The sequence below is a fragment of the Paenibacillus sp. Negev47 genome (assembly GCF_058313655.1).
Window position 1 is genome coordinate 1,499,460 of the sequence record NZ_CM177754.1, and the last position, 57,671, is coordinate 1,557,130.

Annotated in this window: 49 protein-coding genes and 1 pseudogene (2 of these 50 cut by a window edge); 28 read left to right on the forward strand and 22 right to left on the reverse strand. The window is 45.3% G+C overall.

The window, feature by feature from the left end:
- Positions 1-419 carry the final stretch of a quercetin 2,3-dioxygenase gene (locus tag AC4G47_RS06940; RefSeq protein WP_491106657.1) on the forward strand. It extends 598 nt beyond the left edge of the window, so 419 of the gene's 1,017 nt are visible here — the last part of the coding sequence; the start codon falls outside the window, past its left edge; its stop codon occupies positions 417-419.
- 7 nt (positions 420-426) lie between these two features.
- Positions 427-1,776, forward strand: a complete 1,350-nt coding sequence (locus AC4G47_RS06945) for an MFS transporter (RefSeq protein ID WP_491105456.1) — start codon at positions 427-429, stop codon at positions 1,774-1,776.
- Between the two features lie 146 nt (positions 1,777-1,922).
- Here the strand turns inward: AC4G47_RS06945 and AC4G47_RS06950 are convergent, their stop codons facing one another.
- The 3 genes from AC4G47_RS06950 to AC4G47_RS06960 form a co-directional block, all read right to left on the reverse strand.
- The gene (locus tag AC4G47_RS06950; protein WP_491105458.1) at positions 1,923-2,582 is read right to left on the reverse strand and encodes a DUF554 domain-containing protein; all 660 of its coding nucleotides are present in this window, start codon (positions 2,580-2,582) and stop codon (positions 1,923-1,925) included.
- Positions 2,583-2,598: 16 nt separating this feature from the next.
- Positions 2,599-3,921, reverse strand: coding sequence for an amidohydrolase family protein (locus AC4G47_RS06955; RefSeq protein WP_491105459.1), 1,323 nt, complete (start codon positions 3,919-3,921; stop codon positions 2,599-2,601).
- Between the two features lie 382 nt (positions 3,922-4,303).
- Positions 4,304-4,915, reverse strand: a complete 612-nt coding sequence (locus AC4G47_RS06960) for a TetR/AcrR family transcriptional regulator (protein ID WP_491105461.1) — start codon at positions 4,913-4,915, stop codon at positions 4,304-4,306.
- Between the two features lie 255 nt (positions 4,916-5,170).
- Between AC4G47_RS06960 and AC4G47_RS06965 the strand changes: the two genes are divergently transcribed.
- From AC4G47_RS06965 to AC4G47_RS06975, 3 genes are read left to right on the forward strand one after another with little or no spacing between them, the layout of a single operon-like run.
- Positions 5,171-6,406 carry a hypothetical protein gene (locus AC4G47_RS06965; RefSeq protein ID WP_491105463.1) on the forward strand — a complete coding sequence of 412 codons (1,236 nt, stop codon included), beginning with the start codon at positions 5,171-5,173 and terminating at the stop codon, positions 6,404-6,406.
- A gap of 7 nt (positions 6,407-6,413) precedes the next feature.
- Positions 6,414-6,851, forward strand: a complete 438-nt coding sequence (locus AC4G47_RS06970) for a hypothetical protein (protein ID WP_491105464.1) — start codon at positions 6,414-6,416, stop codon at positions 6,849-6,851.
- On the forward strand, positions 6,841-7,836 hold the full coding sequence (locus AC4G47_RS06975; RefSeq protein ID WP_491105466.1) for a hypothetical protein: 996 nt from the start codon (positions 6,841-6,843) through the stop codon (positions 7,834-7,836). Before AC4G47_RS06970 ends, AC4G47_RS06975 begins: the two co-directional genes overlap by 11 nt.
- A 5-nt stretch (positions 7,837-7,841) precedes the next feature.
- On the opposite strand, the gene AC4G47_RS06980 is transcribed toward AC4G47_RS06975, so the two are convergent.
- On the reverse strand, positions 7,842-8,057 hold the full coding sequence (locus tag AC4G47_RS06980; protein ID WP_491105468.1) for a helix-turn-helix domain-containing protein: 216 nt from the start codon (positions 8,055-8,057) through the stop codon (positions 7,842-7,844).
- 108 nt (positions 8,058-8,165) lie between these two features.
- Here AC4G47_RS06980 and AC4G47_RS06985 point away from each other — a divergent pair, with 108 nt between their 5' ends.
- The 4 genes from AC4G47_RS06985 (at position 8,166) to AC4G47_RS07000 (ending at position 11,684) form a co-directional block, all read left to right on the forward strand.
- Positions 8,166-8,435 (forward strand): hypothetical protein, encoded by a 270-nt coding sequence (locus tag AC4G47_RS06985; RefSeq protein WP_491105469.1) that lies wholly within the window; start codon positions 8,166-8,168, stop codon positions 8,433-8,435.
- Positions 8,436-8,634: 199 nt separating this feature from the next.
- A complete protein-coding gene (locus AC4G47_RS06990; protein WP_491105470.1) occupies positions 8,635-9,672 on the forward strand; it encodes an ROK family protein in 1,038 nt (345 codons plus the stop codon).
- Between the two features lie 260 nt (positions 9,673-9,932).
- A complete protein-coding gene (locus tag AC4G47_RS06995; RefSeq protein WP_491106658.1) occupies positions 9,933-11,132 on the forward strand; it encodes an MFS transporter in 1,200 nt (399 codons plus the stop codon).
- A gap of 417 nt (positions 11,133-11,549) precedes the next feature.
- Positions 11,550-11,684 (forward strand): hypothetical protein, encoded by a 135-nt coding sequence (locus tag AC4G47_RS07000; RefSeq protein WP_491105472.1) that lies wholly within the window; start codon positions 11,550-11,552, stop codon positions 11,682-11,684.
- A gap of 123 nt (positions 11,685-11,807) precedes the next feature.
- Here the strand turns inward: AC4G47_RS07000 and AC4G47_RS07005 are convergent, their stop codons facing one another.
- Positions 11,808-12,509 carry a MerR family transcriptional regulator gene (locus AC4G47_RS07005; protein WP_491105473.1) on the reverse strand — a complete coding sequence of 234 codons (702 nt, stop codon included), beginning with the start codon at positions 12,507-12,509 and terminating at the stop codon, positions 11,808-11,810.
- Between the two features lie 150 nt (positions 12,510-12,659).
- Here AC4G47_RS07005 and AC4G47_RS07010 point away from each other — a divergent pair, with 150 nt between their 5' ends.
- Together AC4G47_RS07010 and AC4G47_RS07015 are read left to right on the forward strand one after the other, a co-directional pair.
- Positions 12,660-13,148 carry a DUF6022 family protein gene (locus AC4G47_RS07010; RefSeq protein WP_491105475.1) on the forward strand — a complete coding sequence of 163 codons (489 nt, stop codon included), beginning with the start codon at positions 12,660-12,662 and terminating at the stop codon, positions 13,146-13,148.
- 53 nt (positions 13,149-13,201) lie between these two features.
- Positions 13,202-14,845: an SNF2-related protein gene (locus tag AC4G47_RS07015; protein ID WP_491105476.1), complete on the forward strand. Its 1,644-nt coding sequence runs from the start codon at positions 13,202-13,204 to the stop codon at positions 14,843-14,845.
- A gap of 433 nt (positions 14,846-15,278) precedes the next feature.
- Here the strand turns inward: AC4G47_RS07015 and AC4G47_RS07020 are convergent, their stop codons facing one another.
- Complete coding sequence (locus tag AC4G47_RS07020) at positions 15,279-18,395, reverse strand: ATP-binding protein (protein ID WP_491105479.1); 3,117 nt, start codon at positions 18,393-18,395, stop codon at positions 15,279-15,281.
- Between the two features lie 77 nt (positions 18,396-18,472).
- Positions 18,473-19,627, reverse strand: coding sequence for a response regulator (locus tag AC4G47_RS07025; protein ID WP_491105481.1), 1,155 nt, complete (start codon positions 19,625-19,627; stop codon positions 18,473-18,475).
- Positions 19,628-19,826: 199 nt separating this feature from the next.
- On the opposite strand from AC4G47_RS07025, the pseudogene AC4G47_RS07030 reads away from it, so the two are divergent.
- Positions 19,827-20,106: pseudogene (locus AC4G47_RS07030) on the forward strand (hypothetical protein); the annotation flags it as partial.
- Between the two features lie 255 nt (positions 20,107-20,361).
- On the opposite strand, the gene AC4G47_RS07035 reads toward AC4G47_RS07030, so the two are convergent.
- Positions 20,362-20,967, reverse strand: coding sequence for a DedA family protein (locus AC4G47_RS07035; protein ID WP_458123659.1), 606 nt, complete (start codon positions 20,965-20,967; stop codon positions 20,362-20,364).
- Positions 20,968-21,287: 320 nt separating this feature from the next.
- Here AC4G47_RS07035 and AC4G47_RS07040 point away from each other — a divergent pair, with 320 nt between their 5' ends.
- On the forward strand, positions 21,288-24,458 hold the full coding sequence (locus tag AC4G47_RS07040) for a GNAT family N-acetyltransferase (RefSeq protein ID WP_491105483.1): 3,171 nt from the start codon (positions 21,288-21,290) through the stop codon (positions 24,456-24,458).
- Positions 24,445-25,323 (forward strand): amidohydrolase family protein, encoded by an 879-nt coding sequence (locus AC4G47_RS07045; protein WP_491105484.1) that lies wholly within the window; start codon positions 24,445-24,447, stop codon positions 25,321-25,323. The genes AC4G47_RS07040 and AC4G47_RS07045 overlap by 14 nt, the downstream gene beginning before the upstream one ends.
- Positions 25,324-25,567: 244 nt before the next feature.
- On the opposite strand, the gene AC4G47_RS07050 is transcribed toward AC4G47_RS07045, so the two are convergent.
- From AC4G47_RS07050 to AC4G47_RS07090, 9 genes are all read right to left on the reverse strand, one after another.
- Positions 25,568-25,993 carry a hypothetical protein gene (locus AC4G47_RS07050; RefSeq protein WP_491105486.1) on the reverse strand — a complete coding sequence of 142 codons (426 nt, stop codon included), beginning with the start codon at positions 25,991-25,993 and terminating at the stop codon, positions 25,568-25,570.
- Positions 25,994-26,019: 26 nt separating this feature from the next.
- Positions 26,020-26,436 carry a hypothetical protein gene (locus tag AC4G47_RS07055; protein ID WP_491105488.1) on the reverse strand — a complete coding sequence of 139 codons (417 nt, stop codon included), beginning with the start codon at positions 26,434-26,436 and terminating at the stop codon, positions 26,020-26,022.
- Between the two features lie 240 nt (positions 26,437-26,676).
- A complete protein-coding gene (locus tag AC4G47_RS07060; protein ID WP_491105489.1) occupies positions 26,677-27,063 on the reverse strand; it encodes a RidA family protein in 387 nt (128 codons plus the stop codon).
- Between the two features lie 19 nt (positions 27,064-27,082).
- On the reverse strand, positions 27,083-28,459 hold the full coding sequence (locus AC4G47_RS07065) for an amidase (protein WP_491105491.1): 1,377 nt from the start codon (positions 28,457-28,459) through the stop codon (positions 27,083-27,085).
- On the reverse strand, positions 28,456-28,641 hold the full coding sequence (locus tag AC4G47_RS07070) for a hypothetical protein (protein ID WP_491105493.1): 186 nt from the start codon (positions 28,639-28,641) through the stop codon (positions 28,456-28,458). The genes AC4G47_RS07065 and AC4G47_RS07070 overlap by 4 nt, the downstream gene beginning before the upstream one ends.
- A gap of 11 nt (positions 28,642-28,652) precedes the next feature.
- Entirely contained in the window at positions 28,653-29,681 is a 1,029-nt protein-coding gene (locus AC4G47_RS07075; RefSeq protein ID WP_491105495.1) for an ABC transporter substrate-binding protein, read from the reverse strand.
- A 34-nt stretch (positions 29,682-29,715) separates the two neighbouring features.
- The gene (locus AC4G47_RS07080; protein WP_491105496.1) at positions 29,716-30,588 is read right to left on the reverse strand and encodes an ABC transporter permease; all 873 of its coding nucleotides are present in this window, start codon (positions 30,586-30,588) and stop codon (positions 29,716-29,718) included.
- On the reverse strand, positions 30,588-31,364 hold the full coding sequence (locus tag AC4G47_RS07085; RefSeq protein ID WP_145323717.1) for an ABC transporter ATP-binding protein: 777 nt from the start codon (positions 31,362-31,364) through the stop codon (positions 30,588-30,590). The genes AC4G47_RS07080 and AC4G47_RS07085 overlap by 1 nt, the downstream gene beginning before the upstream one ends.
- Positions 31,365-31,593: 229 nt before the next feature.
- The gene (locus AC4G47_RS07090) at positions 31,594-33,273 is read right to left on the reverse strand and encodes a PucR family transcriptional regulator (protein ID WP_491105498.1); all 1,680 of its coding nucleotides are present in this window, start codon (positions 33,271-33,273) and stop codon (positions 31,594-31,596) included.
- 318 nt (positions 33,274-33,591) lie between these two features.
- Here AC4G47_RS07090 and AC4G47_RS07095 point away from each other — a divergent pair, with 318 nt between their 5' ends.
- The gene (locus AC4G47_RS07095) at positions 33,592-34,236 is read left to right on the forward strand and encodes a hypothetical protein (RefSeq protein ID WP_491105499.1); all 645 of its coding nucleotides are present in this window, start codon (positions 33,592-33,594) and stop codon (positions 34,234-34,236) included.
- An 874-nt stretch (positions 34,237-35,110) separates the two neighbouring features.
- Here AC4G47_RS07095 and AC4G47_RS07100 read toward each other — a convergent pair.
- Positions 35,111-35,638, reverse strand: coding sequence for a stalk domain-containing protein (locus AC4G47_RS07100; RefSeq protein WP_491105500.1), 528 nt, complete (start codon positions 35,636-35,638; stop codon positions 35,111-35,113).
- A gap of 639 nt (positions 35,639-36,277) precedes the next feature.
- Positions 36,278-37,924: an RNA polymerase sigma factor gene (locus AC4G47_RS07105; RefSeq protein ID WP_491105501.1), complete on the reverse strand. Its 1,647-nt coding sequence runs from the start codon at positions 37,922-37,924 to the stop codon at positions 36,278-36,280.
- Positions 37,925-38,603: 679 nt separating this feature from the next.
- Between AC4G47_RS07105 and AC4G47_RS07110 the strand changes: the two genes are divergently transcribed.
- Together AC4G47_RS07110 and AC4G47_RS07115 are read left to right on the forward strand one after the other, a co-directional pair.
- Positions 38,604-39,065 (forward strand): NUDIX domain-containing protein, encoded by a 462-nt coding sequence (locus AC4G47_RS07110; RefSeq protein ID WP_491106659.1) that lies wholly within the window; start codon positions 38,604-38,606, stop codon positions 39,063-39,065.
- Positions 39,066-39,178: 113 nt separating this feature from the next.
- Positions 39,179-39,604 (forward strand): hypothetical protein, encoded by a 426-nt coding sequence (locus AC4G47_RS07115; RefSeq protein ID WP_491105502.1) that lies wholly within the window; start codon positions 39,179-39,181, stop codon positions 39,602-39,604.
- 82 nt (positions 39,605-39,686) lie between these two features.
- Here the strand turns inward: AC4G47_RS07115 and AC4G47_RS07120 are convergent, their stop codons facing one another.
- On the reverse strand, positions 39,687-40,112 hold the full coding sequence (locus AC4G47_RS07120; RefSeq protein WP_491105503.1) for a hypothetical protein: 426 nt from the start codon (positions 40,110-40,112) through the stop codon (positions 39,687-39,689).
- A 373-nt stretch (positions 40,113-40,485) separates the two neighbouring features.
- Complete coding sequence (locus AC4G47_RS07125) at positions 40,486-40,848, reverse strand: iron-sulfur cluster biosynthesis family protein (protein WP_482070789.1); 363 nt, start codon at positions 40,846-40,848, stop codon at positions 40,486-40,488.
- 288 nt (positions 40,849-41,136) lie between these two features.
- Between AC4G47_RS07125 and AC4G47_RS07130 the strand changes: the two genes are divergently transcribed.
- From AC4G47_RS07130 to AC4G47_RS07165, 8 genes are all read left to right on the forward strand, one after another.
- Positions 41,137-42,165: a LacI family DNA-binding transcriptional regulator gene (locus AC4G47_RS07130; RefSeq protein ID WP_017687019.1), complete on the forward strand. Its 1,029-nt coding sequence runs from the start codon at positions 41,137-41,139 to the stop codon at positions 42,163-42,165.
- 181 nt (positions 42,166-42,346) lie between these two features.
- Entirely contained in the window at positions 42,347-43,618 is a 1,272-nt protein-coding gene (locus AC4G47_RS07135) for an ABC transporter substrate-binding protein (protein ID WP_491105505.1), read from the forward strand.
- Positions 43,619-43,708: 90 nt separating this feature from the next.
- Positions 43,709-44,596, forward strand: a complete 888-nt coding sequence (locus AC4G47_RS07140; protein ID WP_036668619.1) for a carbohydrate ABC transporter permease — start codon at positions 43,709-43,711, stop codon at positions 44,594-44,596.
- Complete coding sequence (locus tag AC4G47_RS07145) at positions 44,589-45,434, forward strand: carbohydrate ABC transporter permease (RefSeq protein ID WP_145323692.1); 846 nt, start codon at positions 44,589-44,591, stop codon at positions 45,432-45,434. Before AC4G47_RS07140 ends, AC4G47_RS07145 begins: the two co-directional genes overlap by 8 nt.
- Before the next feature lie 91 nt (positions 45,435-45,525).
- Entirely contained in the window at positions 45,526-47,022 is a 1,497-nt protein-coding gene (locus AC4G47_RS07150) for a glycoside hydrolase family 30 protein (RefSeq protein ID WP_491105506.1), read from the forward strand.
- A gap of 122 nt (positions 47,023-47,144) precedes the next feature.
- The gene (locus AC4G47_RS07155; RefSeq protein WP_491105508.1) at positions 47,145-50,180 is read left to right on the forward strand and encodes a beta-galactosidase; all 3,036 of its coding nucleotides are present in this window, start codon (positions 47,145-47,147) and stop codon (positions 50,178-50,180) included.
- A 390-nt stretch (positions 50,181-50,570) separates the two neighbouring features.
- Positions 50,571-51,911 carry an AbfB domain-containing protein gene (locus tag AC4G47_RS07160; protein WP_491105509.1) on the forward strand — a complete coding sequence of 447 codons (1,341 nt, stop codon included), beginning with the start codon at positions 50,571-50,573 and terminating at the stop codon, positions 51,909-51,911.
- Between the two features lie 205 nt (positions 51,912-52,116).
- On the forward strand, positions 52,117-53,961 hold the full coding sequence (locus AC4G47_RS07165) for an RICIN domain-containing protein (RefSeq protein WP_491105510.1): 1,845 nt from the start codon (positions 52,117-52,119) through the stop codon (positions 53,959-53,961).
- Positions 53,962-54,096: 135 nt separating this feature from the next.
- Here the strand turns inward: AC4G47_RS07165 and solA are convergent, their stop codons facing one another.
- The gene (gene solA, locus AC4G47_RS07170) at positions 54,097-55,233 is read right to left on the reverse strand and encodes an N-methyl-L-tryptophan oxidase (RefSeq protein WP_491105511.1); all 1,137 of its coding nucleotides are present in this window, start codon (positions 55,231-55,233) and stop codon (positions 54,097-54,099) included.
- 164 nt (positions 55,234-55,397) lie between these two features.
- Between solA and AC4G47_RS07175 the strand changes: the two genes are divergently transcribed.
- The 3 genes from AC4G47_RS07175 to AC4G47_RS07185 form a co-directional block, all read left to right on the forward strand.
- Positions 55,398-55,955: a GNAT family N-acetyltransferase gene (locus tag AC4G47_RS07175; protein ID WP_491105512.1), complete on the forward strand. Its 558-nt coding sequence runs from the start codon at positions 55,398-55,400 to the stop codon at positions 55,953-55,955.
- 85 nt (positions 55,956-56,040) lie between these two features.
- Complete coding sequence (locus AC4G47_RS07180; RefSeq protein ID WP_491105513.1) at positions 56,041-56,796, forward strand: exodeoxyribonuclease III; 756 nt, start codon at positions 56,041-56,043, stop codon at positions 56,794-56,796.
- A gap of 232 nt (positions 56,797-57,028) precedes the next feature.
- On the forward strand, positions 57,029-57,671 hold the 5' portion of the coding sequence (locus tag AC4G47_RS07185; RefSeq protein WP_491105514.1) for an alpha/beta fold hydrolase. The gene runs 341 nt beyond the window's last position; only the first 643 of its 984 coding nucleotides appear in the window; it begins with the start codon at positions 57,029-57,031; its stop codon lies off the right edge, out of view.

Below are 57,671 nucleotides of genomic sequence, written 5' to 3' on the forward strand. Positions count from 1 at the left end.
ATCGCATTCTTGCGTCTCAGAAAAATACAGATGGTACCTACATTTTTGTATCTACCGAAGGACCGAAGGGTGAACCTATTGTAGAGCATTATCACGAGAACCATGTGGAGACTTTTTATTGTGTACAAGGCCAGATGACCATGTGGGCGAATGGAGAAGAAATTCAGCTTCATGAAGGAGACTTCCTCCACGTACCGGAAGGTACTACCCATGCTTATCGTCTCGATGCACCGTATACCCGCTTTGTCGGAATGCTTGCGTCTGGTTTGTTTGAGCCATTCTTCCGTATATTGGGAGAGCCGTATGAACATTTTATTTTCCCGAATGAACCTGGCCCGTTACGGATGGACCGTGTTATGGCTAATATGAATACACTGGATCTGAAAGTGGTTGCCCAATCACCGTTGCATCGCAATTGAGTACATGATGGATAAAAAAATAAACCTTACACAACGATCACAATCGTATAAATTAATTTGGATTTTAGCCTTTGCGATGGTTATTTCCGTGATGAATTCCACCATGTTTAACGTGGCACTGCCTGATCTTAAAGAAGAATTTGGACTGACCTCATCCCAAGTTAGTTGGGTGGTAACCGCGTATATTATTATATACGCCATAGGGTCGGTAACGTATGGCAAGCTGGCTGATATGTTCAAGTTGAAAAATTTGATTACATTTGGATTATGCTGCTTTGCCGTGGGGTCACTAATCGGAGTGCTGGCGGACAGTTATACGTTCATCATTGTGGCTCGAATTCTACAATCGGTAGGAGCGTCCGTTATCCCGGCCTCTTCCATGTTGATTCCAATTCGTTATGTGGCTGAAGAGAATCGTGGCAGAGCCTTGGGGATTACTTCGGCGGGTATGGCTCTTGGGACAGCTATTGGTCCAATCATTGCCGGGTTCGTTCTTAGTATGGCAAGCTGGCGTTTTCTTTTTGCAATTTCTATTTTGGTACTTGTTACATTACCGTTCTTTCGAAAATATCTGGGTAATGACAAGGGTGTGAGAGGACAGGCCGATCTTCCAGGGGGTCTATTGCTGGCGGGCGTCATTACGCTGTTGATGCTTGCGATTACAAGACAAAGCTTACTCCTGATGCTGCTGATGCTATTGACCCTCGTGCTGTTCTGGATAAGGATGAGAAGATCGACAGCACCGTTTATATCTCTTGAATTGTTTAAAAACAAACGCTACTCTCGCGGACTTCTTATTGGGTCTATGGTGTTAACTTTGAATTTATGTGTACCTTATCTGATCCCCCAGATGTTAACCAGTCTCAATCAGTTGTCGGCGTTACAGATTGGATTAGTGATGTCGCCTGGAGCCTTGTTTGCCGCATTATTTGGACTCTTGGGCGGGCGCATTACGGATAAAAAAGGGAATCGTTATCTGTTTTCGTGGGCTTTCGGGCTGCAATTCATCGCCTATACGCTATTGTACCTTTTTACAGGTGGTTCGTACGGTGTAGTTCTGTTCGTTCTTATCGCTGCAAACACAGGGCTGACGTTTGCCCAGATTGCTCTTGCGAATACCGTATCCAGAACTTTGCCGAGACATGAGGCGGGTGTGGGAATGGGTGTCTATATGATGTGCAGCTTCATCGCTGGTGCAATTGGAACAACGATTCTTGGAACCACATTGGATGCAAAAGGGGCGGGCACTCAAGTATTCGGTTCAATTTATATCTTTTTCGGGATATGGATTGTAGTCTCAGCGGTATTGTTTCTTTCCTTTACCAGAAAAAGAGTGTCCGAATCTGGATCAACCTAGGTTGTACCTGGTATCGCCGGTTTAAAATCGATAGAGATTTTCTGTCATACGCAAGTTATTGAACAGGCTGTCCCACAAGTCCTCTAAAGGGATGGGGCAGCCTATTTGTTACTTTATATTTACAGAAAGATCCCAGTATCCTGAAGCTAAAGAAAAAAGATCGGAATAAATAAGGCAGGCAACAGATTCAACACTTTGATCTTCGTAATCTTCAAGATGTTTAACCCCGTACAAAGCGCCAGGATACCGCCAATCAGAGTAATTTCGTTCATGATGTTTGTCGTCATGAAGACGGATAAGAAATCAGCCGAGAAGAAGACCAGGACTTCAATAACCAAAAGAATAAAAGCTGAGAAGATGATGCCGATCCCGAAGGTGGATGCCAGAATCAATGAGGTAATGCCGGAAAAAATCGTATTGATCTGTAAAAAGGTATTATCCCCCTGTAACGCACTTTGTAGTGGTCCCAGAATCGGGATCGATCCCACGCACAACAATGATATGGCAACCGTTAATCCTTCATTTAAGCCATTGGACGAGAATTTGGTCATGATGTTGGACAAGATGTTCTCGAAATTAATCAGTTGTCCAATGATGCCGCCTAAGGTGAGGAAAATGATAAACATAATCTGATATTGGCTGGTGGATATGCTGCTCAAGGTTGTACTAATGCCTATGATGAGCGCGCTGATTCCAATCACTTGATTGAGTATGGACTTATAACCGTCATTCATGAACCTTTTGGAGATGGCTCCAAGGGTACTTCCGCATATAATGGAAAAACAATTGATCAATATACCAAGCATGATTTCACTCCTGAATTCACCAAACTGAGTTTAGAACATCGTCGACTTCTTTGATTCTTGTGACAGATGGTGTTTGAATTAGATTTCCTTTGACCATGACCATAGCGATGTCAGACAAGGCCTCGATATGTTCGAGCGGATTTTGCTCCATGATAATCAGATCGGCATGTTTCCCGATATCCACCGTCCCTGTAACATCGTCAACACCGAGGATCTTCGCATTGGTTCGGGTCACCATGTCAATGACCTGTTTGTTGTTCAGGTTGGCCTGTCTCATGTAATGGTCCATCTCTCTCCACATATCATAGTGAGTCACGTAAGGCATAGCGGCATCAGTACCTATACCGATGGTGATGTCGTTTTCGATCGCCTGTTTTACGCCTTTGAGCATTGAATCGTAGACGAGTCTGGAATTCTCTTTTACCGTTGCACTTACCTTCGTTACGCTGGTATCCAGTGAAGCGGATGGATAGGCGGCTTGCAGGGTGGGGAGGAGTGCGGTGTAGCCATTCAGGGCATTGGGATTATTTTTGTACAAACGAATGATTTCGTCGTCCATCTCCGAACCGTGCTCAATCGTATCGACGCCACCTTGTAACGCAACCCGTACGCCTTCCGTGCTTTCCACATGAGCTGCCACCCGCAAACCGATCTTGTGGGCTTCATCACAGATCGCTGCAACTTCCTCCACCGTCATCTGTAAACGTCCAGCTTCGCCCACCATCTTCGCATCCGTCACGCCACCCGTCACACAGATTTTGATCAGATCGACGCCGTGTTTCACATTGATGCGTACATTTTTTCGTGCTTCCCACGGAGAGTCGCCAACCAGAGCCAGGAATGGAGCGCCGTGTCCGCCCGTGACACTTAGGAAAAAACCGGAGACAAGCAGATTAGGGCCGACAAAGTCACCGTTGTTAATCTCATCCCGCAGCTGGACGTCGGTGTAAAAAAATTCCCCCACACTGCGCATCGTTGTGACACCCGCATGGAGTGCGGTCAGTGCGTTGCGTTTCATTCGTTTTTTCAAAACGTTTCTACCAAACTTGGTGTTCAATATTCGATCATAGGCAAACTGCAACAATCCTTCACTGACCGAGAGACTGAACGGTTTACAATCTGCAAAGAGATGCACGTGGGCGTTGATCAGTCCAGGCATTACGTATTTACCTGAGAGGTCGATTGTTGTGTAGTGACTTGGGATATTCAGATCATGATCTCGTCCGATATCCTGAATAAGTCCTTGTTCATTGACGAGAATGGTTATGTTTTTTTGCAGAGTGCGATTTAGATCACCGTGGATCAGATTGACGTTTTTCAATGCGTAAGCGGTGTTCATGTTGTGTTCCTCCTTAGAATGTGGGTGGGGCTATATAAGTTGAAAGAGGTATGTACACTTGCCACTCCGATGACAGAACAACCTTCGGATCGCTGTTATCCCCAGATTTTTTTGATTCCCTCTTAATAGGGGAAATCCGGTGATAAAGGCGAACGCTTCACTTCCTCTGATTATTTCTGTCCTCTCCGTTATTGTGTAAAGGTAGGTTCAACTTATATAGTTTGGTAATGGTAGATACTTGTCTTAAAAATGAATTATAAATTCATTTTTGGGTCAAAAAAATAGAGTGACTAAATGTTAGAGATTTTTTTGCGTGCAAACCAAGTGAAGTTGATCTGATCTGCACGCTTTGTCTAACCAGCATAAGTGATGAGGTGGAACGTTATTCGTTGAGACTCTTCATACCGTACAGTCTGTATACATACAACGCTTCGAAAATTTGTTTCCGGCTGTCTTCACTCATATCCCGCTTCAATAGATCCAGGTTCATGTCGATCACATTGTGCGCGAGAATGTTCAGCAAGATCAAGTTCTCCTCGGTGCCAATCTCATATCGTTTATATTGATTCTTCAGATAGGCCTTCTTGGTTTCGATCATCAGCTCAACAAGTTCGTTCTTGGCGTTGGTGTAAATCGTACCTTTATTCTTTTCGAAAATAATCACGATCTGATTCCGGTACTTACTTAGCACATCCACCTGTTCCTGCAACAGCGCCGACTTTCGCTCGCTATCCGTTTCCTCGAACAAGGTCTTATTATCAAAGTGAATCGTCTCCACCAGCACATTTTTCAGATAATCCACCAGATCCGGCGGCACGACGGCGTAGAATAGTTCTTTCTTGTTCTTGAAATAAGTATAGATATTGCCCACGGAAATATTGATCTCATTCGCAATATCGCTCATCTTGGCATCCACAAAACCTTTTTCAAAAAAGACCTTGAGCGCTGCGTATTCAATCTCTTTCCTGACTTCGTCTTTCTTGGCTTGCACCATCGGGGAACGACTCCTTAATAGTGAATGATTGGTTCGTTATTAGGATAGACCTTTTTGAGTGGGGTGTCAAATGGATTACATTGATAAAAATAAAATACTATTGAAACAGAACATATGTTCCTGTATAATCAAATTATAAATTTTATTATAAAAAAATATTCTTTATTCGACTAATATCGACAGGATGAATCGTCTTTACATGATATTCTTTATAAAAAGTTTAGGTCGTAAGTACCTAAAAGGGAGGTCATGTAGTTGTTAGAATCAATCGTTGATATATCCGGAGATATTAAAAGAATTATAATGATGACTAAGGGAAGAACCTCTCATAAAAAACTAATTTGCATACAAGAATACATGAGAAGTCAACATAACCTTAATTGGAATTTAGAAAGTGTTGAGGATTTAGAAGAAAAACTAAATGATGTCAATATTGACCCTGAGATGATTTCTGAAATTTATGAATTATTAGATCAAAGCTTTTCTCAGGGATATCCATTCTTTGTATATGAATTATCGTTACTAAATAATGTTTCAGAGGCTAACTTAAAGGAATCAATAGAGAAATGTTTCAAGTTAAATGTGGAATGTACTCCTTATCAAAAATCCTACATTTATTTGAAAAGGATAAGTGAAATCGAACACATTCAAGGAGACTCTTTGCGTTTTTCTGTTGTTTATGAGCAATTCGAAGAAAAACCTATAAGAGGAGGGGGGATAGAAAAAGGTAAGAGTGAAGAAAAGACTACTTTTGAAGTATTCTTTGATTTTAAGTTCTCATTATGTTATTTCAAGTCTGGTGATAAAAAACATACCCTTTGTGTACAAAAATACTTATCTCGTAATATTAGTACCCTATCTTTGATTTCATTTTCTGTACCAACCAAGCTTAAAACAGTGACCTTTCTAGGGGATATTCCTATGGATAATCAAACTGCACTTATTTTAGATTTTCTTGAAGAACAATTGGAAATGGAGGAGTTCTTAATCACGGATTATTTCAGCATAACATTTGAAAATCGCAAAAGCACTAAAGTGAAAGCTGTAAGACTTAGTGGCAGTAATCTGTTTGAAAGCTATGAAGTAGCAGAGCGAATGAAGTATCAAGATAAAATAAAATCAGTAAAGTTCCAACTCGTGAAAGAGAAAAAAAGATTAGATGGTAATGTTTCTGTGGTACTTTCTGCGGTAAGAATTGATTTTCCGAGTACTTTCAAGGTTGTATTTAGTGAAATGCCAAATTCTGTTTACTATAGAGAGTTTATACAGCATATTATCACAAGTATGAAAAAATCAATCTCTAAAGAACATAGCGCCTCGGAAATTGAACTTCGAATGGCGAGATTGATTAGGCTTGCTGAAGTTAAGGATTCTTATATTGTGCAACGTACATTAAACGAAATTAAAGATAAAATAGATAAATTATCACTAGAAGACAGTAGTAAAGAGGCAGTTTTAAAGTTGCTTACAGAGTATATGCCTGTGAGGTGAGTATAGAGTGAAATATAGCGATGCATTTTTTCTTTATCATATAAAGAAGAATGAATCTGCAGGAGATATGATTAAAAGTCACCAAAGTTATTGGGTCAGATATCAGGAGGTGGATAATTATGTATGCTACTATTATTACATAATGGAATATGGCTTTCATGAAATTCCAGTATGGTTTAATTTCCATCTTAACTATGCAGTCATCTTTGTTAGTAATTCTGATTTTATTACAAATGTTATACGGGAGATCGAGCAAACATTTTATTTTCAATGTGAAGTGTTGGTTGTTGAAGATTTTAATCAAATAAACAATATAAATATAATTCCTAATGCGGGTTTTGTTCTTACAGATCTCTTGAAATTTGATTATGATCGTATCAAAACAATTAAAAAAGTATTAGGTGATAGGATTGGGTATGAAAGAGAATCTTTACATGAGTATTAAGGCTTTTTTCGAATACGTTTGGAGTTTATTGGTTGATTCAAGTGATGTAGTAGAATATGTAGGTTGGATAACAGCTAGTATCTTTGCAATTATTGCTGTTTTTTCTATTTTTTTAGCATTTCAATTTCAAGTAAATGTTAGCGATTCAGGAAAATTGATTGGAAAGATGAGAGAAGTATTTAAAAATAGAAAAATTGAAGACTTGATTAATGTACGTGAAGAATTCATAAGTGTTAATTCTAAATTTGTGATAGTTACGATTGCAGTGGATATTACACAAAGAGTAATTAAATTTCTTATCGGAATTTGGAGTGTGAGTGGTTTATCAGTTTTGGCTAGAGAGTCTTTTAGTGATGATATGGGATTTAATTTAATTCGATTCTGTTTGATAGCGAGTGTAACAATTCTATTTTTATATTTTGTTTCTAAACTGTCCCAAATAATTAGTGACTTTTCAAGTACAGAAGCAGAGAAAAATCAAATCCATAATCAAGAAGATCTTTGTGATATTGAGAAGTTAATTCCTATGAGAATAGATATTACTGATATTATTTATCTTTCTAATCCAGCCTTTAGTTTCTCTACTTGGGGGGACGAGCCGTATGTTGAAACATCAATAGAACAAAATGTAGTATTCAGTAATTTCAACATCTTGTTAACAATTATTTCCGAGGAAGTACAAATCTTCATTGGTGCTTCAATAAAAAATCCTAAAAAGTCTACTTCCGTTCTATTTAGCTCACTAAATGATAGAGAAAAGATTAATCAATTTCTTTTTGAACATGGATTCACCTCATCTGATATATCTATCACAATTAGTGCTGGTGATATGTTGAGCCATTATATGGCTCAGGTTGAAGTTTTAAATGAAGATAATTATAAAATAAGTATGGGAACAGAAATAAATAATTCTTGGTCACCACCATCTGACAAGATAGATCTTTTGAGACAGGGGCAAGAGTTTGTCTCAGTCCATTTTAATTAATAGCACTATATTTCTCTAATCTCAATAATCTCCCTTATGTCGTCAATATCCAGTGCTTCTGCAATCCGCTCAATATGAGCAAAATTGATATTCTCTCGTTTCCCAGACTGCAACTCACTTAAAGCGGCGTGGCGAATATCGGCCATACGTGCTAATTCTCGCAGTGAAATGTTATGTTTTTCCGTGAGTTTATGAATATTGACGACGACTTTCTTAGCCATAAGTATCACTCCTAAATTTCCCATATGGTCTTGACGTTACGCATGAGCGTACCATATACTTTTTGTATATCTGGTACTCTTATGCGTACCAATTTTAGGAGTGGTGACATGACAAGTACCAACAGCGAAGACCTCGCTTTGCAGTACGCACAACTTGTCCAACAGGAAGACGATTACGTCGATCAACTAGTCACATGCAATAAACTCATCCTAGATGCCATGGACATCATCGCGAAGCAGGCAGGTGTGCTAGACATGGATACCGTGAAACAAGCAGCATATCACCTTCATTCCATGGAACAGGATCTAAACCGAAAGTTATTTGAAGTACGACTGGAGAAGAGCATCTTGGCCCATCAAATGAGTCAGTCTACATAAAACCACCTTAACAAAAGGACAGCGCAGGATCATATAAGATGATCTTGAACTGTCTTTTTGTCTTTCCATCCATACGGTTTTCGTTCCTAAATAAGCATTGACTTTCCCCACAAATCCCCCTACACTTCAATTATTAAAATACTTTTAAAAACATTCGTTGAATGGTTCGAAATCAACGAAAGGAGGCATACAACTAACCATGTTACCTACATCTCACAACACCCAGCAGGTGAAGCGCATTAACGTTGAACTTGTGAAGAATACGCTCCGATCCATGGGCGTAGGAACGAAGGCTTCTATTGCAAACCTGACGAAGCTCAGCGTAGCGACATGCGGCACGATCCTTAACGAATTGCTTCAGACAGGTGAGATTATTGATCTGGGTCCAGACGAATCGAGTGGGGGGAGACCTGCGAGTCGGTATCAGTTTAATGCGGACTACGCGAGTGTGCTCTGTCTGATTATTCGAACGGAGGGCGGCATTCACTCGATCACACATACATATGCCAATCTGAACGGAGAGAAGGCGGACGAACAGACGCTCATTTTGGATGAGATCAATGTAACGGTGGTAGAGGATCTGATTGCAAATCTGATTGAACAACACCACAATGTGCAGGCGATTGGTATCGGCATACCTGGGGTGGCACACAACGGCGTTATTGGGATCTGTGATGTACCGGAGCTGATGTATCAGCCGCTCGGCCCAAGGCTTAAGGAGCAATATGAAGACGTAGAAGTGGTGATTGGCAATGACATGAACCTGACGGTCTACGGTCTGTACAACCAGCAGCAATTTGAAGAAGAGAAGAATTTCGCGGTAGTTACGTTTCCTGAGAATCATTTTCCGGGTGCGGGCTTTATTATTGATGGTCGTCCGCTGACAGGGAACACGCAATTTGGGGGCGAGGTATCTTTTCTACCATTTGGCGTGTCACGGGAAGAGCAGTTGCGAATGTTGAAAACGACAGAGGGTTTGAAGGAACTCGTCGTACAAACGCTGGTATCCATCATCGCGATCATTAACCCGGCCACGATTGTAGTCACAGGGGATACGATGGACCCGGCTATGCGGGATGGCTTGAGGCAAGGTTGTCTGGATCGAATGATTCCACTGGAGCATATGCCGGAGTTGATCATACAAAGAGACACTCGGCGCGAATATGTGACTGGACTAGTTGCTGTTACGCTGGAGAGCCTGACCTACCGCATTCAGGTGATTGAGAAGCAATGGTAAACAACTACTTTTATGAAGCTAAGCAAAATATCTCACACGATAACGGAGAGTGCGGAACCAATCTGAAGAGCGCCTTTATCACCGGATTTTCCCTTTAGGACATGGGATCAGAAAAATCTGGGGATAACAGCGGTCGGAAGATGGTACTGCAATCGTAGTTATGAAGTGTAACCATTTTTCTGAACACAATGGAGGAACTTATTTTGAATCAGCAAGCAGGTACACAAGGAAACAAACGAAAGTTCAACAAGCTGTACGCCATGCAATTGGCAACGATCTTTCTTGGATTTATCGTATTCGGGATATCGGAAAATATTAAGGGGCCAGCCGTCCCGCGCATTCAATTCGACTTCAATCTGGATGAGAAACAGCTCGGGACGTTATTGTCCCTGAATGCACTAGGGTACCTGATCGCCTGCTCCTTCACGGCTATTCTGGTTCGCAAATGGGGCATCAAGGCGGTTAGCATCATATCATTTGCATCGATGATCCTCTCGGGGGTGTTCATTTATGTGTCTCATACCTATCCACTCTTTGCTTCATCGTACTTCTTCATGTATATCGGTAACGGCATGCTGGAGATTGCCTTGGCGATTCTGGGTGCGCGGATCTTTGTAAAAAACACAGGTACGATGATGAACCTGTCCCATTTCTTCTATGGGCTGAGTTCAACGGTGGCGCCTTTATTGGCGACAGGTGTTATGTCTTTGCGCGTGTTCGGACACGAGCTGGACTGGCGCGGTATGTATCTGGTGATGTTGTCACTCTGTCTGCTGCCGATCATTGCGGCGCTGCGCAGCAAATTTCCGGGGGATGATCTTCCTCATGAAGATCGGACATCACTCAAGACGTTAACACGTGATCCTGCCCTTTGGCTGATGGTGCTTATTCTTTCTTTTGGCGTGGTATCGGAGCTGGCGGTTGGGGGTTGGCTGGTTAATTTCCTGGAAAAAGCCTACACGTGGGACACGGTCAAAGCCTCCGGGTTGTTATCTGCGTTCTTCCTCACGTTCTCGCTGGGACGCTTGCTGCTTGGACCATTGACGGACCGGATCGGATTTGTTTTGTCACTGATTCTGTTCTCGGCTTTCTCGGGAGTATGTACGTTCGTGGCGCTTGCAGGGGGAGAGCGGCTTGCGATTTTCTTTGCGATATCTGGCGCGGGAATAGCGATGATCTATCCAACAGTTATGGCGTTTATCGCCCGCAGATATCCGAACGGCAGTGACACCGCGATCACGTTCACGGTTACTCTGATGGGTGTTGGCAGTGTCATCGGTAACTATGTGATTGGCTGGGTCATTGAAGGCGTGAAGAATATGTACGGCTCAACGACGCAGTTGGGCCTGCTACGCGGACTTCAGGCGGGGTACGGATTCATCGGTTTATGTGCTGTGATCTGTGCGGCATCTGGCGTAGTGTTGTATGGTTATTTGAAAAGAAGGCAGGAACTGATTTAGTTGTTAAGTAACACAGCTTTATAAAGAACTCTTTCTCACTCGAACTACGGAGTGGAAGGAGTTTTTTTTATACTGCGAGAGAGACTTTTCATACATATAGATCAGGATCAACTGACCAATTGGTACGATATAGACCTTCAGTCCGACCAGCTGGACAAAATGTTACAAAATAGCATTATTTACTTTAACAAGCTGAATATTTTGGCGAATTATATATAGGAGGCATTATGGATACTTCAAAAAAATGAGTGTAGCGGCTATAGCAACGATAGCTCATTGGGAGACGGAAGTTCTTATCGATGGGAATGGACCTACGTAAAAGATGCTTTAACGATTAAAAACACAGATGGAAATGGCTCCCCAAGCTCCCGTTCGTTCGGCGGACATGGCAGTTATTCGGGTCCAGGAGTTGTCTCATTGATCACCGAGCAATTATCCATAGAAACGGGTAACACGATCGATCCGTTAAAGGGAGAAGCAGTCATGCATATTTTTGGAGTGCATCCTTCTCCGTTAAAACAAGAGTTGGAATTGGTTGAAAAATATGATTAATCGATTGGATATTAGTTTCCGTCCACCTGGATCGATTCGTCTGCATTCGTTGGTTGATTGGTCGGCGTTCCGGAGCACTTCCGCGGAGAGAATGGCCAAGCAACCATGAGCTTCGGTTATATCTTAAAAGTCTAGTGATCGTATCAATCGATGTAGGAAGTAGAGACCTCTTACCTGAAGATTAATCGTTTTGTTCAGGTAAGTTCGGATTTGTTCTGCAAGCTTGATCACCTGCTCGATGTTTTGGAATTCTAACAGTGCAATTGATTGCTTTAAGTGTACAGTCTCCTCGGAATAAACAGAGCTTTGCAATATCTGGATCATCTTAATTTTAAGCAGGTGTGCTTCATTATATAGACGGTATTTGTTATCACAGTTACGTTCAGTAGTGAACAGGCCACTTTTCTCCCAGTATCGAATCGCTGATTTAGGGACCCCCGTCCGTCTAGAGACCTCGTGGATGTGGAAGCGCTGGTTCAAGCCGAAAACTTGACCTTCGTCGGAATACGAATTCAACTCCTCTACCAGTTGTTCCAAACTTGCTTTTTCCTGATGCAGTTTGACCTCCCTCTCCCTAACGACCCACAATGCGTCATCCAACTCATTTCTTTGGAGACCATGTAGCACCTCGGTCGTCACGTCCATCCCGAATGCAGGGGCCATGGCTTGAATACATGCCAGATAGGCTTCATGCCTTTCCGTATACATGCGATAACCATTGGCAGAACGCTCAGCAGGAGGAATTAACCCCTTCGCTTCGTAGTTTCGCAACGTGCTAGCGCTTATCATAAATTTATTCGCCAGTTTTTTTGGTCGCATTCCCATGTTATCCCGCCTTTCTAATAAAAAGAACATTGAAACTATTGTAACGTTAACTCTATCCTTATGTTGATTTTATTTGAACTTTCCTGAAAAACCTTCCAATTGGCTTACATGTTGTATGATGAAGGTAATACAAATCAAGGAGGAATAAAAATGACCTTTAATCCAGTATTCCATTACGAGATGACAATCGAGGAGATTAGCCAGGTAGGCAATCGGTACATTGAATCGGCATGGAAGCCCTTGTATGACTCTATGCACGATCAACTAATGGTCGCTTTTCATGAGATCGAGGATGCTGCCTATGGGCTGTATTTAGACAGGCTGATGCCTCTTTTTTTTGATGGCCTTGAGGACGCCGGCTTTGAAGCAATGGAATCACTCGATGATCATGATTTCGTTATCGGCAAATGTTTACTATTTCGAAATTCGCTAGAAAAGTGGGGAACGGAGGAAAATAGGTCCAGGTTATTTTGGAATGTTGTACGTAGTAAAAAAAGCCAACAACCTATTGGAACTTTATTGACGGAAATTCCTCATTCCCATCTGAAATTTGAGATTCCTACAGCACCTGTACTCTATTCGTTGAGGGAAATTGAGAAAGAACAGATCGTGCAAGGAATCCGACGCATTAAGGGATAGATCGAGATTGACGAACGCAGTGCCAGCATAAAATGATTCATTGGAAGGTGGGGTTGATTGGAACGATGTATGGGAAACTAGAGCTAGTGAACGGAAGGTGGAAGTTAAGCGAAGTTCACCCGCATGTTGTAATTCGCTTGAAGCAGCTGTTTCCACGCGTTGCTATGAAACAAGCGGGCACATTTTTGTTTTCGAACAGATCGAATATATGTACGGATCTTGTCTGGTTTACTCAGCGGTTTCCGATGGAGATAACTTCTGAAGACAGGGCTAAGTTATTGCGTGGCCACGATAAGTTCTTTGAGAAGAAAGCGTACATGGAACAGATACTCACTCCTGATTATGACCCCATCTTACGCCTAGGCCTCAAACCTGGACAAAAGATTCGCCACTATCAATTACAGGCTATCGATCTGTGCTTGGAACGCCGTTCTCTGCTCCTCGGTGATGATCTTGGCCTCGGAAAGACGTACACAGCGGCTGGTATGCTTCTGGAACCGGATACACATCCCGCTGCCGTTGTCGTTCAGGCTCATCTCCAAGACCAATGGAAAGAGAAGATTGAATCCTTTACGGAGCTTATTGTTCATAAAATTGAAAGAACACGACCATATTCGCTTCCCGTTGCAGATGTTTATTTGTTCAAGTATAGCCAGCTTGCCGGTTGGAAGAACTTCTTTGCAGGCGGCTACTTCCAATGTGTCATATATGACGAAATCCAAGAACTTCGAACCGGTCTTACAAGTAATAAAGGCGAGGCCGCGAAAATTTTGTCCGATGCAGCAGAATTCCGGTTGGGTCTTTCGGCAACACCGATTTACAACTACGGTACTGAGATTTGGAATGTCTTACAATTCCTCGACCCCGACCTATTGGGAACCTATTCAGAGTTTATTAGGGAATGGTGCCGTAATGATCGGAAAGTTCATGACCCGGTTGTACTAGGCAGCTTCCTTCGCGATCAGAATGTCATGCTCCGGCGGACGAAAAGAGAAGTTGGCCAACAGTTGCCCCCCGTCAACCAGATCGTCGAGGTGGTCGAGCCCGATTTATCAAAGTTAAAATCGGTGAAAGCACAAGCAAAACAACTTGCCTTAAAAGCTTCCCAAGGGACATACCTGGAACGTGGTCTAGCAGCTCGTGAGCTGGACCTTTTGATGAGACAGGCAACTGGTGTGGCTAAGGCTGCAGGTGTTGCGCAGTATGCGAAACAGTTGTTGGAAGCAGGCATCCCCTTGCTTCTTGTTGGATGGCATCGCAATGTTTATGAGATATGGCTTAAGGAATTGGCAGATTATCGGCCAGCTATGTATACGGGCAGTGAGTCAGATATTCAGAAGATCGAATCCGTTAGGCGGTTTGTTCAAGGGGAGACAAATGTATTCATATTATCGTTGCGTAGCGGTGCAGGGTTGGACGGTTTGCAGTATCGCTGCTCGACTATATTGTTCGGAGAGTTGGATTGGTCGCCTAAGGTACATGAACAAATCCTTGGTCGTTTAAATAGGGAAGGTCAAGAGGAAAAAATCACAGTAGTATACTTAAATTCAGAGGAAGGTTCCGATCCGGTCATGCTAGACGTATTAGGCTTGAAGCAGGCCCAATCAGAAAAAATAATCGACCCTCACGACCTATCGAACACTAAGTCAATTCAAAAGCTAAACAAGACCCAAGCGCTTGTCAATCAGATTCGATAAAGGAATTGAATTGTACGAACACCCTTGTCGCTCCACAGCATCGCATCGAAAAAATATTTCAATTTAACGGAGACGACCTACCATAACGATTCTTCTCCGAATGGCTTCCTACTGCTGGATACGAAAAGGTCGATGGAATGGAATTTGAAATTACAGGAGTTAAAGACGGACTTAATTTCGTTGAGCTATGGTTTGCAGATAAGGATAATAACTTAGGTGTGATTGTTTAAAAACATCTTCTTTGATTATATTCAAATCCAATAGAGCAGTTTGCAAGTTGTCAACTGCTCTATTTTTTCGTTTAGCCCTAAGCAGATAAAACTAAACAAACTTGTTCGTTAATGAACTGGATCAGCATAGCATGACGTATGAGCAACATAAGCCTTCCAAAAATGTTGGGAAGCATGTCCAAATCTACAAATGCTTTTTCAGTTTATTTAATATGTGCTGAGTTCGGTACTATGAAGGATACCGTAGTTCCCCCACCAGGTGTACTTTGAATCGCTAAGCCTTGTCCATATATTTTTTTGAGACGACGATCCGTATTAATTATTCCCACCCCGGATGTCCCAGCTTTTTTCTTGCCATCCAATAGGGAAGAAAGTTTGCTCTCATCCATACCGACTCCATTGTCGTGTATGACGAATTTGATGCAGTTTTCTTCTTTCTTAGCTGTTATGGTTAGTTTTCCTCCGCTTGCCCGGTTCAATATTCCGTGACGGATTGCATTTTCAACGATAGGCTGTATCGTGAGTGGAGGAAGTTTGGCCTCCAGATGATCGGGCAGGTTCCATTCGACTTCCAAACGCTCTCCAAACCGTTCCTTTTCGATGTATAAATAGGTTCGTAGCAAATCAAGTTCATGGGAAAGGGGAACTAGACGCTCCAAATTTCTCGAATTAAAGCTTCCCTTCAGATAATCACCAAATGCTACGAGCAAGGCAATCATTCGATCTGGATCTAAGAGGCTGAGTGAAGCGATAGAATTGATCGTGTTGAATAAAAAGTGAGGCTGAATTTGAGCTTGGAGCCAGGCAGCTTCCATCCGCAGCTGCTCGTCAACGGATTGCTTGAAATGGATTAATGCACGGACTCTGGATTGTAGCTCTAACACTTCAACCGGTTTTGCCAAGTAATCATTGGCGCCTGCTAGAAATCCAGTATGAATATCCTCAGGTCGGATTCTTGCCGTAAGCAGCAATACGGGCAGCTCGAAAATGGTGAATTTCTTACGTATCAACTCGGTAAGCTCATAACCGGACATCTCGGGCATCATGACATCCACAACAACCAGATCCCATTGGTTATGGCTAATTTGTTTGAGTGCCTTCTCAGCACTGTTCACAGTTGTAACTTCATAACTGTTCAGCTCCAGCAATGACTTTATAACCTTCAAATTGATGGCATCATCATCAACAATAAGGATAGACCCAGTGACACTCTCCATCTTGTATCCGTTCTCTGAAGAAACAGCTGCCTCACTATTTCCTTTCATCGTGTGTTGTATCTGAACGGGATGATCCTCTATGACGTTACCCTTATTTAAGCCCTCTATAGATGATGTTTTTGTTGTTGCTGCCAGAGGAAGGTTGAAAGTGAAAATGGACCCTTTTCCCAAGACAGATTCCAGCTCCAATGTTCCGCCATGAAGTTCCACTAAATTTTTGCATATACTTAGCCCTAGACCTAAACCGCTACCTTGAGAGGTGATACTCGAATCAGATTGTTCATAGGGGGAGAAGATTCTATGCTTCATCTCCTCGTTGATACCGATACCCGTATCCGCAATATGGATATAAACAGTCTCATTCAGGACTTCTGCACGAAGGGAAACACGGCCTTCCCTAGTATATTTCAGAGCATTATGCACTAAATTAAATATAATTTGAATAAGGCGGTTTTCATCTGCTGCCACGTTAGGCAGTGAATCGGGAATTTCATTCACCAGCTGCACGTTTTTATCCACCGTCATATAGTTAAGCATCTGGATTATGCCCCCTGACACAGCAGATAAAGAAACACTCGCTATATTTAGCGTGATCCGGCTGTCTTTGAGAAGAGTGATGTCTATCAGGTCATCGAGCAGATGTGACATACGTTGTCCAACTTTAGTGATCAGCATTAAATCTTCTTGGTCCCTCGTATCCATCCTACTGTTCCTTCGAATGATAATGGATTGAGCTATATTAATGATCGCGTGTAGCGGATTTCGAAGTTCATGTGACGTATTAGCAAGAAATTCATCTTTCTGCTTGTCCACCTTTTTGAGCTCTGCGGCTTGTTTCTCAGCACGTATTGCCGTTTTGGTGAAGCGTACAAACCAGAAAGAGGCAAAAACGACAAAAGCCACAATAAGGTCGATGGGGTAGAAAGGTAGATCATTATCAAACCTAGACTTTAAAAATCCGCTGAATATCATATTGATTGAAACGGCAATTCCGGCAAGTAATATTGAAATTGCTGCTTCTTGGCCTGTCCTGACGGCTTGCCTTGAAATAATAGGGACAAGTAATATGGCCGAGAGCATAAAAATGGCAAGAATCTTAGATGTGTAATCTAACCAGGCAAGAGGGAAGAATAGGTTAATAGCTGCATAAGAATAAAAGAAAATAGAGAAGATAATGATCAGTTTCTTAAAACTATTAACAGACAGCAGATGCTTTGTACATAGCACTAAACAGTATGAAAGGGCAGAATATCCAATGATTCTCATCCGTATTGCCCATTCAAAGTTTATAGGAAGCCATTGAAGCAGCATTCTGTCATCGTCCATCCACGTAACAATCAAGGCAAATATAATAATTCCGGCAAAATAAAAAAGCTCTTTCTTTCGATGGCCGACGAAAAGCAGGATAACGACATATAACATGTGGAGCAACAGAATAATGCCGACTAGCAGCTGCATGTTCTCACTATTATACTTTTCTTTCATGACTGCAGCTGAAGTTCCAAATTTGATGGATTGAATAATTCCGCCTTTGTTATGATAGTGGAAATTGCTGACGTGAATCACAATATCAATGTTTGACTGCTCCACTGTAAAGTTACCTGTATACGGTACGACCTTAGAGATCGTTCCAATTGAAGTTTCATCAGGGTGGCCTGATTCGTATAACAGGTTACCGTTAATATATAAGCGATAAGCAGTCTTGATTTCAGGAATATGAATGCCATAGGACGTATTCGATTTAGGCAAAATTACGCGAAGTCGATAAGTTCCGAAATTGGATTCTGGACTCGTATCATTAAAAGTACCGGGAACCTTTGTTGGATTTACAATACTCCGCCTATCATTGAAGGATTTACGGGGAGAAAGGAAGATATCAGGGGAGAAGTTCCATTGCCCGTTCAGTGTGATCGTCTGTCTATCATCAAATTGCCAACTTGATAAATCAAGTTCCCCTTGTACTGCATGAGGTTGACTTGGAGAAGAGTACTCCGTATACCATAAAAGCCTCATTCCCATTAAAACTGCTAAGTAAATTAGAATAAGCCATGCCAGCCTGAGTTTTAATATGTTTTTCTTAATTTGAATGAATGATGGCAACATTAACAATCCTTTATCATACGTATAGTGGAAAAAATACTGACTCTCCTAGGGAGTTGGCACAAGATAACAACATCTGCCTAAAATGCTGATTTTAAGCGGCTATGTTTCCTTTCCCATCCCCTAAACCATTGTTGAATATCGTCTCCTGGGGGCATATCGTACTCCTCTTCTAGTACTTCTACGAGTTCTTGATAACACTCAAGGGCCTTTTTTGGTTCATCTATCTTGTCATAGAGCTTCATCAAAGCAAATGAAGAATTTTCCTCGGCCGGATTGAGACGGTTTATCTGTAAGTATATTGTCAAAGCTTCGCTAAGTTTCTGTTGATCTTCATACCACTGTCCTAAACATAGTGCTGTATTAAGCCATAATTGTTTGAGCCTTTGCCGCTCTCCCTCTGCCCACCAGTAATCATATTCTTGCAGATAATCACCTGTATAACTGTTGAATTTCCTAAGGTAGATCTCTAGGTTGTTTTCCGATATATCTTTAACGTCCGGAGAGGAGTCCCACTCTGCCACATCCAGGATAACATTCTCTAGCTCCAATAAGTAACCGTCATTCGCACTCTTGATCTGAAACCTCTTTCCATAAGGGTTGAGGCTTTTGCGAATATGGTAAATCGTTGTGTAAAGTTGTGAATATGCTTTATTTACATCTACATTAGTCCATAGCGAGTCCACGATAAATGATTTGCGAACTAGCTGCCCTCTGTGCTGAAGTAGATACAAAAAAAGTTCCTGCGCTCTGGTGGTTCTCCATTGGATTAACGAGAAGTGGCCAGATGTTTGCGGCTCTTCAATCATGACTTGTTTGAACAACGTCATCTTAAGTGGTTTTAGAGAATCAGCATGATTAAAGCTCACGGTATTACTACTGATTATCCGATTCATCGTTTTGGACAATCGATCAAAGCGAACCGGTTTTATAAGATAATCAATGGCGTTCACTTCGAAGGCTTTTACAGCGTATTCTTGATAGGCCGTTACAAATACAACGATCAAACCAGGTTCATGCTCCAGCAATTTTTCGGCTAACTCAATACCACTCATCTCGGGTAATTCAATATCAATAAACGCAATATCCACCCTTGTATGTTTTGATATATCTATGGCGTCATAGGGGTTTGTAAACTTACCGATAATTTCAAGACTGAAGTTATCCATCTTCATTAAATGATGCTCTAAATAAGACAAAGCTAAAAGTTCATCGTCAATAATAATAGCTCTCATCTTGAATACTCCTTATATAACTAGTGAGTTTAGTTTACTATATTGATTTTATCACGGATGTTGAAAAATGGAATTAAAACTCGAAATATGTAGTCACCTATACATATTCTTATACAAAGAGATGATGAATAGAGATGATTTCAAAAGAATCTCACGGTAGGCGAAACCCGTCTGCGTTGGGTGTAATAGCTCCTGTGCGAAGCTCGTGACGGATATTACTTATGTCCGGATTGGACATGATTTTGCTTACCTATCGGTTGTGATGAATCTGTACAACAACGAATTGTAGCCAGAGAACTCTCCGAGCGAAATGACTTAAAACTCGTTATGGACACAGTGAAGAAACTGAAATGTGGACCAACCTGCAGTTGTATTTGGAGAAGCCTCAAAATCTGGAACAAGCAAGGACCCAAATTATCGAGTATATTTCGTTTTACAACAAGGAACGTTTCCAAAACAAACTCGGCGACCTCTCTTAGTCACGGCGTGCACGAACCAAAAAAAGCAGGACATCCATGTACTTGGGTAACTAGTTTGAAATTCCATAAACTGATAAAGCCCCACTGATCGTCGTGATCGGTGGGGCTTTGCATATGAATATACGAGTAGATTAGTACGGTATATCATCTATCACTAGTATCTTAACAAATCATAACCACAGGCCATATAAAGTAAGGATTTTTTTCATCATATATCAGCTACTCTACTATACAGTCCTCATTTTCTCAGCAAGTCTATGACTTGTTCAAAGCCGTTCTTCTTTTCCAACGTTTCAAAAGCACATACAATCCAAAAGCGCCTAAGAAGATCGCCGCTGCCGGAATGATATAAGGTTTAACAATCTCGTCCACATGCTCCCATTGAGAGCCCAATTTGAAGCCTAAGTAGATGTACAATGAGGTGATCGGAAGCATGGCCAAGAATGTAAAGATACTGAATTTAAACACATTCATCTTCGCCATACCACAAGGGATGGAGATCACTGTCCGAATGCCGGGAACAAAACGTCCATAGAAAGCTACCCCGCTGCCATATTTCTCGAAGAACTTATCGGAAGCGTCCAGATGGTGGGGGCGAATCAAGAAATACTTGCCGTATTTTTCGACCATCGGTCTGCCGCCATATCGTCCCAGGGCATATAACGTTAGAGGTCCGAACGTTCCACCTACGGTACCAGCCAGAATTGCCAGCCAAAGCTTCATATCTCCAAGATACACCCAGTACCCCGCCATGGGCAGCACAAGTTCAGCGGGTACAAATTCAAACGACAAGGCAATGACCAGACCTGCGTACGATAAATCTTTAAAAAAGAGTATAAATTGCGTGATCCATTCAGTCATGCTTTCCCTCCAAGAATCTACCTATTTTTATATAAAAGAAACACTCCTGTACAAAGAGTAACAATAGCGAATAGAGCTTGTCAAAGCTTACATGGATATCCATTAAGCCCGTCATGGCGGGATATGTTAGGTGTTACATACGTCTGGACACGGTTCGACACGAATCAGCAGACGCTTACTTCTTAAGCAACTTGACCACTCTTATCCCCTTTCACAATGGAAAGCCGATATAACTCTCTGAAAATGTTTCCAAATATAGTATGATAAGACTATCACTAGCTTCTTCACCATCCTATACATAAAGAGAAGGAGATCAGAACATGACCGTAACTTCGATTATCGAACAAATTCATATTATTGAATACGATCCCTCTTACGCTGCCGCACTCGCGGATATGTGGAACCGCAGTAATGAAAGCTGGGGAGGTGGCACCAACCTTAGAACAGAGGAAACGGTTCGCCGGGAGATGGAGAATTCGTCCAATCTTCATGCATTTCTAGCTGTTCATGGGAAAGAGGTGGTTGGGTTTTGCAGTTTCGCCCACTACCGCTATGACGAGAAAGCCCTATATGTACCGCTGCTTAACGTACGCCCCGACTATCACGGGTATAAGGTCGGACGCAATCTGATCCTGAATGCTGTGCGCAAGACTGTGGAGGCTGAATGGCCACGCCTGGATCTGTTCACATGGGCAGGGAATACGAAGGCTGTACCGATGTACAAGAAATGTGGATTCTTCTGGGAGAAAAAAGATGAACATGTGCATCTGATGAATTTCATCCCCACCATCTTGCAGACCGAAGCACTCGCTCCTTATTTTGAGGAGCTGGATTGGTATGCAGACAGTACGCGGGAACTCGTCACCGAGCCGGATGGCCGACGGGAGCGCGGTTTTGATTTCTTTGACTACACCTGGAGTAAGGGAGATGTCTCCCTGCGGGCTGAATTTGAAAAGTCGGGTCGCGGGCTGACTGCCCTCGAAACACCGGATTACGAAATCTCCACAGAAGTCGACGATCATGATCTGGTATTCGGTTCCAGCTATAAGATTCGCTATCGCATCAAGAACACTTCTGCGTCTGAACTGGCGGTTGAGATCAAGGGTCAGAATAACAAAAACATTCGATTTTCGCTGGAAGCTGCACGAGCAGTCGCTCCGGGAGAAACCATCATCGTGGAGGGTGAGTTTCACCTTGATCCGATTACAGAGGAACAGAATAACAATAAGACCCATCCCGTTGTCGCCAGCACATGGCTGATTAACGGCAAGAAAGCGGAGTTCAGGTTGGGTATCGCCCCGAAGTTCCCAGCCAAGATTAAGACTGTATTGCCCGTGAAAGAGCTTTACCCCGGCATCCCGGCGGAATTGGTTCTGAACGTGGAAAATAATGTGGATGCAGAAACGGAGTTCAGCTTGGACCTGCCTGAGGATGAATTCCTTGAATGGGCAGAGCCTTCGGTGCGCTTTACGGTACCTGCCAAAGGCAAAGTGTCAGTGCCAGTGCCTTTCACTTTGCGTTCGTATGGTCTCTATTCCCAAGAAGTAGAAGTGAAGGCAGTCCCAGTGGGGAACCATGCGATCTCTTTTACAAGTAAACTTTCTGTACTGATGAAGGGAATCGAAGGGAAATATGGCGGGCAGGTTGAGGATCAATGGGTGGCTGTCAATGGCGCATTCTCCATCCATATGAGCAAACAGGAAAATAACATGTGGATTGAATATCCGGGCTCCCGTCATTCGTTCTGGTGGACTTATCCGAAGCTAGGTAAGCCGTTTGCCGAAGAGTTATCCAAGAGACAAGCAAAAGAAGTGAATATCTATCCCGAAGGGGCACGTCAGGTTCTTGAGGCACTGTATGATTCGGAGGATTTCCCTGGCTTGCAGATCAAGTCCGTGGTCAAGCTGTCTGCGAATGGAATCGCTGAATTCCACCACGAGGTTGAGAATACACGAGACACCGCCTGGGAAGAGGACCTGTTTCTGATGAATAACTTCGGATTCTACGGAAACCGGCTAATCCTCCCGTACCAAGACCGTTTTGTGGATATGGGCGATGATTATGCAGGTGATCCGAATCATTGGGATAGTGCGCAGATTACAGAAAACTGGCTGTTTTGCAAGGAAGAGTATGGCGCGTGCGGCATCTATTGGGACCCTTCCCTGAAGCTGATTCGTCCGGAGTACACGCTGGGGTTGCAGCATGAGCTTGGACGTTTGGAGGCAGGCGCTGTAGCACGAACAAAGGAAACCGTGTTTGCCTTGAACACGTTTGCCAAATGGTCAGATTTCCGTGCGTTTGCTCGCAAACAGCGTAACCCGATTATTCCGTTGCTGGACAGTCATCTGGATCTGACACTGAGTGAGGGGAATCCATTTGCCCCGGATGTGCTACAAGCTGCGTTGACTGAACACAAACTGGTTCCGCTTGCGGGCAAGCTGGAGCTATACGTACAGCAGGGTGGCGAACCGGAGGTTATGGCAAACGTTAAGGAATTCAATCCGGAGCAGAATCTTAACTCCGCGAAGCTGACATTTTCACCTGACGAAGCGGACCGCCATGACCAACACGTGAGTGGTTGGAAAGTTCGTGGGGTATACCGGGGTGAAGATCGGATTCAGGAGCGAACGGCCCTTTGGTTCCCGCAGAGTGGAACAGAGGTTAAGCAAATACTTGAAGAAGGTTCATCTGGACCTTTGTACACCGTAGACAATGGAGTATTGTCGATCGCCGTTGCTCCTGAATTCGGGAGTGTAGTACACTCTCTGAACTATGCAGGAGAAGAATGGCTGGACAGCTCGTACCCTGAACCGGCTCCACGCTCGTGGTGGAATCCGTGGTACGGCGGGCTGGGTGTCGGGATTCCGGGCATGAATGGTTTCAGCCGTCAGTTGGAACAGAGAGCCGCTTCCTGGACAGAGCAGAAGGATCAATACGGCAACGTCTGGAAGGGTGTAAAGCTGACCACCCGGATTGAGAAGCATGAAGCGAATCGGGGAATCACGATCCACCAGCATTATCTGATGCTGCCGGGTGTCCCTATACTCTGCACCCTGCTTGCCGTGACAAACGAAAGCGGACTGACGCTGACGAATTATTCGCTTGCGGAGGAACGTTTCCTCCAGCCTTCATCTGTATTTGCGGAAGGTTGGATAGAGCAACCGGGTAAAGATCGATTCCCGCTGGGCAAGGTGGATGTGGGCCTGCCACTTGAAGACCTTTTGCGAGTAGGATCGGTTTCGCGTGAGAACATGCTGCATGCGGTCCATCGTTACCCGAATCAGAGTGCATGGGGGTTTGCCAACAATCAGGTGACAGGTCTGAACGTGAATCATCATCTGACACTCCATCACGGGGAGACGGTCTGGACGGAGCCAACATATCTTGTCCTGGGGCCAATCCCGCTGAATTCAACGGATGTGCATGACCTTCTCAAACTGAATTTTGCAACTTCTACCGATGAAAAGGAGGCTTCACATGCCGATCATTGATATTCACATTCATCTGTCGGACATCGACAGCTTTCACCGAACAGCAACCGATCTGTCTAAAGTGGATTACTCTGCCGCTGGTCTTCAAGCGGAGTTCGATAAGAACGATGTCATTCTGGGTATCGGAATGGGGGTTACGGAGCAGACGAAGGGCGCGTTCCCGGATTCCAGTTCCCCTAACCCGATGGGACTTGATCTGGAAGAGAAAGTTCCGTCATTCCTCATGGAATGCGTGGGGATTAATCCCAATGCGCTAGATGGTAAACACGCTCAGGATGAGCTCGACCGGATTGAAGCAAGACTGCAATCCCCGGAGGTAGCCGGAATCAAACTCTATGCCGGATACTATCATCACTATGTGTATGACAAAATCTATACCCCGGTCTATGAACTCGCAGCCAAGTATAACTTGCCTGTTGTCATCCATACGGGAGACACGTATTCCATGAACGGGTTGCTCAAATATTCGCATCCACTGACGGTGGATGAATTGGCTTTTCAGCAGCGAGGTGTGAACTTCATGATTTGTCATCTGGGTGATCCTTGGGTGATGGATGCAGCTGAAGTGGTGGCGAAGAATCCTAACGTGTATGCGGATTTGTCTGGTCTTGTGGTGGGGGATCGGCCTCATTTTGAACGGTTCATGAACGAGCCTTTGTTCATGGATCATTTCCGCCGGGCCTTGGTCTATTCGGATCATTACGAGAAAATGCTGTTTGGCACTGACTGGCCGCTTGCGCCCATCGATCTGTATGCCGAATTCGTCCGCCGGCTTGTACCGGAGCAGCATCATGATAAGGTGTTCTACGAGAATGCCTTTGGGCTGTTTCCACGTATTGGACAGCGTATTGCCGATCTGGGTTAAGCGAGGGATATGATTTCAACATGGAATTCGTGATTAATTAAGCTTATATCACAAAATATACCCTATGGAGCAGACACGTATAAGTCTCTCTGTAGGGTATTTTTTTGCATGCGTGTTCGAGATATTTTACAACGAGTATAACGAAATGAAGTACAGCATGAGAACGGAAAACAATACGATCCAGCTTATACGGTATACTCAATATCAGAAAAAAGCCTGACAACATTGTCAGGCCCCTTTGGAGTTAATCCTTTGCTTCGATTACTGACTCATTGACACGAGTATCCTTTCGTTTCAGATACAACTTGCTTGGACGATGCAAGAGCACGATGAGCAGGGCGAAGAGATGAATCAGGGTGAACAGGTTGCTTTCATTGGGAATGGCAACGAGTAACGCCAGACTCAGAAACGTCACAGTGAGCTTGAACTTTCTCTTGGTGATGAATATAACAGCGAGCAGGCTTGGGCCAATCATAAACAACATTCTGCCTATGATTACGCCAGAGGCGTAAGCCAGATCATCACCTTTACGCGAGAAAGCAAGGTAAGCTTCCATGTTCTGGTTGAAGTCAATGAGGAACACGATAAAGGACACGATCACGTAGATCAGTTTTACACTCAATAAAATGCGCACGACATTTAATAGCGTGGGTAATGCTGTTTTTACCATACCACTTCTCCTATTCTACTTCGAATCTATAACCGCAGATTCTCCTGGTTGTATTCTCGCGGAGGGCCTTCCTGCTTCAGATACACCTTGCTAGGCTTATTAAGCAACAGACAGAGCAACATGAAGATGTGCAGCAAGACGAGGAAATTCTGAAAGAACACAACGCCAAAAAATAGGGCCAGGCTCATGAATGTAATTGTTAGCTTATAGCTTCGTCTTGAGATAAATATGATAGTTAGAATCGGCGGAACCAGAACCATGAGGACTCGGAACCCGATACTTGTAAAATAGGCGACCTGATCAGATAGCGGAAACGCGGAGTAATCCGCACTATTACGGAATAGATCTGCAATAAGGAATGTCATGGAGATCCCAATGAAGATGGATTGTACCCCTAACAGGGCACGGATGACGTTTAATAAAGTGGGCATTTTCGTATTCAATAAGTCGTCCCTCTTCCTGCACGATATGTATTTCATACATTATACGATGTTGATATCATATTTTGTATTAACCCAAAGTCTACATTTTCCAATCGTCTGCAGTGGCCTTTGACCTACAATCATCCCGCTTCAAAACAAAATAGGAATACGAAGAAACCCACCTCTCCAAAGAGAACCGGGTTTCTCGAAAATGTGAGCATCTGTACCCATCTAAGGGTACAGGTGTTTTTTGGTGATGTGCTATTCTCCACGAACGGATGGTGCATACGCCAGCACTTCCATTTCAATTAAATAGGGGCCTAAACCGCTGAATACGGTAATACGGGCGGGATATGGTTGCTTAATCATTTGCGCATATACTTCGTTGTATTCGGGCTGATCTTCTACACGGGCCAGATGCGTGGTTGCCTTCACAATATGGTCAAGTGTAAGTCCGGCTTCTTGCAGAATAACCTCAATATTGCGAATGCACTGTTCGGTCTGTTCCTTAATGCCGCCAATGGGCTCAAGCGTCTGTGGATCGACACCTACTTGACCTGCGACGTAGACCATATCTCCTGCACGGACAGCATGGGAGAAAGGAAGCGGGAATTGGGGTGCAGCACTTGCATGTATGATGGTAGACATAGTCGTTGTCATTCCTTTCCTAATGAGTGTGTATGTTTGGTGTTAACTGATGCCAGTTCGTAGCCTGCTGATAATGATGAGCGATGGACAACAAGCGGTCTTCTCGCATAAGTGGACCAGCAAGCTGCATGCCGATAGGCATTGGCTTCCCTGAGGTGGTATCGAATCCGATGGGAACGGTGATGGAAGGTAGCCCTGTATTGGTGAACGGTCCGTTGAAAATAGGGCTACCCGTCTTGTAGCCATATGGGGCCGCATATGGTGTTGATGGAGTCAATAACACATCCACCTCATCGAAAAGCATCATCATCTCACTCCGGAATATCGTTCGGATGCGCTGTGCCTGCAAATAATCTACGGCACTCGTCTGGTAGCCAAGCTCCAGCTGCTCCCGCATCGTATGTCCGTAACGGTCAGAGGCTTCTGCAAAACGCTCCTGATGGAAGGCGGCAGCTTCTGCCCGCATTACCGTACGATGAGCAGCACATGTCTCTTCCATATAAGAAGGCAGGTCTACCTTCTTCCATTGCATGCCCAGCTTCTCAAGTACGGTGATTGCCGACTCTACGGCTAACAAGATCGCTGATTCATCGGTTTGGAAGAAGTTGCTCGGCAGACCGATGACCATTCCTGAGATAGGATGCTCAAGAGCGCTAGTTAAGTCTGGCTTACCGTGAGGAAGCGTGAAGGAGTCCATCTCATCTTGCCCGGCCATCGCTTCAAGAACGATCGCGTTATCTTGTGCGGATCGAGTGAAGGCGCCAATATGATCCAGGCTCCAACTGGCTGTGATGACACCGTTACGGCTAACCCTGCCGTAAGTGGGCTTCATGCAAGTTAATCCGTTGTAAGCTGCGGGTCTAAGCAGAGATCCGAAGGTCTGTGTTCCGAGTGTGAAGGAAGCCATGCCAGCCGCTAATGCGGCCGCGGAGCCGGAACTGGAACCGCCCGGGGTATGCTCTAGATTCCACGGATTGCGGGTTGGCGGTTCTCCTCCCTGGAAGGCATATTCCGTCGTTGTCGTCTTGCCGAGCAGGATAGCGCCTGCAGCCTGCAACTTATGAATCACAGTAGCATTCGTCTTGGGTACAAAGTCAGGATAGGTACTTGATCCAGCCGAGGTGCGTATGCCAGCGGTATGGATAATATCCTTGGCTCCATATGGAATGCCATGCAGAGGACCGAGATATTCGCCATTCATCAGTTTGCGCTCAGACTCTTTTGCAGCCTGCAAGGCTTGTTCTGCGGTGACTGTTACGAAGGCTTGCACAGCAGGTTCTACTTTATCAATGCGATCCAAATAGGATTTCGTAAGCTCGACAGGAGATACCGTCTTGTTTTTGATCAGTTTTGCGGCTTCAGCAATCGTCAGCTCGTTAAGTGGTTTCGTAATCATCGCAGAGGCACTCTCCTATGCGGGGGATTGGGACCTACTTCTTCTGGCAGCTTGAAGCTTCGAATCAGCTTCAAGTCGGCTGTAAATAGGGCAAGCTCCTCGCTGGTAATAACTTCGTTCGCATATCTGGCGCTTTCTGTACGCCGGTGTGTGTGATAGTCGTCCTGCTTCAGAGTAATCAACCTTTCTCTCTCTATTTGGTGAAGCTTGAATCGATAATGTCCTCGTAAGCGAGGTCTTCCTTCAGATTGCCGATGAAGCGCTGCATGCCAATTGCGGTCTCGAATGCTGATTCATTGATGAGTCCCTCCGCAGGGTATACCTTGCTGTCGATCATGCGTTGTACCGCTTGCTCCACGACGTTCTTGTCTAGATTCGGGAATTCCTTCACTGCGACTGCTTTGGCGCCTTCAGGATTCGATTGAATGTAGTCCAGAGCTTGCTCGATTGAGGTCACGAAGCGCTGGGTGAGATCAGGATTCTTCTCAATGAAGCTTGCGGTTGTGTTCATCGTTGCAAAGGCGAAGTCTGGATAATCCTTCGTGAAATCATGGACAATATGCAGCCCCTCTGCAATGCCTTGATCCAGCTGAGGCTCGTAAACGATAGCAATGTCGGCTTTGCCGGCTAATACCGCCCCAAGCTCGGAGCCATTTTGGACCTCTGTGATCGTCACATCCTTGTCGATATCAATGTTATTATCAGCGAACAGCTTCCGCAGTAAGCTGTTCGAGCTTGTAGGTGCCAAGCCCACTACGATGGTCTTACCCTTAAAGTCCTCTGTGGTGTTTACCGTTACTCCTTCCCTCGCGACTGCCCATACTGGAGCGCTGCCGGATAGAAGGACCAGTGAGCGAGCATCTCCGCCCTGCGCATTAGCGAATGCGACATGCTCAGGACCATGAAAGGAAAATGCGGACTCGCCTGAGATGACCGACGACAATGCTGTTGGTCCGCTTCCGGCAGCACGGATGGAAGATAGCTCAATGCGATTTTCCTTTAGAAAACCTTGGTTGTTCGCTACATACAAGGGAAGGTAGAGTAGGTTGTGATAAACCTCGGACACCATAATTTTGTCCACCTGCGTATTTTCTTGCCCCTCGCTATTAGATGCACCTGCGCCGGTAGCAGGTATGTTGGCATTGCCGCCACACCCGCTGAGCAGTGTAGTCAATAGAAGTGTCATCGCTGCCAGAATAGCTATCTTTTTGAATGTACGCATCAGTCATCAGGCCCCTTTAATGGTTGTAGGTCAGCTATACAGATGTGGATTTGCTACTGGTCTTGTTGTCATTCCATGGAAGCAGACGGGATTCGATATAACCGACACAGGTGTAGAGGAGCATGGCGACCAGCATAAGCATGAACACGCCAACCCATACGGCCGGAAGGTTGAACAGGTTACCTTCGACGAATACCATATGTCCGAGTCCTTTATCTGAAGAGATGAATTCTCCGCCTACGACAGACACCAATGCTAATCCGATATTGATACGGAAGGCCGAGATGATCCATGGCAGAGAGGATGGAACGATAATTTTGCGGAAAATTTGTGACTTCTTCGCACCGAAGGATTTCATCAGATTAATCTGGGATTCGTCGATCTGATGAGTCGCTTGATAGGCGGATAACAGCGCTACGATAAATGTTGCCACGGAGGCAAGAGCAATCTTGGAGAAGATGCCTGAACCGAACCAGATAATAATCATGGGAGCGAGCGCAATTTTCGGAATGCCGTTCAACGCTACGATGAATGGATCGAGCACACGGGCAACGGACTTGGAATACCACATGAGTAGTCCTGCTAATGAACCAATTAAGCTTCCGGTTACAAAGCCGATAACGGTGGCATTCACCGTTGCGAACGCGTCTGTAAGTAGTTGCCCTGAGCTGGCCATTGTGATGGCTGCATCGAAAATGGCGCTCGGTGACCCCATGAGGAAACCGTTAACCAGTTTCAAGCGAACGGCGGATTCCCATATCACGAGGATGACTGCAACAATAATGAACCGCCACAGCATTGTTACCAGCCATTCTTTGGAGAAGGTGGACTGTCTACGTTTGCTCTTGCTCTTCGTAACTCCAGCAGGCTTTCCGGCAAGGGTGATTTTAGGTGATGTGCTCTTCATTAGCTGATCCTCCCCATCTGGATATCAAGCTCTGCCCAGATCGATTCAAAATACTGCTTGAACTTCTGGTCGGAGCGGGCTTTCAGTGCTGAGCCATATTGCGAGGCGAGACCAATGTCATACACCTGCTTCACGGTTGTTGGTCTTTTGCTCATAACGGCAATGCGGTCGGAGATGGCAATCGCTTCCTCGATGTCATGCGTGATCAGGACGCCTGTCTTGCCCTCGGATTTTAGAATGGACAAGATTTCATCTTCCAGAATGAGTCTGGTCTGATAATCAAGTGCTGAGAAGGGTTCATCCAGTAATATAATATCGGGCTGGGTAACGAGGGTGCGTATGAGGGCTACACGTTGGCGCATACCGCCTGATAGTGTGGAGGGATAGGCTTCTGCGAATGAAGCCAGGCCGTAGCGATCCAGATAATCCATGGCAATATCGCCACGATCCTTTTTGGACATGCCCTTCACTTCCAATCCTAACGTGACATTATCCAGGATGCTTCTCCAAGGAAGCAGTAGATCCTTCTGCATCATATAGCCAACATGCCCGGTAGTCTGGTCGATCTCTTCGCCACAGACGATAACTTTGCCATTCGTTGGCTTAAGCAGACCCGCGATAATATTGAAGATCGTACTCTTACCGCAACCGCTCGGTCCCACGATACTGAAGAACTCCTGCTTCTTGATTTGCATCGAAACCTCAGCCAGGACCTGAATATCTTCTCCGGTTGCACTGACAAATGATTTGGATACGCCTTGTATTTGTATAGCCATGATAGGTAGCCCCTTTCCTACAGCCTGTTGGTTGTTGTTTCTTGGTGCGAGTTCGTGTTAATTAATATGACATTGATGATTATATTCCTAATCATATAGACTGTTTGCCCAATTGTCATTAGTTACTATGAACATAAAAATAGAATTGAATCAGTTAAAATGTACAAAATAGGTTGGGTTGGGAAAAGAAAATAAAAGAACGTGTCATTATACATGACACGTTCTCGGTTTAAGACGTATGATTAGCTTCGCTAGGGGCTGGATTGACATTCAGCAGCGACTCCAGTGCGAAGGCGAGGCGGAAGCGCAGACTCTCACTCGGATCCTTGATGTTCCTGCCGGTCAATTTTTCGCATTTCTCAAGCCTGTAGATGACGGTATTGCGATGTACGAACAGCTCTTTCGCCGTATCGACGATCTGGCAGTGATTCTCATAGAAAGAAGACAAGGTTTTCATCAGTTCGCTGCGCTCGTTTGGATCTCGGCCAGCGAAGGCCTTAAAGGTTTCTTGATGGAACTGAAGCATTTCATCATAAGGTATCATGCGCAGCAGGCGGCTTATATCCATAGTTTGATAGGAATGAGCGAAGCGGGTCTTTCTCATCTGATAGCCGGATTGAAGCGCCTTGACTGCTTCCTTATAGGATAATCCGATATCCAGTACATTCGTGTAGGGATTGCCTATGCCAAAGGATAGGCTGAGCTGCGATTCCGTATATAGGGTGCTCGCGATCTGTTCAAGTTGCTGAACCACGATGTGTTCGTCCCAAGATGATTCGGCCAAAAAGACGAGTATGCCGAACTGGTCGTTCTTCGTGAACATGACGAAGGAGAGATCTAGTCTGGCGAACTCCTGCTTAATCAGCTCGTAATAAGCGTCTCGTTCCGAGATGTGTCGCTCTTCTCCAGGGGGAGTGAGGCTCTGGTTAGGCATGCTCGATAAAGATTCGTCCTTTTTAGCAATGATGAGAACGGAGTTCCCTTTTGCTTGGAGCCCATATTTCTTGCCACGATGCAGCGCTTCTTGTTCAGAACGAATGAAGCCCTGAATGAGATCGGAGAAATATTCATTTTTGTAACGGCGTGAACGTTCCTTGACCGCTTGCTTCTTGGTTAACTCCAGACCGATCACATTGACGGCTTGTTCCAGTGCCAGAGTGGAGAGTTTAGAGTTTGCGGAATTGTCGAATAGTGCGATCAAATAGCCTTCGTGCCGATCAGTAAAGATGGGATGTAGCTCAGCATGTCGATATTTATCGGCAGTAAGCAGGCAGATCGAGATTGCGGTATGGAAGGAAGGGTGCTGATCTATAAATGTCAGTATGGGCGCGGCGAGAGACTGGCGATCCATCTGTTGTGCATAATGGGAGCTTGCCGTAATCTGCTTCTTCGAACCAAGCAGAAGTACAGGTGAGGATAGCAACTGAGACAGCGTATCTACGATGGAGGGTATACCTTTTCCCTGCATAACCATCGTGGAAAATTGTTTGTGAATAGATAAGGCGTAGTGGAGCTCATGGGTTTTATTCTGAAGGATGGCACTGATTGATTGTTGAAATATTTCACCGAGTGTATTGTCTATCTCAGATAGTTCGATGATGGGAAAACCCAGCTTATCGGCTGTCTGGAGCAGTTGCGGTGATAATTCAAGCGAGAAGCGCTGTGTCTTGACCGCAAGCGCCGCACAACCAATCGCGTGCATATCTGTAATGAATGCAAGATGAGCATCGGGGCGGTCTTTCAGGATATAGCCATTCGTCAGCAGCATATCTCCCGGCTTCAGGAATTGCACAATATCTGGCGCATCCATAATATTAATCGATTGTACCAAGCGATCAAGGCCGCGATGTCCGGCAATAACCTTTGCTTTGGAGAGAATGGGGATAGTCAATAAATGTTGCAGATCCATCTTCAACCCACTCGCTTTCATAATGATATGTTATAAAATCTAACATTAAGTAAGGTGGGCGTAAAGAAGAGTTTGGATAAAGAGGCTAAAAGATAATTAATTTTTAAGCATATAGTACAAAATGCTGAGATGGACATGTGTCTTTAGTGTGGAATATGAATCTTGTATATGAGCTAAGATTCACAACTGGTTAACTTTGTGAGAAAATGGAAATTGAAAGGTGGTGTAGCAATGCCAGCGACCTGGACATGTAATGCAAACAAGAAGAGACGTTCTCCTTAATAAGAAAATAATCTTATTCTAGGAGTTGTTCAGAAAATGAAAATTTCAGACCGACTATTAAGGCAATATTTAGATCACGTTTATTGGATATGTGGAGGCCCTTGCGGCGGCAAAAGCACGATGACAAAGTTACTTTCTTCAAAATGGGATATGAATTATTATTCCTCAGATGACCACACTTTCGATTATCAAAAAAAGGCTAATCCGCAGGATCATCCAGCAATTTTGCGACACTTCATTGATTGGGAATGGTTCTTTTTAGGGCGTGAGAACGATAGAAGCCACTGGTTAAATTCCGTGTTTGATGAAAGCGTAGAGTTTATTATTTTGGATGTGTTACAGATGGGGAAAGAGAAGCCAATTGTAGTAGATACTTTTATGGAACCTGCTTATCTAAGGGAGATTGTTAATCCCAACCGAGTTGTTTATATGTTTGCAGAAGATGACCTAATTCGAGCGGAGTATCTGGATCGAGATCATCTGAGAGGCATGGAGGATTTGTTCCCTAGTTTATCAGATCCACAACGTGCACGGGACGAAACATTAAACACGGTGGTTAGAGCATCGAATCATTACCTGCAACAAGCGGAGCAGTATCAATTAAAATGGTTTATGAGAACATCTCAGTCCAATAAAGATCAGATGTTATTGGAAGTTGAAAAGCATTTCGGTTTTCGATGATACTTTAAGTGTCAAATTATATTAGTCGTCATTTGTTACACTAAAAGTATACAGTAGATCAATCAGACAGCAGTCGATCAAGCTGATCGGCTGCTTATGTTCAGCAACGGGCAGGTAAGTCAATGCCATCTTGCGAATTACAGGTGTAACTTTTATTGATTGATAGCGTTGTTCATAACGAGGGACTTCTTATAGGTTTTTAGAATAATTAATAAAAGAATACGAGGAATGAAGTAATGAAGAAAAAGAGACTGTTTTTTACGGTTGTAGCATTAGCTTTAACAACAGCGACCGTAACTGCTTGTGATTCAACAAGTCCAACTCAAGAGAATATGTCTACTCCAAAATCTGGTTATTATCTAGCAAGTCCGAAAGTACAACCCTTTCTAATTCTTTAAGCGAACAAGAGAGCAAACCCTCCCACTATATTGCTTCTGGAGGCGCAACGGTACAGCAACCCTTTTCCGTAAATCCGGAATTTGTACACATAAAACTGCTTATGAAGAACAATAGTAGCCATGAAGTCAATGTTAGTTTAACGCACTTAGATACTAGTAAAGTGTATTTCGCTAGAACGATTGCTGCCGGGGAATCTTTTGATTGGATAAATAGTAAAGAAGGTTTCACCCAAGGTATGAATACTGGAGGTTACTTGCTTCAATGGAGTGGTGGCGGTTATAGCGTTAATGGGGAAGTATGGGGATCAGTTGGTTCAGACCCGGGCGAAACTGTTCATCTAACTTATTGAACTAACGGGCAGGATAGTTCGCTGCCGGCGACAACCGTGTGGTCCCCAAATTATAAGTTATTATACATATAAATAAAAAAGGAGCCTGTTTAAGGACTCCAGTAGTCTTGTACCGCGTTGGTTCTACTAAGAATAAACCCAGTCAGGAATTTCCGTCTTGGTGTAATTGTATGAAACGACTCTCCAGCCAGAGCTATACTTGCTTACGTTAACTTTGTATGAGTGTGTGAAAATGTATCTTCCGTACTCGTCTTTCTGTCCAGTGCTAACGGTAACTGCTGCTTTATCAGTTCCAGAGTAAGAGATTGAAAGACCGTAGTATAAGTTGTCTTTATCTTCCTCGAAATATTCCTTAGAATCTTCGTGTTTGCTGAATAAAGGTTCCACCAATTTGAAGTCTTGGGCATTATCCAGTGTTCCAAGATCGACAGTGAAGTGTTCTGAACTAGCATCCAAATCAGCTGGGTGCCAGACGATATGGTCTTGCTCAAAGAATGTTTCGTTGAACTCTCGGAACTGGACGTAAACTCGATTGTCCAACATTTTTCCATCTTTATTAACAGTTGCGGTTTTAGTTTTCTGATTCCAAGTTGTTACTGCTCCGATCTGAGCACCCGCGGCTCTTAAGGGCATAAATACTCGACTATCAACCAATTTCCCATTGAGATGAACTGCCTCATCTGCATGAGCAGCTATTGGACTAAGTAGTAAAGCAGTTGATAGGAATCCGGCAATAAATTATGTCTTCATGTTGATTCTCCCTTTCGAAAATTGGTATCTATGATACTTACACTATCTTTAAATCCGATAATTATTATAGAGTATTATGGTGAAGACAACAGAGGCACTTCTTTTCACTGCTCTGCGAGGTTGCTGAATTAGGTGGTGTCTAATTAACATACTGTAAAGATTAAGCTAACGGGAAACGTTAGCTCAATAACAACAAGAAAGCAGCTGATCATTGTGATTGGCTGCTTTTACTCAACTAACGGGCAGTTTTGCTGAATAGATCTGCTGAGTATGTGGAGCATCTGGCCTCTCACGGTTGGTTGCGGACAAGAAAGATAAAAATCGTAAGGTACAGGAGTAATCTGGCAGATACGATTGCGAACAAAAACTACCCATGACGCATGTGCGTCATGGGTAGTTTTTAATCATTTCCATACGTTCAGGAGGGGGCAGTGTGAAATAGCGATGTCCTAATCACTTCGTTGGACAGACAGAGTGGACAGACAGTGTAAAAATGGCCACCGCCCGGGAACGGCCATTCTTCATATACATTTCTGCACTGACTTACTTCACCGGCCCCATCCAGGTTGAGATCGTCTTCTGCTGGTGCGGCAACGGCGGTTTCAACTTCCCGTTATCGATCAAATGTTTCAAAATATAAGCGACAAGCCGGCCTCCGCCGGTGTTGCCTCTCACCATGTAAGCAAGCTGCGGCTCCAAATGCTTCGGCTGATTTTGCAGGAACAGGTTGAGCATTTTGTCGTAGAGCTTGCCGACAGCAGGCGCATACAGAGCGGACAAATTCGGCATTGCCTTGTTCAACCGATCCAACGTTTGCGGAGAGTCGATCCAAACCGCATTGAACTTGTACCCCTCCTCCGTCTTGCGGATGTACCCCTTCTCCAGCAGGAACGAATATTGCTCGGCGTTCTCTTCGTTGTCGGGCAGTTCCCCTTGTTGGAACGCATGACAAATCTCGACATTCCGGTATTCCAGGAAACGCCAATCCACCTGGCGGTCGCTCCAGTAAGTATTGAATTGCCACAAGTATAAGGGAGTGTCTTCGACGTAGCGGAGCGACGGACCGAAGGTGACGTAACTACTCAAATCAAACCCCGGATCGGCATTGTGGCTCCGGTTTAACGCCGCATAGGCAATATACTGACCTCCGTCCTTTCGCATTGGTGCGACCGCATCGAAGTTTTCGCCCGCTGGCATGCTCCGCCAAGATTGCTCCTCGACGTTCTTGGGCAGCAAGGTCCAGAGCAGGAAGTTATAGTCGCCGTCCGGAACGTACACTCCGCTATCCTCGACTTGCCGGCGAACTTCCATTAACGCGTCAAAATGAACATCGGCCACTTCGGCGGCGCAATCTTGCCAGAATTGATGACCAGCTACGGCCAACTCGAAGAGGTCCCAGACGATGGTGTTGCTTTGATATTTGCCGGGAGAGGTTTGGATGAGAAAATTGTAATCGGCCAGGTGCCGGACTTCACCTTCCAGCAAAGACGGCGGCATTCCAAGCTCCTCCGCGATTTGATGTACGGTACGCGCCTTATGATAAGCCGCGTAAACGATATTTTGCGCCAAGGCGCGTCCAAGAAAATCGTTGGTTTCGCCCAGTCTGCCGGCCGAACCGGAATGGCCCATTTCCCCCATACTGACCGGATTGACACTTAAAGTTCCTGTTGCACGCATACGTTTCATCCCTTTCCGTAACTTCTTTTTGGCCTCGCTCAAATGCCACTTCACCGTGTTGACAGGAATGTTCAGAGCAATCGCGATATCGCCGATTTTAAGCTCGTCGTAGTAATGCATGACCACGATCCGGCGATGGATGTCGGACAGAAACGCGACTTCTCGGCGGAGCTCGCGGTAAGCTTCGGTTACCAGCAGCCGGTCAAGCGGCTCCCGGGAAGGGGCAGCAGACAGTTCGGACATGCCGTTGATTTCGAACGCTTGGGGAGCGTGCGCACGCTTTTTCAACCAATTCACCCAAGTGTATCGGGCAACCGTCCAGACGTAAGCGTCAAGGCTTCTAATGTCCCGCACCCCAGAGAAGGATTTTAACAACTGCAACATAATCTCCTGAGCCAGATCCTCCGCCTCGGCCCGCTGCTTGACCCGGTTTAAGGCAAAACCGAAAATCGGTTTGACATAGCTCCGAATCGCTTCCGCCGCTTCTTTTCCTTTTTTACCAATTGAATCCATCTTTTGCCTCCATAGTTGCATCTGTAATTCCTGACAATTATATAGTGTGCCAGGCGAAATAAAGGTTGGGATTATTTTAAAAAAATTTGGACGTCCTACCGGATCACTCATACACGTATAATTACAAACATCAACATCATGAGTATGTCATTTAAATGGTTAAAGAGACGTTATGAACTTTTTGTTAAACAAGATGAAGATTACTTTAGATGTAAAGGTCTCACTTTTAGTATATAAAGATACTTCTTTTCCGTTCAACTATGGGAGGATACAAACTAGGAGCACGAGCCGAAGTTCTTCTTCGGGTACTTGGGGTACTCCTTCGTTCCGTGGTTAACCAGGAGTGGTCTCGATTAATTATTCAAATGCATAATTAAGGTTCATTAAACTAACGGAATGGTTACGTTTTTAGTAAATGAGCAAAATTATATACTTGACTCTAAAGTACTATAGTGGGTATTATTTCCATATATTGATGATTAGGAGAATGGCCGATGTTAATTTTAGAATTAAAACAATCTCACCATCATGAAAAGCGTTAATCCATTCCTAAAAAAATTTGGGATGGGTTAACGCTATTCGCGCTTCTCATCCTGTGAAATATGAACGCGCAGGACTTAGGTCTAGCGCGTTTTTTTATTTTTGTTACAAAAGAAATGGAGGAGTAAAATTGGCAATCATGACAGATTCAAGAGGTAACATTTTTTTGGAATTTATTCGTATCGAGTACGATAAGGTCATTACAAGCACACTGGATGCTCCACTAACACATGCTCTAATTGTGGTGAAGTGCCAAGGAAAGTATCTATTCATGCAGAATAAGTGGAGAAACAACTGGGAACTTCCAGGTGGTATTATTGAAGCTGGAGAGAATGCTCAACAATGTGTAATTAGAGAATTGTTTGGGGAAACCAATCAAAATATTGATACGGCGGAATTCAAAGGACTAATGAAGTTTAGACTCCAGCCAAGTTTTCATGGACCTGAACGGACAGAATATGGAGCTCTGTTCATGGGTGAATTGTGCCAACTTGATGATTTTGTTGAAAACGATGAAGCTTCTTCAATTATCCTTTGGGATGGTACATCGGAGATTGGTGATATCGCAGAAATAGATAGGAAGTTAATTGAATTCGTGTGATACAGGATTGAACTAACAGTAAACGATAGTTCAGGGAAACCAAGGACAAATTGAGCAACCCTTTCTATACATCATTCGTTAGAGTATGAGAGAGGTGATATGAAGTTAATAAAATGAGTAGTAACATCTTAATGTTGGTATTAGTGGTATCCATGATAATAGCTGGGTGTTCATCAACCGAAAAAAATGAGGATAATGTTACTGAACGTGTAGTGACATCTGATTTCGTTCTTGAAGTAACAACACCAACAGTTTTAGGTACTGGTGAGGCACTGAAAGTAAAAGGAACTCTAAAATATACAGGTATTAAACCTGTTGAAGTATCTCATGGAGAACCAATCATTCGTTTTTTCTTCTCCGGTAGTAACGAGGAGCGTAATTATGCGGATGTGGGATATGTAACTGAGTTTAAGTCAGGTCAAGTGGTTGAGGTTGAAGATGAGTTTATAGTAACCAAAAAAGGGAAACAAAATCTCTTTGTGGATATGACCGCGGATATCTCTATAACCATGAATCCGATTGAAATTCTTGTGAAGTAATCTGAGTAATATTGATTGGCGGGTTTAGAAGTAGGCTTAATGGATTGTGTGCAAAGAAACCAAAACAAAGAGAGCCTGACGTTTAAGTCAGGCTCTTCTTGGCGATATATTGTGTCTCTGTGTCATTTGAATCCTGGTGCTTTAAAAATATCTTACTTGGTCGATGTAAGAGCACAACTAACAAGGCGAATAGTTGAATAAGTCCAGTTAATAGTCCTTCATTCAGTAGTCCGATAAATAAAGCGATACTCAGGAACGTAACAGTCGATCTGAATTGTCGTTTGGTGATGCAAATGATAGCAAGCAAACTAGGAATGATTAAAAATATGATTCTCCCAGTAATTTCATTAGAGAAATTAATCAAATCATTGCCGTTCACTTGATAACCGGCAAAGGCTTCAGGATTTTGACTGAAAATATAGAGAAATACACTGAAAGAAACAATAAGGTATATAACTTTAATACTCAACAAGATGCGGACTACGTTCAGGATTGTGGGTAACTTCATAAGTTTCAATTTTCCTCCTCGACACTTCTAAACGGATACAATGTTCTAACCGTGTTTTTGGTATAACTAGACTTATATCTTTAATTAGGTATTCCGTTTTGTGTATCTCCTAAATTCATATGTGGTTATCTAAGTATACGGTTTACTTGTAATTATTTGTATTAAACTAAAGTCTATATTAATTAATCAAGCTTTCACCTCTTTGGTCCTGAAAAACTTGTTGGAAATAGAGGGCAGAGGTGCAGAGGCACTGCACGAATATGAAATGTTTAAGAAAATAATGCCTAATTAACTCATTAAAATTGATAAAAAACCTCCCGTCCCGCATAATATCTGGGGTCGGGAGGTTTTGATTATAGTGCTGATTCAACGTTTATCGTACAAACCATCCGGTGGGCTGAGGGGCTACGTCTGCGGTATCTCGTAAATCATGGACCTTGACGTTGCTGCCATAGATCATGGAATCACTGCTCAGTCGGAACGAGGGGAAACTATGCTCGGATTGCAGACGCAGACAGGGTTCAAAGTAAATCTGCTGCTGTTTGTTGATTACAAACGGAAGCGAACCCGCTTCTACAGTAACATCATCGCTATCCAGGTCGTTCAAGATCAGAAGTACCGCAATTCCGTCACAACCGCATCCATCGGTATCATAAAACAATTTGAAATAGCCCGGTCGATCTCCCAGCTTTTCAGTAAGTCTTGCTTCTGCCAGCGGACTGACTTGAATGATCATGACGTCGTTCACACTCCTCTAATCTCCAATGAATTCGCTTACAATTTAATATATGGACCATAAACGCAGATTAGAAGGTGAAATAAAGAAAATCAAACATGTCCTGTGAAAATAATGACACTAATGAGTAATGCATCGGACACACACGTATGAATGTCATCCCCGGAACTTCAATTGGTCCAGTGTGAAATTATTCGCCCGCCAATGAAACCCATTTCATCGCCATTCCTTATCTGGTATGATAAGCAGGGAAAATAGGGAAAATTAGAGAAAAAGGAAGGTTCCGCTATGACACCGATCACCATATATGACATCGCCAAAGAAGCAAACGTATCTGTAGCAACGGTCTCCCGGGTGCTGAATGATACAGCACCAGTGCGTGCAAGCACCCGAGAGAAGATTATGTCCATCATTGAAAAACACCAGTTTCAGCCCAACGCGCAGGCGCGCAGTCTAATCAAGAAAGAGACGGGCACCATTGCCATTATCCTGCCGGACATTACAAACCCCTTCTTCCCGGAAGTCTTCTGGGGTGCGGAGAATGAGGCTCGCGGATTGGGGTACACGTTTTTTCTCTGCAATACTGCAGGTGACTATAACAGGGAATCTGAATATTTGTCCATCCTGCGAGAGAAGCGGGTAGACGGGATTATTTTTCTCGGCGGGCGAATCAATATGCAGGTCTGTCCGGATGACATGGCTCAGGAATTGATTGATATGGGCAAACGTATGCCGATCGTGCTGGTCAATGGCAATATTGCCAAAGGCGGGTTCCACCGGGTATACACGGATGAAGGGGCAGGGGCAGCCCTTGCAGCTGAGCATTTGCTTGAACTGGGGCATCGCGATATTGCGTTTGTCGGCGGTCTGAAAGAGTTGTCCACCACCATGGTTAAGGTCAGAGCTGTGCAGAAGAAACTTCGCGAGCATGGGCTCGAAATCCCGAAAGAGCGTCAGCTCCTCGGTAGTTTCTCCATTGACGACGGCAAACGCGAGATGTCCAAACTGCTGGATCGTGACAATCCGCCAACCGCAGTCCTCTGCGTTAATGACAACACGGCGATTGGTGCCATCAAGTCGACGATTGAGCATGGGCTCTCCATTCCGAAGGATATATCCATTGTGGGTTTCGATGACACACCGCTCGCCAGTGCCGTTATACCGGAACTGACAACCGTATCCCAGAACACGTATCAGCTTGGCAAACAGGCTGTGGACGTGCTGCATGAGCTGATTAACCAAGGCAAACCGAAGAAGCAGATCATTCTGCAACCGGAGCTAATTGTGCGTCAAAGTACAGGACCTGCTGCAAGATAAGGGGGCCTGTAATTGAAAAAGAAAGCGTTGACATTTCCTTGAAGGGTGAAATATAATGAGTGCGTGAATGAAACCCCTTTCATAAAGTGGAACGGGTTTTATGTTTCAGCTTAATGAAACCCATTTCATGAAACGGGTTTCAGTGTAGTCATCCATTCATTAGTTCAAGGGGGCGTAACGTATGAGAAGAAGTCTTAAGGTCATTTCGTTATTGATGCTGGTCATGGTAATGGGTCTGACAGCCTGTAGCAGCGGGAGTAACAACGGTTCTTCCGGCGAGTCCGGTGGCAAGGTGGATCTGAGCATGACGATCTGGGGCTCAGAGGATGAGAAGAAGATCTATCAGGAGCGACTCGACATTGTGAAACAGACATATCCCGATATTAACGTGAAGCTCAATGTGGTTGCAGGAGATTATGACCAAAAGGTACAGACGATGATCGCCGGGGGAACAGCGCCGGATATCATGATGATTGCCGAGAACTATCAGGCTTACGCCTCCAAGAATCAGATAATACCGCTGGACGACATGATTCAGGCGAACAATGTGAACATGTCCGAACGTTATTCCGATGATATCGCAAACCTGATGAAGTACGATGGCAAGCAATTCGGTTTGCCGGATCGTGCAGGAGCGATGGTCCTCTTCTATAACAAAGATCTGTTCGACAAGGCTGGAGTGGAATATCCAACCAAAGATTGGACGCAAGACGATCTGATGGCGGCAGCTCAGAAGCTGACGGTGAAGGAGAATGGCAAAACGGTGCAATGGGGTTACTACCCAGGCAGCTGGTGGCCGCAATGGATGCAGCTTATCTACCAGAACGGTGGCTCACTGTTCGATGAGAGCGGTAAACCGACCTTCAATACAGAGCCTGTGCGTAAAGCATTGCAATTCATGAACGACTTGACCTTCACACACGGTGCGGGACCAACGCCAACCGAGATTGCCGACATGGGTAATATCGGAGCTGATCCGCTGTTCGCTCAAGGCAAGATCGCCATGGAAACGACAGGGTTCTGGAACATAGGTTCGCTTGCCAAGGTGGAAGGCATTAACTGGGATATCTCTCCGGTATGGGGCGAAACGAACGCATTCTTCAACGGGTTAACGATTACCAACGCTTCCAAACACAAGGAAGAAGCATTCAAAGTGATTGAAGCATTGACCACACCTGAAGCACAGATGCCAATGGTCAAAGCCGGTCAGGATGCTCCTGCAACCAAAGCAGGTCTGTCCAGTGATGAATTCCTGAATGCCGAATATGGCGGCAAGAAAATCAACATGGCTGCGTTCAGTGAATCGACCATCTATGCAGAACCGTTCAACCCGCAGTGGAACGAAATGATGAAGCTTATTAACGATAAGCTGGGTGTGTACTTCAACAACAAAGCTACGCTTGATGATACCGTAACTGAGATCCAGAGTGGACTGGAAAGACTCTACAAATAGAGGTTGTTCAAATAGCATCGACAGGAGGACAGGTGGAATTCGGCGTGAATGCGGGTTCCATCTGCTCTCTGCGTCATGGGAGGGCTTAACGTGAGAAAAAAGGACGGGAAATGGTTCTACATCTTCATCTCGCCTTGGCTGATCGGGTTTCTGGGGCTGACCCTGGGGCCGATCCTGTTTTCCATCTATATGAGCTTCACGAATTGGGATCTGTTCCAGTCCCCTGAATTTATTGGTATCGACAATTACAAAACGCTATTGACCGATGATCCGATCTTCTGGAAGTCGGTGGGCAATACGTTTTTCTATGCACTAATATCCATTCCGCTGGGCATGTCGATCTCGCTCTGGATTGCCTATTACCTGAACAAGAAGATCAAAGGGATTACCTTCTTCCGTATTCTGTTCTACCTGCCTTCCGTCGTTCCGGTAGTTGCGAGTTCATTGCTCTTCATCCACTTGCTTGCACCGACGGAAGGATTGATCAACCAGGCACTTGCGATCTTTGGTATTCAGGGTCCTGCCTGGCTTCTTGATCCCAACTGGGTTAAGCCTGCATTGATCCTCATGTCCCTATGGGGTGTGGGTGGTGGCGTGGTATTACTGCTTGCAGGTATGAAAGGAATACCGCAGGAACTGTACGAGGCCGCTGCCATCGATGGGGCGAAGAGTACACAGTCGTTCTTCCATATTACATTCCCAATGCTGACGCCCGTCATTTTCTTCAATCTCGTGACCGGTATGATTGGAGCGCTCCAGACTTTTGCGCAGGTATTCATTGTTACTGCCGGGGGACCTGACAATTCAAGTCAGATGGTTGTGCCCTACTTGTTCCAGAATGCGTTCCAATTCTACAAAATGGGATATGCATCGGCGATTGCCTGGGTACTATTCATCATCATCATGGCGTTGACACTGGTTGTATTCCGTTCATCGGCGCTATGGGTGCACTACGAGGAGGGAAAAGCCAATGAGTAATCCATCGACTGTGGAGAAGACGATATCCTATATTTTTCTGATTCTGGTCGGGGTGCTGCTTGCTTCGCCTTTCCTGTACATGATCTCCATTGCACTGGCAAGTGACGCAACAACCGTCAAGTCAGCCTTTACCTTCGTACCGCTGGAGTTCCAATGGTCGAACTTTTATACGATTTTTACGAATAACAATCTTGGCACGTATCTCAAAAACTCGGTCATCATTACCGTCTTTACGATTGTCGGATCGGTATTGTCAGCTTCGATCGTGTCCTACGGCTTTGCCCGAATCAAGGCGAAAGGCAGCCGTTTCCTGTTTATTGTGTTGCTTAGTACGATGATGATTCCGGGTGAGGTGACGATGGTGCCGCAGTTCATCATCTTCCGTCATCTGGACTGGATTAATACATTTTACCCGCTGATCGTACCGAGCTTCTTCGCCGGAGCGTTCAACGTATTTCTGATTCGGCAGTTCGTCATGAGTATTCCCAAATCACTGGATGAAGCCGCCATGATCGATGGTATGGGACATCCGGGAATCTACTGGAAGATCATCATGCCGCTGACTTATCCGATACTTGCAGCCATTGCGATCTTCTCTTTCTCCTATAACTGGGGGAACTTCATGGGGCCGCTTATCTATATCAATGATCCGGAGAAAATGCCGCTGGCACTCGGGGTGCAGCTGTTGACTACGGTAGGTGGCGGTCAGATGCCACCGTGGAACCTTGTGATGATCGCTTCCCTGTTCCTCACCATTCCGATGGTGCTGGTATATCTGTTCGGACAGCGTTATGTCTATGAGGCCAACATTAGCGGCGGAAGCAGTGGAATCAAGTAACAGAAGGTGTCTGTAGTGTGTTTATGTATTGGACCTGACGTTCAAGGCCAACGGAGTAATCAACGTACATGGAGAAAGGATTGTTTAGCCCATGGCGCATAAAGAACAACGCAGCAGAGGCAAACGGAGCTATATCCTCATGGGTGTCGCCTTGATTGCCCTGCTGGCAGGAGGAGGAATTGTTATCAATCATTTTGCCAATGAGTCATCCAAAACACTTGTGTTCCAAGGGGAGCCGGTACGTCTGAAGCTGGATCAGTCCTATGATCATTTTGAAGGTTGGGGTACGTCACTTGCCTGGTGGGCCAACGATCTTGGCGGATGGAAGGATCAGGCGAAGGTGAGTGAAGTGATGGATCTGGTCTTTGATCCGGAGAAAGGATTAGGTCTGAACATCGTTCGTTACAATATTGGCGGCGAGGAAAATCCAGAGATGAAGGCTCTTCGTCCCGGCGGGGATGTACCTGGCTTCCAGCCTGAACCTGGAGAGTGGGACTGGGATGCTGATGCAGGCCAGCGTGCTGTATTACAGGGATCGATGGAGCGCGGCGTGAACATTGCCGAAGCATTCTCCAATTCACCACCTTACTGGATGACGATCAGTGGATCGGTTACTGGAGCCGTGGATGGCAGCAATAATTTGCGTGATGATCAGTATAATGCCTTTGCCGATTATTTGACCGAAGTCGTGAAGCGTTATCGGGACGAGTGGGGGATCACCTTCCGCACACTGAATCCGCTCAATGAACCTTCCTCCGACTGGTGGAAGAAGGGCAATATGCAGGAAGGCAGTCATTTTACGAATGAGAAACAGGCCGAGATTATTAAGAAAGTGGCCGCTTCCCTTCAGAGCAAAGGACTGGACGGAACCGTCATCAGTGCCGCAGACGATAACAGCATTGATGAGACAGTGTTCAATTTCAACCTCTATGATCAGGACACGCTGGACGTGATCCAGCAGATCAATACCCACTCCTATAATGGTAGCAAAATGGAAGAACTGCGCACGCTGGCAGAACGCCATGGCAAGAAGCTGTGGATGTCCGAGTACGGAACAGGCGGCAGTGAGCCGCACAGTCATGAGGATATGACCTCGGTGCAGGAGCTGGCAGAGCGGATCATGTTCGATCTGAAAATCATGCAGCCATCCGCCTGGGTATACTGGCAGGCCGTTGAAGATGAAGGCGCCAATAACAATTGGGGCTTCATTCATGCCAATTTTAACGGAGAAGAACAGTATGAGATGACCAAGCAGTATTATGGCATGGCCCAGTTTACGAAGTTCATCCGTCCTGGAGCGACAATTATTCCAACGGATGGTGGACGCACGCTGGCTGCCTATGACGCGGAACGTCAGAGACTGGTGCTGGTAATTCGTAATGAATTGTCAGCGGGTACAACGGCGTTTGAACTGGAAGGATATGCGTACGGAAAATCATCCACCGCTCAGGTGTATCAGACTTCACCGGATCGGAACATGGAACAGCTTGAAGACATTCCGGTGTATGCCAACGGACTGGAAGTACCTACCGCAGATAATTCCATCACAACCGTTGTACTGGAAGGCGTGACGGTGCAGGCGAACTGATGACAGCGATTGGAAGGTTATTCTGTCATCGGAGTGCCAGTGTAAATATTCATTAGTTGTACTTATATTGTAGATGAATCACAGGACATATGAACCTAAATACAGAGAAGGAGGGGATATCTTTGACAGAGAAAGCATCCCTTTTGTTTCAGGAACAGGAGAAGAACATCACCAGGGCTGAGAACGGTGTTCAATCCGAATTAACATACGATGCACGCAGTTTCTTCCTAAACGGAGAGCGTGTATTTCTGAACAGTGCAACGATCCATTATTTCCGTATGCCGAAGGAGGAATGGCGTGAGGTTCTGTTGAAGGCGAAGCTGGCAGGCATGAACTGCATCGACACCTACTTTGCGTGGAACGTGCATGAACCGGAAGAAGGACAGTGGTCCTTTGAAGGGGATAACGATTGCGGTGCATTTCTGGATCTGTGTGCGGAACTGGGCATGTGGGTCATTGCGCGTCCGGGTCCATTTATCTGTGCAGAATGGGATTTTGGCGGTTTTCCATACTGGCTGGGTACGAAGGATGGCGTGAAATTTCGTGAAAATAATGAGACGTATCTGCACTATGTGAACCTGTACTTTGACCGGATTGTGCCGATCATTCGGGAACGCCAGCTATCCGCTGGGGGCAGGGTCATTCTGGTTCAAGTGGAGAATGAATACGGGTACCTGATGGATGACGTAGCGGCAAGTGACCATATGAATACGCTGAGAGATGGATTGTTACAACGTGGCATCGACGCTACGCTGATCACTTGCGTTGGCGGGGCGGAAGGCACGATTGAAGGGGCTAATTTCTGGTCGGGTGCTGACGGACATTATGAGAAACTTCGTGCCAAACAGCCGGAGACACCGAAGATGGTCACGGAATTCTGGACCGGATGGTTCGAGAACTGGGGAGGACCCTCTGCCATTCAGAAGACGGTACCTTTGCTGGAGAAACGAATCATGGAAATTCTGCGAGCCGGGTATTCCGGAATCAGCCATTACATGTTCTACGGCGGCACGAACTTCGGTGGATATGGCGGCAGAACGATGGGTAGCAGTGATATCTTCATGATTACGTCTTATGACTATGATGCACCGCTGAATGAATATGGACGAGTGACGCCGAAATATGCGGTAACCAAGAATCTGTCTTATTTCGTCCATGCATTCGGGGCACTTCTCATGCAAACAGAGGAAATTCCCGCAGAGCAGAACCATGTACGTCATCCTGAAGGCGTGTCTGTGCGAGGCAGACAAGCGGGTGACCAGAAGATATGGTTCCTGGAGAGTCACAAGGATGAACGGGAGACGATGCAGATTACGCTCGAAGAAGGCCACACTCTTCCCGTAGCGCTGAATCCGGGGCAGATTATTCCGGTACTGGATCAGGTACCGATTGCCGAACAAGTATATCTGACTGCAGGAACGATGATTACGGGCAATGAAATGATAAACGGAGAATTGACCCTGTTCATCGTGGCTGCTGCCGGGCAGCGCTCTGTTATCGAACTGGAAACTGGTGCATTGAACGTCACGGGCAGTACGGTGCAAGTGCTTGTCGAACACGATTCGGCTAGGAACGTATACCGCTTCGATCTGTTTCATTTCCAAGAGCCGGGAACGATCCAACTGGAAGCAAACGGTACACCGATCCGCTTCATCATTCTAGATCAAGAAACGATGAATCGAACATGGCGATTGGAAGCAACAGAACAGAAGGGACTTCGTTATGCAATAGGCCTCGACGATGTAGACGTGTTGCCATCCGGCCAAGTCAAGGGCATGATCTCTAACCCGGATCGGACAATTACGTTGCTGGGTGACTGGGCCGATGGAGAACGGACGTTAACAGGTCACGAGTTCCTTGCCAGTCAGGAGTCCATCGCTGGAATACAGCAGCATCCATGGACATCGCCAATTGCACCGACGTTATCTGTTTCCCCCGAGTTGTCACGTGTTACGTTAACTGCGAAGCAGTGCACGGCGAGTGCACAACCGGAAGACTTTTCCCGGTATGGACAAGATTTTGGTTATCTGTTGTATGAATGCGATTTCGAGAGTCCGAAAGAAGAGATCACTAATCTCATTTTGCCGGATATCCAGGATACCGCCAGAATAATCGTTAATGGTGTTCAGCAGGCATTCGTGCGTCAGGTAGGTGCCGCAGGAGTGCAGTTACGAGTAGTCCAAGGGAAGAACACACTTCAGATTCTGGTACAGCATATGGGCAGATTGAATTTCTCTCCACACCTGGGTGAGAGCAAAGGTCTGGCTGGTCCTGCATATCTGGGTGGCATAGTTCAGGATATACGTCGGGGTTGGCGCATGGAGAGTGGAAGTGTGCATCTTGATGAAGTGAATTCTCTCCAAGAGACTCCACATCTAAGCAGAAGCTTTACGCTGGATGGCATGGATCGTGCGATTCTCGTGGGTGCACTGAGCAAAGGTCTTCGTATCAACGGCATCGAAGTTCCGATGGATGGATATCAGGACTGGTTTGCCTTTCAGACGCTGGATCTGTCCCTCTACATCAAGCCGGGAGAGACGAATACATTGGAAATGCCGTATAGCCGTTCACCGTTGAACCGACTGGAACTGATCACGTATCCGAGTGAGGGAGAACTGAAGGATTGGCGTATGGCAGGGACAGATGCATTGCTTCCGCAACAATGGGAGAGCTCCGATGTAGGACAGAAATCGGTCCATCCTGAAGCACAGGGGTCAATTCAGCGTGCAGCACACCCTGGTATCGCCGAAGGTGGCAATTTAAGTGCCAATCGGGTAACCCATACCTCGGGTGAATCGGTCAATCGTGCTATGCTGAACGAGAAGTCTCACCCTGTATCCAACCATGATTCAGTCCAAGGCTCGTATGGTCAGCCGGTCTGGTACCGCTGGCGTTTCGCGAAGCCTGCGGTTTCGGAGCATCATAAAGTGAACCTAATGCTTCGTCTGACCGGGATGAGTAAAGGAACCATTCATCTGAACGGACATCATCTGGGACGTTACTGGCAGATTGGTCCACAAGAGGATTACAAGATTCCAGTCGCTTGGCTACAGGAAGAGAATGAACTGGTTTTATTCGATGAAGAAGGCAGAACGCCAGGACGTGTACGATTCATGTTGGATGAACTATCCCGTTATCCTTGGGTTGTCGTGGAATAGCGCTCAAAAATAGCATCTATAACGCAAACGCAAACGCAAAAATTACCTTTTACCGCAGTCATACTACCTCATTTGCTTAGTCAAAATAACTCGGGTTCATGAGTCTTCGGATTCAGTCTTAGGAGTAAATTGGGCTAAGGGAATGGGGACTGTGGTACTTAGATCTGTACAGTGAGCAAAGGTGAAATTTGTAACTTCATTATTGTAACCGTTTACATAAAAGAGAGTGTTCATCCATGATTTGTGAAGGGAGTGATGCTTCATGTAATTGGAATTCGAACAGGTAGTCGTGAGGTGTTGCTCATCAGGTACAGTCCCAGGTACGTCTTGTCTTTGGTAATACAGTGAGGTATTCCTCTGTTCATCACTTATGGATAAGGAGATGACCCAATGTTAACGAAGAAGGAAGAGGGAGTAGGCGTAGGAAAGTCCAGCGGTTTCAAGTCCGGGATGATTCTGCTGCTCGGAACAATACTTCTATTAACGATATTATTCCCTAATACAGCCAGAGCAGCAACAAGTGTCTATACAATATCAGCTTTTACGAACACAAGTGAGTCCAATATGTATATCTACGAATCTTATAATGCGACCCACTATGGTTTGCTGAAAGGGCCAGCCTACACACCTCCGGCCGATCTGATCCGCGATCCCAGCATCATGAAGCACACAGATGGTCTGTACTACGTCGTTTACACCACGAACTGGTCAGGTAATTCCATCGGTATCGCCTCCAGCCCGGATAAGGTAAACTGGACGTTTGTCCGTAACATTACATTATCCACTCCTACCACGATTGCACACACATGGGCACCGGAATGGTTCAAAGACAGCAACGGCAGTCTGAACGTTATCGTGTCCCTCTCTCCAGGCAACTATGAAAATTTCAAACCTTATGTCATTACTGCTTCAAGCAGCAATCTGACGTCTACCTCATGGTCCTCGCCTACTGAACTGGCAGGCATTGCTCCCAATTATATTGATACCTTTATCGTTCAGACAGGCTCAACCTATCATGCCTTTACCAAGAACGAAACCACCAAATACATTGAATATGCGACAGCGACCTCGCTGACCGGACCTTATACCTTTAAAGGCACAGGGGATTGGGCCGGCTGGGGCTCTTGGGTTGAAGGTCCGGCGCTTGTGCAGTTGGATAATGGTTCATGGCGAATCTACTTTGACGGCTATGCGACACAAAAATATTATTACAGCGACTCTGCTGACGGTTTCCAGACCTGGGGTGCCAAGCAGGAGATTGCGGGTCTTACCGGACTCGTCCGGCATATGACCGTATTGAAAGAATCCGGACAGCCTGGCGATATCCGCAAGTTGGAATCATTCAATGTACCGGGCAGCTTCATTCGTCATTACAACTATCAGGCCCGAATCGATGGCAATGTTAGTCCAGCCGAAGATGCACAGTTCCGTATTGTTCCCGGGCTGTCGAATGCAACAGGAATTTCGTTTGAGTCCATGAACTATCCAGGTTATTTCCTGCGCAATAATAATGGCAACATCACATTGGTGAAAAATGACGGCAGCGCCACATTCCGAAATGATGCCACGTTCAAACGTGTCAATGGACTTGCTAACGCCGCTTGGACTTCGTATGCCTTGTTTAGTAACCCGAACCTGTACCTGAGACATTACAATAATATGTTGAAATTGGAAGCTGTCGTTACCGCACTCGATAAGTCAGACGCGACCTTCCGAGAGGTTGCACAATAATAGGTGTTCGTGTTTAAGAAGATATAAATAAGTTAAACTTTTTACACGATAACGTAGAGGTCAGAAATAACTTGAAGAAGCGAAGCGTGCGCCTTTATCCCCGGATTTTCCCTTTAAAAGAATAATTAAAAAATCTGGGGATAACAGCGATCGGAAAGTTGTTCTGACATCGGAGTGCAAGTGTAAAATCTAAGGAGTGAAGCGGATGAAGTGGTTAAAACGAATGAGCTCGCTGCTACTGGCAGGAAGTCTGCTAACGGGCAGTTTGGGACTGGGGACAGAGGTATCTGCTGCGGGAGCTTACACGGCTGTTGCCGATCCATCGAAGCAATATCAGACGATGGAGGGATGGGGAACATCTCTCGCGTGGTGGGGCAAAGTGGTAGGGGAATACTCCAACCGGGATGAGTATGTGGAGAAAATGTTCAACGCAAATACCGGACTGGGTCTGAACATCCTGCGGTACAACATTGGAGGCGGGGATAATCCATCGTCCAATATTCTCGAATATCGCAAAGCCGTTCCCGGTTATCAGCCTTCTCCGGGTGTGTATGACTGGACTGCGGATGCGAACCAGCGTTATATGCTGCAAGCTGCCAAAGCGCAGGGTGTAAACGTCATTGAGGCTTTTGCCAACTCGGCACCCTACTGGATGACGATCAGTGGCAGTGTATCGGGTGCAGCGAATGGAGGGAATAACCTCAAGCCTGAACATTATGATGATTTTGCAGATTACTTGACCGAGGTTGTGAAGCATTTCCGGGATAATTGGGGGATTACATTCGATAGCGTAACTCCGCTGAATGAACCGATCTCGACGTGGTGGAAGCAGGGCAATGACCAGGAAGGCATGCACTTTGACCGGGCGGATCAGAACTCGATTCTGAGTCAGGTACAAGATTCGTTGAATGCGAAGGGCCTGTCCACGAAGCTGAGCGCACCGGAAGAATACAGTATCGATGATACCGATGTTTCATTCAACAGTTACAGCAGTGCGGTCAAATCATCCATTAGTCAGATCAACACACACACGTATGGCGGAAGCAATCGCACTGCTTTGCGCAACACAGCGACGTCTGCCGGTAAACATCTGTGGACCTCGGAATATGGAGACGGGGATGCAAGCGGACTTACGATGTCCCGTACCATCCTTAAGGATATTCGTAATATGGGGGCCAGTGCATGGGTGTATTGGCAAGCCGTGGATAGTGCAGAAGGATGGGGATTCTTCAAGAACGTGTTGAACAATACGCAAACGACCAGTTACACCGTGAACCAAAAATATTATGTCATGGGCAATTACAGCAAATTTATTCGTCCCGGATACAAGATTATCGGCATGAGTGATGCCAATACCCTTTCAGCCTATGATGCAGCTTCCGGTAAAATTGTACTGGTCACAACCAATTCGGAATCGACAGATACAACGGTAACCTATGATCTCAGTCGCTTTACTAACACAGGCACGTCTGCTCAGGTATATCGGACCTCTTCAACAGAGAAGTTGCAGCAACTGACCAATATTACGGTGCAAAACAAAACCTTTACGGCTACAGCCAAAGCCAATTCGGTCACAACCTACGTCATTTCCGGTGCAACTTACAATGGCAGTACAGGATATGAAGCCGGGGCCATCTACAAGCTGATTAATCGGAACAGTGGACTAGCACTCGATGTGAACGCTGCTTCTACTACAGGTGGAGCAACGATTATTCAATGGAATGATAATGGAGCCGCCAACCAGCAATGGAAGCTGGAGTCGGCAGGTAACGGATATTACAACATCCGCAATGTAGGCAGTGGTCTTTTACTGGATGTGAATGCGAGTTCCACACAAGGCGGAGCCGCTTTGATCCAGTGGCAGGATAACGGGGGCAACAATCAGCAATGGCTGCCCATTGATGTGGGAGGATATCTGGTACTTGCGAATCGAAACAGTGGCCTGACGGTCGACATCAATCAAGGATCTATGACCGCAGGTGCCTCCACGATTCAGTGGGCAGACAATGGCGGAGCCAATCAGCAATGGAGCCTCATCAAAGTTCATTAGTGCGCTTGCGCTTGCATTAACGTTCTAACGTAGCATACTTTCCTGGAGGTGCAGTGCTCTGAGCAACACTGCACCCTCTAAGGAAGTAGCTGTTTTATACATACATATGTTCAAGTTGATTCAGCAGGCTTGTACTTAACGAAAACGGGACAGGGCGAACCTTCCAATATCCTGATCTGTGTGTCCTGTTTGAACCAAGTCGGATAGAACTTGTCCAATGGCACTTGCGAACTTGAAGCCGTGACCGGAGAAACCGCCTGCCAGCCACACACGCTCATGGGCAGGGTGTCGGTCGATAATAAAATCTTCATCCGAAGTGAATTCATACTTGCACACACTACCACGTTTCAATTCTCCAGCTGCCTGAGGCATATGAAGTTCGAGCAGCCTGCGCAGATCACCCTCGTCCGTTTCTTCAGTACCAAAAGGAGCCATCGTACTTCCTGGTGTCCACACCTGACCCGTATCATGACGACCCATCTTCAGACCTGATCCGCCAATGCTCGGGAATCCGTAATAGGTCCCTTCTTTTCCTGCCAGTGTGAATCCGGGGAAGTGCGCCTCGCCATACAAGGCTTCGGGGGAATCAAACCATCCAACTGTTTTACGTACAGCCTGGATCGGGAGATCCACGAAAGGTTTTAACGTCTGAAACCAGGCACCCGTGCTCAGGATGATTTGATTCGCATGGTATGTATCACCACCTGAAGTCTGAACTGCAACGGAATGTGGTCCGTATTCGATATGCTCCACACGCGTGTGCGTTAACAAGGTGGCACCGTGAGCCTCGGCTGCCTTGCGGAAGGCTCGAATACAGGGTTCACTATACAAATAACCCGCATCAGGCTCATACATGGCCTCGTAATGTTCAGGTACTGTAATACCTGGCCAGCGTTTCATCACCTCGGTTGCATGCAACGTTTCATAACGAATGTCTGCATCATCTGCATGGCTCAATCGGCTTTGAAAGGAATGAATCTCCGGGTCAGCTATATTCAAGACGCCTGAAGGAACAAACAGTTGGTCTCCTGTCGTTTCCTCCAGCTCATGCCATAACTTCTGTGCAAGTAGTGCCATGGCAACATAGTCAGGCCCACCACTGTACACATGGCGAATCAGTCTGGTATCTCCGTGATGGCTTCCTTCCGTATGCGGAGGATCAAAGGCATCTATTAATAAAACTTTGCATCCACTGCGCGATAGATAATAACCTGCACTCATGCCCATGGAGCCGGCTCCAACGATAATAACGTCATATGATGGTGTGGTCATGGTTCCGCCTCCTAGTCTATTTCCAACGTTAATCTTCTAAAGCATAATGTAGTCTCCACACTTTTAATAGTCAATAGAACAGCTTATAGAGAAGAAAGAGATGTTAATAGAACATATTAATAGTAAAATGACTTATATAATGAATGTGATAAAGGAGACCACGCATGGGTGAGCAATTTACGTTTGACCTGTTTCCCCTAATCCAGACCGAACGATTCATCCTTCGGTCGGCAGAGGCAAGGGACAGCCAAGACCTGTTGGAGTTATATTCGGATGAAACTGTGGTTCAATATATGCCGTTTGCTCCCTTTGAATCCGTGGAGGATGCAATGGGTGAGATGAACTGGTATGCGAAGATTTTCAAGGAACACACGGGTTTACGCTGGATGATTGAAGACCGTGAAACTCGTAAAGTGATCGGAACCTGTGGGTTCCTGAACTACGAAGATGTACATAACCGTGCTGAGATCGGATACGACTTGCGTTCGGCTTTCTGGGGCCGCGGTGTTATGACGGAAGTGGCCCATGCTGTGCTGCATTTTGGATTCACGAGCATGCAACTCAACAAGATCGAAGCGAAGGTTGAACCGGAGAACGAGGCGTCGATTCGCCTGTTACACAAGCTTGGTTTTCAGAAGGAAGGCGTACTTCGACAGCATGAGTTCGAGAAAGGCAGATATATTGACCTTGCGGTGTTCTCCAAGTTACGAAGCGATATATAGGCAAGTTAATGTCATTTCCAGGCCGTGAACCTTGTCCTCCTGAATTCGCTCATGCTATATTGGAGAGATGTGAGGAGATGAGGATATGAAGCTGGTGTCCTGGAATGTGAATGGCTTAAGGGCATGTGTGACCAAAGGATTTATGGATTATTATCAGGAGAGTCAGGCGGATATCTTCTGCCTTCAGGAGACCAAATTGCAAGCCGGGCAGATTGAGATGGACCTGGGGGAAGACGTGTATCAATATTGGAATTATGCGATCAAAAAAGGATATTCCGGCACAGCTGTATTTAGCCGAATCAAGCCTGTATCCGTTCGTTATGGGATGGAGGAAGACAGCGAACCGGAGGGCCGGATGATTACACTGGAGTATGATAATTTTTATCTGGTGAACGTCTATACCCCTAACGCGAAGCGGGATCTGACCCGGTTGCCTTACCGTCTGGAATGGGAGGATCGATTCCGAGGTTATATTTTGCAACTGGAGCAGACCAAGCCCGTTATCGTCTGTGGTGACCTGAATGTGGCTCATCAGGAGATCGATCTGAAGAATCCGAAGCCCAATCTGGGTAACTCCGGATTTACCCTTGAAGAGCGCGGCAAGATGACCGATTTGCTTGCTTCTGGTTATGTGGACAGCTTCCGCCATCTGTATCCGGATCGTACGGATGTATACAGCTGGTGGTCTTATATGCCGAAGGTTAGAGAACGGAATGTGGGCTGGCGCATCGATTATTTTCTCGTGTCCAATCAATTGGCGCCGAAGGTTGCTGATGCACATATCGACTGCCACGTGATGGGCAGTGATCATTGCCCGGTGGGTCTAACATTGGAACTCTAGGTACGGATCATCGAGAGATGGATGAAGGTATGAGGTTTGGAATATAGATATAGATGAACTGCAAGTTTCCTTAATCGGAGATTTGCAGTTTTTTTACGTCACGGGTAGGGGAGTGAGACTGGACTTTGGTTGGGGAAAGGACTGGACTCCGGATTGTTTCAATTCCGCTATTTCTTGGGTACGATTGAAGCATACATATATAGATGAACCTTTGGAGTAAGGGGTAGAGAAGATGAAGAAGGGGTTACGGAGAGGGTTAAAAGTGCTGGGAGGTCTGATGCTTGCTGCAGGACTTTTACTGCTGACAGGGGTAGCCTATGAGGCGTATCAATCCACGCAGGATATGAAGTCTTATCCTCCGCCAGGCAAGTACTATGAAGTGAGTGGTCGCAACATGCATCTCTACACCGCTGGCAAAGGAGAGGTCACGGTGGTTTTTGCCTCAGGTTGGGGTACACCCAATCCGTACGTGGATTTCAGTCCGTTGTATGACAAGTTGAAATCAAAGGTGAAAATTGCGGTATATGATCGATTTGGGTACGGATACAGCGACTATACAGATGAACCTCGTGATGTCGATACTATCTCGGAAGAGATTCATCAGTTACTGCGAACATCCGGCCAACGTCCACCTTACATTATGGTAGGCCACTCCCTTGGAGCTCTGGAGACTCTCCGATTTGCGCAAAAGTATCCCGATGAGGTAGCCGGCATGGTCATGATTGATGGCGGAAGTCCTGAATATTACAGTTCGGTGGAAATGGATACGCCCGAATGGTATTTTACTTCAGTCCGATTCCTGGTTAAAACAGGCATTGCGCGTACATTGCTGCATTCGGATCAGATGATGGCAACACTGGTCATTGACCCAGAGT

Bases quoted from the DNA above. Each gene is read 5' to 3' on its own strand.
- AC4G47_RS06945 (WP_491105456.1), top strand. From the start codon at position 427: ATGGATAAAAAAATAAACCTTACACAACGATCACAATCGTATAAATTA.
- AC4G47_RS06950 (WP_491105458.1), bottom strand. From the start codon at position 2,582: ATGCTTGGTATATTGATCAATTGTTTTTCCATTATATGCGGAAGTACC.
- AC4G47_RS06955 (WP_491105459.1), bottom strand. From the start codon at position 3,921: ATGAACACCGCTTACGCATTGAAAAACGTCAATCTGATCCACGGTGAT.
- AC4G47_RS06960 (WP_491105461.1), bottom strand. From the start codon at position 4,915: ATGGTGCAAGCCAAGAAAGACGAAGTCAGGAAAGAGATTGAATACGCA.
- AC4G47_RS06975 (WP_491105466.1), top strand. From the start codon at position 6,841: ATGAGTATTAAGGCTTTTTTCGAATACGTTTGGAGTTTATTGGTTGAT.
- AC4G47_RS06980 (WP_491105468.1), bottom strand. From the start codon at position 8,057: ATGGCTAAGAAAGTCGTCGTCAATATTCATAAACTCACGGAAAAACAT.
- AC4G47_RS06985 (WP_491105469.1), top strand. From the start codon at position 8,166: ATGACAAGTACCAACAGCGAAGACCTCGCTTTGCAGTACGCACAACTT.
- AC4G47_RS06990 (WP_491105470.1), top strand. From the start codon at position 8,635: ATGTTACCTACATCTCACAACACCCAGCAGGTGAAGCGCATTAACGTT.
- AC4G47_RS06995 (WP_491106658.1), top strand. From the start codon at position 9,933: ATGCAATTGGCAACGATCTTTCTTGGATTTATCGTATTCGGGATATCG.
- AC4G47_RS07005 (WP_491105473.1), bottom strand. From the start codon at position 12,509: ATGGGAATGCGACCAAAAAAACTGGCGAATAAATTTATGATAAGCGCT.
- AC4G47_RS07010 (WP_491105475.1), top strand. From the start codon at position 12,660: ATGACCTTTAATCCAGTATTCCATTACGAGATGACAATCGAGGAGATT.
- AC4G47_RS07020 (WP_491105479.1), bottom strand. From the start codon at position 18,395: ATGTTGCCATCATTCATTCAAATTAAGAAAAACATATTAAAACTCAGG.
- AC4G47_RS07025 (WP_491105481.1), bottom strand. From the start codon at position 19,627: ATGAGAGCTATTATTATTGACGATGAACTTTTAGCTTTGTCTTATTTA.
- AC4G47_RS07035 (WP_458123659.1), bottom strand. From the start codon at position 20,967: ATGACTGAATGGATCACGCAATTTATACTCTTTTTTAAAGATTTATCG.
- AC4G47_RS07040 (WP_491105483.1), top strand. From the start codon at position 21,288: ATGACCGTAACTTCGATTATCGAACAAATTCATATTATTGAATACGAT.
- AC4G47_RS07045 (WP_491105484.1), top strand. From the start codon at position 24,445: ATGCCGATCATTGATATTCACATTCATCTGTCGGACATCGACAGCTTT.
- AC4G47_RS07050 (WP_491105486.1), bottom strand. From the start codon at position 25,993: ATGGTAAAAACAGCATTACCCACGCTATTAAATGTCGTGCGCATTTTA.
- AC4G47_RS07060 (WP_491105489.1), bottom strand. From the start codon at position 27,063: ATGTCTACCATCATACATGCAAGTGCTGCACCCCAATTCCCGCTTCCT.
- AC4G47_RS07065 (WP_491105491.1), bottom strand. From the start codon at position 28,459: ATGATTACGAAACCACTTAACGAGCTGACGATTGCTGAAGCCGCAAAA.
- AC4G47_RS07075 (WP_491105495.1), bottom strand. From the start codon at position 29,681: ATGCGTACATTCAAAAAGATAGCTATTCTGGCAGCGATGACACTTCTA.
- AC4G47_RS07080 (WP_491105496.1), bottom strand. From the start codon at position 30,588: ATGAAGAGCACATCACCTAAAATCACCCTTGCCGGAAAGCCTGCTGGA.
- AC4G47_RS07085 (WP_145323717.1), bottom strand. From the start codon at position 31,364: ATGGCTATACAAATACAAGGCGTATCCAAATCATTTGTCAGTGCAACC.
- AC4G47_RS07090 (WP_491105498.1), bottom strand. From the start codon at position 33,273: ATGGATCTGCAACATTTATTGACTATCCCCATTCTCTCCAAAGCAAAG.
- AC4G47_RS07095 (WP_491105499.1), top strand. From the start codon at position 33,592: ATGAAAATTTCAGACCGACTATTAAGGCAATATTTAGATCACGTTTAT.
- AC4G47_RS07105 (WP_491105501.1), bottom strand. From the start codon at position 37,924: ATGGATTCAATTGGTAAAAAAGGAAAAGAAGCGGCGGAAGCGATTCGG.
- AC4G47_RS07110 (WP_491106659.1), top strand. From the start codon at position 38,604: ATGACAGATTCAAGAGGTAACATTTTTTTGGAATTTATTCGTATCGAG.
- AC4G47_RS07115 (WP_491105502.1), top strand. From the start codon at position 39,179: ATGAGTAGTAACATCTTAATGTTGGTATTAGTGGTATCCATGATAATA.
- AC4G47_RS07120 (WP_491105503.1), bottom strand. From the start codon at position 40,112: ATGAAGTTACCCACAATCCTGAACGTAGTCCGCATCTTGTTGAGTATT.
- AC4G47_RS07125 (WP_482070789.1), bottom strand. From the start codon at position 40,848: ATGATCATTCAAGTCAGTCCGCTGGCAGAAGCAAGACTTACTGAAAAG.
- AC4G47_RS07130 (WP_017687019.1), top strand. From the start codon at position 41,137: ATGACACCGATCACCATATATGACATCGCCAAAGAAGCAAACGTATCT.
- AC4G47_RS07135 (WP_491105505.1), top strand. From the start codon at position 42,347: ATGAGAAGAAGTCTTAAGGTCATTTCGTTATTGATGCTGGTCATGGTA.
- AC4G47_RS07145 (WP_145323692.1), top strand. From the start codon at position 44,589: ATGAGTAATCCATCGACTGTGGAGAAGACGATATCCTATATTTTTCTG.
- AC4G47_RS07150 (WP_491105506.1), top strand. From the start codon at position 45,526: ATGGCGCATAAAGAACAACGCAGCAGAGGCAAACGGAGCTATATCCTC.
- AC4G47_RS07160 (WP_491105509.1), top strand. From the start codon at position 50,571: ATGTTAACGAAGAAGGAAGAGGGAGTAGGCGTAGGAAAGTCCAGCGGT.
- AC4G47_RS07165 (WP_491105510.1), top strand. From the start codon at position 52,117: ATGAAGTGGTTAAAACGAATGAGCTCGCTGCTACTGGCAGGAAGTCTG.
- solA (WP_491105511.1), bottom strand. From the start codon at position 55,233: ATGACCACACCATCATATGACGTTATTATCGTTGGAGCCGGCTCCATG.
- AC4G47_RS07175 (WP_491105512.1), top strand. From the start codon at position 55,398: ATGGGTGAGCAATTTACGTTTGACCTGTTTCCCCTAATCCAGACCGAA.
- AC4G47_RS07180 (WP_491105513.1), top strand. From the start codon at position 56,041: ATGAAGCTGGTGTCCTGGAATGTGAATGGCTTAAGGGCATGTGTGACC.